This is a genomic window from Pseudoxanthomonas sp. JC1303 (assembly GCF_058448525.1).
Genome location: NZ_CP185958.1, coordinates 338,775 through 393,744, shown reverse-complemented (window position 1 = coordinate 393,744; position 54,970 = coordinate 338,775). Strand labels below are relative to the sequence as shown.

Genomic DNA, 54,970 nt, shown 5'->3' with positions numbered 1-54,970 from the left:
CGATGGCCTCGCGCAGGTCCGGGGCGATGGCGTAGATCAGGCTGCCCTCGATGCCGGTCTGTGTCAGGACGCACTCACCCTGCAGCGCGTGGGCATTGCCTTCGGCGTCATGCCAATGCGCGACCACGGCCTTGAGCGGGGCGCCGGCGTGCCGGGCCATGTGCGGGCTGAAGGCGATGTCGAAACCGCAGTTGGCTGGCTTCAACGGGCTCACCGCCACCCCGCGCGCGGTCAGCCACGGCTGCCAGGCGCCGTCCGAGCCCAGCTGCGGCCAGCTGGCGCCGCCCAGTGCCAGGACGGTGGCCTCGGGCCGGACGCGCTGGTGCCCATCGGGCGTGTCGAAACCCAGCGCCCCGTCGGCGTCCCAACCGGTCCAGCGGTGGTGCACGTGGAAGCGCACGCCTTGTTCCTTGAGCCGGCGCACCCAGCCACGCAGCAGCGGGGCGGCCTTCAGGTCGGTGGGGAACACGCGTCCGGAGCTGCCGACGAAGGTCTCCACGCCCAGCCCGCGTGCCCAGTCCCGCAGCGCGTCGGCATCAAAGTCGTCCAGCCAGTCGCCCACCCGTGCGGCGCGCTCGCGGTAGCGGGCGTCGAAGCCAGGCCGCGGCTCGGAGTGGGTCAGGTTCATCCCGCCCTTGCCGGCGATCAGGAACTTGCGACCGACCGAACCCTTGGCTTCGTAGAGATCGACCTCAAGGCCGGCGGCGCGGGCGGTCTCGGCGGCCATTAGGCCGGCCGGGCCGCCGCCGACGATGGTCACGCGTGGAGTGGGAACAGGGGCTGCACACATCGCGCCATTATGCGGCGCGCGCGCATGACCGATGGCAGGGCCGGCAGCGGCCCGCGCGCGGGTATGGTGCAGGGCTGTCTTCCATGGCGAACGGGGAATCTTCGATGCGTGTGATGCCGTCTCTGGCCGGGGCGATGCTGTCGGCCTGCCTGCTTGCGCCCGTGGCCCATGCCCAGCAACCGGCGGTGCTGCCGCCACAACTACAGGACTTCGATGCCTACGTGGACCGCACGCGCAGCCAGTTCGATGTGCCCGGCATCGCGGTGGCCATCGTCAAGGACGGCCAGGTCGTGCTGGAGCGCGGCTACGGCCTGCGCGAGCTGGGCAAGCCGGAGAAGGTCGATGCGCGCACGCTGTTCGCCATTGCCTCCAATACCAAGGCTTTCACCTCGGCCTCGATCGCCATGCTGGCCGACGAGGGCAAGCTGAGCCTGGATGACCGGGTGATCGACCACCTGCCGTGGTTCCGCATGTCCGATCCGTACATCACCCACGAGATGCGCATCCGCGACCTGCTGGCCCATCGCAGCGGTCTGTCGTTGGGTGCTGGCGACCTGCTGTACTGGCCGACCACCACCTACACCAACAAGGAAGTGGCCGAGCGCCTGGCCAACGTGCCGATCAAGGGCGGGTTCCGCTACCAGTACGCCTACGACAACATCCTGTTCGGCGTGGCCCAGCTGGTGATCGAACAGGCGTCGGGCATGCCATACAAGCAGTTCCTCCAGCAGAACTTCTTCACCCCGCTGGGCATGGACGACACGGTCTACAACAGCGATGACCTGAAAGACGGCGAGGACGTGGCCACCGGCCACTCCAAGGCCGACTTCAAGGACCTGCAGCCGGCCCCGCGCATGACCTGGTCGAATGTCGGCGGTGCGGGCGGCATCTATTCCAGCGTGCACGACCTGTCCAAGTGGGTCACGGCCCAGCTCAATGGCGGAGTGATCTCGGGCGAGGGCAAGGACGCCAAGCGCTTGTTCAGCGCCAAGCGCCAAGCCGACATGTGGACCATGCTCACGCCGATTCCGGTGTCCGATCCGTCGGTGCCTGAACTGGCGGAGGTCAAGCCCAATTACTTCGGTTACGGCGAAGGCTGGATGCTGTCGGACTACCGCGGCCACAAGCTGGTCTGGCACACCGGCGGCTGGCCGGGGATGGTTTCGCGCATCACCCTGGTGCCGGAGGAGAAGCTGGGCATCATCGTGCTGACCAACCAGGAGGTCGGCGCGGCGTTCAACGCGGTGACCATGCGCGCGCTGGATGCCTACCTGGGCGCGCCCGAGACCGACTGGGTCGCCGCCTACGCCAAGGCCGTGGCCAAGTCCCAGGGCGACGCCGATGCCAGCTGGAAGAAGCATGTGGCTGAGCGCGATGCGAGTGCCAAGCCCGCGTTGCCGCTGTCCGACTACGCCCAGACCTATCGCGACGCCTGGTATGGCGACATCGTGGTGAGCCAGGAACACGGCAAGCTGGTGATCCGCTTCTCCAAGACCCCGCAGCTGGTCGGTGACCTGACCCCGTGGCAGCACGACACCTTCGTGGTCCGCTGGCGCGAGCGCTGGCTCAACGCCGATGCCTTCCTGACCTTCAACCTGGATGCCGACGGCCACATCGTCGATGCCGGGATCAAGCCGATCTCGCCGCTGACCGACTTCAGCTTCGACTTCCAGGATCTGGTGCTCAAGCCGGTGAAACAGGACTGAGCCAGGTGCCGTCGCTCGCGGACACGCGGGATGGCGTCGCCTCGCAGGAAACGTGCGCCGCCGGTGCGGGACGGCGCGCCGCGCTTACTGGGGCTTGACCTGCAGCAGGTCGATATCGAACACCAGCGAGGCGCCGGGCGGGATCACCCCGCCGGCGCCTTCGTCACCGTAGGCCAGGTCCGGTGGAATCATCAGCGTGCGGCGGCCGCCGACCTTCATCCCGACCACGCCCTGGTCCCAGCCCTTGATGACCGTGCCGCCGCCGAGCTGAAAGGTAAAGGGCGCGCCGCGATCAACCGAACTGTCGAACTTCGGGCCGTGCTTGTCCGGCTTGGTGTCGTCGTAGATCCACCCGGTGTAATGCACGCTGACCTGATCGCCGGCTTTCGCCGTCGCGCCCTGGCCAGCGGTCACGTCGGTCATCTGCAGATCGGTCACGCCCCCATGCAGCTCGACAGGCTGGCGGGGCGGGGCGCAGGCAGCCAGCGCAAGCGCCAGCACGAAGGGAGTCCACAGGCGCATCGCGCGCTCCTTTGTCTGGAATGACGGCGCGACACGTTAGCAGGGCCGCGGCGCCCGCGCCCGGTCCTGGCGCGGATGTCATGACGCGAGAGCGACCAAGTTTCGCGGCGGCTCATCGCGCCCCCGGCGCAGCCGGCAGACGCGCAGCGGCTATCCTGTCGCGATGGCCAAGCTGCTGCTCAACCTGCGCAATGTCCCCGACGACGAAGCCGACGAAGTCCGTGCCTGGCTGAAGCAGGCGCGCATCGCCTTCTACGAGACCAAGCCCAGTCCCTGGGGCGTCAGCCACGGGGGGATCTGGCTGGAACAGGACGATGACCTGCCGCAGGCCAAGGCGTTGATGGCCGACTACCAGCATGCGCGCGGCGCGCGGGCCCGCGCCGACGCCGAGCAGGCCCGGCGCGAAGGGCGCGCGGAGACCTTCGCCGGGCTGCTGCGCCACCGGCCGCTGTACGTGCTGGGGCTGCTGCTGGCCATCGTGGTGATCCTAGGCGTCACCCTGGCCTTGCCTTGGTGGCTGCTGGGCTAGGGCCCGTCCGGCGGCTCAGCCAGCCTCGCGCGGCGCGGCGAACAGCGCCAGCAATCCGTCCAGGTAACCCTGCCATCCGACGCGCACACGCGCCTGTCGATCATCCGATGGCGGGGCCACGGTCTGAGTCACGGTGAGCGTGCAGACCTGCGGTGCCTGCGCCATGAACGCCAGCACGACCTGCGCGCTGCTTGCCTGGGGAGGGGCGTCCTCGCTCCAGCGCATCACGATCCGGTGCGGACGCTCGAGCCTGTCGAACACCGCCTGGTGTGCATGGGGCCGCTCGCCGCGCCGGATTCGCAGCACCATCGCGCCGCCCACGCGAGGATCGATGTCCAGGCCGAGCAGCTCACCGCCCACCGTGGCCGGGTCGAACATCCACATGCCGAGCGTGCGGGGCGTCAGCCAGGCGTCGTACAGGCGCTCGCAGGCGACCGCATAGCGCTGCTGGAGCTGGATGGCCTGAGTCGGGGCGGGGGACGCGCGGTCGATCACGGGAGCGGCGGTGAAGGTTGAGCACCCCATTGTCCAGCATCCAGCCCCAGCGGCGCCGGCTAAAATGGCGGCATGATCCTCAATATCGCCGCTTACCACTTCGTCCGCATCGATGCGCCGCGCGCTCTGGCCGACGCGCTCTATGCGCGCGCCGATGCCGCCGGCCTGCGCGGCACGATCCTGGTCGCACCTGAAGGTTTGAACCTGTTCCTGGCAGGGGCGCCGGACGCGCTTGTCGGCTTTCTGGACGCGCTGCGCGAAGACGCGCGCTTTGCCGGGCTGCAGGTCAAGGAAAGCCGCAGCCAAGCGGTGCCGTTCGGCCGTCTCAAGGCCAAGGTCAAGGCGGAGATCATCACCTTCCGCCACGCAGGCGCCGCGCCGCTGGACCGGCCCCGCGCCCCCGCCGTGGCTCCGCGCGATCTGGCGCGCTGGCTGGACCAGGGGCATGACGATGCCGGCCGGCCGGTGGTCTTGCTGGATACCCGCAACGAAGAGGAAGTCGGCCACGGCAGTTTCGCCGGTGCATTGACCTTGCCGATCACCGACTTCACCCAGCTGCCCGATGCCCTGGCGCCACACCGGCCGGTCCTGGCCGATGCGACGGTGGTGAGCTTCTGTACCGGCGGGGTGCGCTGCGAGAAGGCTGCGCTGTGGATGCATGACACCGGCATGGACAACGTGCTGCAGCTCGAAGGCGGGATCCTGGGCTATTTCGAACACGTCGGTGGCCGCCACTACGACGGCGCGTGCTTCGTGTTCGATGACCGGGTGGCACTGCGACCGGACCTGTCGCCGATCGCCGCGTCGGCGCAGGACTGAGGATCAGGGAGACCGCAGGACGCGGTCGCGGCCTTCGCGCTTGGCCCGCAGCAGGGCGTGGTCGGCCCGGCGCATCGCATCCTCCAATGACTCGATGGTGCGCACCTGGCACAGCCCGGCGCTGACGGTCAGCGGGCTAGCGCCCGGCATGGCGCGCACGGCCTCGCACAGGGCCTTCACCATCTCCAGCGCCGCGGCTTCGGGCGCGCCGGGCATGAGCAGGACGAATTCCTCGCCTCCGAGCCGGGCGATCACGTCCTGGCGGCGCGCGTGACGCTGCATCACCCCGGCCACGGCGCGTAGGGCCGCATCGCCGGCGGCGTGTCCATGTTCGTCGTTGACCCGCTTGAAGTGGTCCAGGTCCAGATAGGCCAGCGACATCGGACGGCGCGCATTGCGTGTCGCCTGGAACACCGTGCCGGCATGCATGAACCAGCCCTCGCGGTTGTACAGCCCGGTCAGGACATCGCGCTCCACCCGCAGTTCCAGCGCCCTGCGCAGTTCGTGCAGGTCCACGGCGATCTGCAGCCGGGCATGGCGCATGTACAACCCCGCCATGATGCCGAGCGCGATCACGGCCAGCGTCGTCCACCACTCGGCCAGCGCGGCCTGGCGCCAGGCCAATAGCGCCACCATGGGCAGGACCAGGCCCAGCGACATACCCAGCGTATCGCGCAGGCGGATGGTCAGCGGCAGGCTCTGCATGGCGACGAGCATCGCCACGACGTGCACCAGGCTCAGGCGCGCCGGCTCGGTCTGCACGCTCAAGGCCAAGGCCATGTTGATCAGCGCCACGCCGGCGATGGCCATCCACGCGCTCCCGCCCGGGCTCACCCAGTGGCGGCGGATGGACTGACCCAGCGCGGCGATCACCAGCGACAATGCCAGCCGCACGGGCATCTGGCGCCAGGCGGTCGGATTGTCCAGCAGGATCTCGCGCACGCCGGCGATCAGGAACAGCAGCGGGGCGAACAGGAACAGGACCACGACATAGTGACGCGACTGCTCGCGCTGCTGCGCGATCAGCGCCTCGCGCTCTTCCCACGCCAGCTCGTCCAGCCGGCCGTTCAACCACCCCATCTCGCGCTGCCCCTGTTCCAACCTGTCGACAATAGCCAAAAATCCCGCTCACCGGGCGAATGCCTGCGGCCGCTATGATCCCGGCGACGTGCACTGCCAAGGCCGCGACATGATCACCGTTCACCATCTCAACAACTCGCGCTCCCAGCGCGTGCTGTGGCTGCTCGAGGAGCTTGGACTGGACTACACGGTGGTCCGTTACCAGCGCGATCCGCGCACCATGCTGGCGCCGCCGGAGCTCAAGCAGATCCATCCGCTGGGCAAGGCCCCGGTCGTGCAGGACGACGCCCGGCTGCTGGCCGAGTCCGGCGCCATCATCGAATACCTGGTCGACACCTACGACGCGCAGCGTGCGCTCGCGCCCTCGCCGGGGACCGATGAACACCTGCGCTATCGCTACTGGCTGCACTATGCGGAGGGCTCGCTGATGCCGCCGTTGCTGGTGACCCTGGTGTTCAACCGCATCCGCAGCGCGCCGATGCCGTTCTTCGTCAAGCCCATTGCCCGGGCCATCGCCGACAAGGGGCTGGCCGGCTTCGCGCGGCCGCAGGTGCGGCTGCACCTGGATTACCTGGAAGCCGAGTTGCGGCAGCGGCCGTGGTTCGTCGGCGAGGATTTCTCGGCGGCCGACATCGCCCTAAGCTTCCCGCTGGAGGCGGCGCAGGCGCGGTACGGCTTCGAGGACTACCCGCTGCTGGCCCGATTCATCGAGCGCATCCATGCGCGCCCGGCCTATCAGCGTGCGCTGGCCCAGGGCGGTCCCTACGACCTGCTGAGCTGAATACAGCGTCGCATCTGCGGGGGTGGAAGCAGGCGGCCTGCGGCCTCATGTTGATCGCATGACGACGTCCATCCCCTCGATTCCCTATTCCGTGCTGGACCTGGCCCCGGTCTGTGAAGGCAGCACGCCGGCCCAGGCCTTCGCCAATTCCCTGGACCTGGCCCGCAATGCCGAGGCGCTGGGCTACACCCGTTACTGGCTGGCCGAACACCACAACATGCCCGGCATCGCCAGCGCGGCCACCGCCGTGCTGATCGGTCACGTGGCCGGTGGCACCTCGACCATCCGGGTCGGGTCGGGCGGCGTGATGCTGCCCAACCACGCGCCGCTGCAGGTGGCCGAGCAGTTCGGCACGCTGGCCTCGCTGTATCCGGGGCGCATCGACCTGGGGCTGGGGCGGGCGCCGGGGACCGACCAGCCCACCGCCCGGGCGCTGCGTCGCTACTTCGACAGTGCCGACCAGTTCCCGGCCGATGTGACCGAACTGCTGCGCTATTTCGCTCCGGCCCAGCCCGGGCAACTGGTGCAGGCAGTGCCTGGCGCCGGCATCGAGGTGCCGGTGTGGCTGCTGGGGTCCAGCCTGTTCAGCGCTACCCTGGCCGCGCAGCTGGGGCTGCCGTTTGCCTTTGCCTCGCACTTCGCCCCCGACGCGATGGATCAGGCGCTGGCGGTGTACCACCGCGATTTCCGGCCCTCGCGCCATCTGCAGCAGCCCTACGCAATCCTCGGCCTGAATGTGATTGCCGCGGAGACCGATGCGCAGGCCAAGCGCCTGTTCACCACCGCGCAGCAGGCCTTCGTGAACCTGCGCCGTGGCGCGCCCGGCAAGATTCCCGCCCCGATCGACGATATCGAGGCCTACTGGCAGCCCCACGAAAAAGCCGGCGTCGAGCGCGCGCTGGCCTGCAGTGTGGTCGGCTCGCCGCAGACCGTGCGCGAGGGGCTGGCGGCCTTCATCGACCGCCACCGCCCGGACGAGATCATGATCGTGGCCAATATCTACGACCACGCCGCGCGGGTGAATTCCTACCGGATCGCCGCCGAGGCGATGGCGCCGGCCCAGGCCGCCTGAACGGCGTGCCCGGGCCGAGCGGGGCGCGAGGGGTTACCCTAGTGCCTCACGCAGTCTGTCTTTCGTTTCCCATGTCGATCACCTCCAAGCAGCGCCGTGATGCGCGCAAGCGCCGTGAGCAGCGCGCCCGCAACCAGGACGTCGCCAGCGCCGCAGCGCCTTCCCCGATCGAGCCGCACGCCGAGCTGCGTGACGCCGACCAGCAACTGCTGGCCGGCATCGTGCGCCGCGACGGGCAGTGGGTGCTGGGCATGGACGGGCGCATCGCTGGGGAATCGGACAGCGCCGCGCACGTGCTGGCGCTGATCCTGCGGGCGGCCGAACTGCATGACCGTGCTGGCACCAACGTGCGTCTGGAGTATTCGGAGACGCTCAAGCAAGCCGCCCACGCCGAGGCGGCCGGCCAGGGCCTGAGCTTCGATCAGTTCCGTCAGCAGCTGGTGGCCGGCCTGCAGGGCGAGCAGGAAACCCACTAAACCCGCATGGCCGTGCCCGCATCGCGCGTGAGCTTACGGCGCCTGTTGCGCACCGATGCCGCCGCGCTGATCGCCGCGCACCGCGCCAGCGTGGCCCTGCATCGTTCCTGGGTGACCCCGTGCCTGGACCACGCCGGGTTCGAGGCCTGGTTCGCCCGGACCCTTGCCGACGACTATGTGAGCCTGATCGCGCTTGAACGCGGCAGTGGCGCCGTCGTCGGCGTGTTCAATGCCAGCCAGATCAGCCGAGGCAACTTCCTCAGCGCCTATATGGGCTATTACGCCTGCGTCCCGTACGCCGGGCGTGGATTGATGCGCGAAGCGCTGCCGCAGGTGATCGCCTACCTGTTTGGCGAAATCGGGTTGCATCGCATTGAGGCCAATATCCAGCCCGGCAACGCCGCCTCGATCGCCCTGGCCCGCGGGGCTGGCTTTCGCCTGGAGGGCTTCTCCCCGCGCTACCTGCGTATCGACGGGGTCTGGCAGGACCACGAGCGATGGGCGCTGCTGGCCGATGAGGCCGGCTTCTAGCGGCTCAGCGTTTCGCGTCCGCCGCAGGTGCGGCCGGTACCTGCCACCCGCAGTTGCGGCCTGCGTTCTGCTCCTTCAGCCAGGCCTGAAGCGGCTGGAAGTACTCCAGCATCGGGCCGGCGTCCATCTTCTCGCTGCCGGTCAGGGTCTTGAGCGTCTGCTGCCAGGGCTGGCTGCTGCCCTGGCCGAGCATGGCCCAGAATTTCTGCCCGGCCACCTTGTTGTCGTAGAAGCTGCACTGGTTGAGGGGTCCGGTGTAACCGGAGGCATCGCACAGTGCCTTGTAGAACTGGAACTGCAGGATGGCGGCCATGAAGTAACGCGTATACGGCGTGTTGGCCGGTACGTGGTACTTGGCGCCCGGATCGAACTGGTCCTCGCCGCGCGGCGAGGGGGGCGCGACACCCTGGTACTGCGCCTTGAGCCGCCACCAGGCCGCGTTGTACTGGTCCGGCTTGATCGAGCCATCGAACACGCCCCAGCGCCAGCGGTCGATCAGCAGTCCAAATGGCAGGAAGGCCACCTTGTTGAGCGCCATGCGCATCTGCGCGTTGACCAGCGCCTGTTCGCTCTGCGCCTGTTCGGGGACCAGGCCGATCGAGGCCAGGTAATCGGGTGTCATCGCCAGCACGATGGTGTCGCCGATCGCCTCGTGGAAGCCATCGTTGGCACCGGACTGGAACAGCGGCGGCTGCGCGTTGTAGGCCAGGTCGTAATACAGGTGGCCCAGCTCGTGGTAGATCGTGGTGAAGCTGTCCTCGTCCGGTTTGATGCACATCTTGGTGCGCACGTCGCCGGCCATGTCCAGGTCCCAGGCGCTGGCATGGCAGACCACGTCACGGTCGCGCGGCTTGATGAACTGCGACTTGTCCCAGTAGCTGTCGGGCAGGGGCGGCATGCCCAGCGAGGTGTAGAAATCCTGCGCCCGGGCGGCCATGGCCTTGGCGCTGGCCAGGTCCGCGGCGTGGCGCAGGTCGGCGACGCGGGCGATCGCGCGGTCGTAGGCGCGGCGGTTCATGCGCTCGCGAGTGGCATCGTCCGGGGCATGCCCCAGCGCCTTGAGCTGGCTGGCGTAGTCCGCATCACGGGCATCCTCGAAGGGATCCTCGGTGTCCAGGCCGGCGTCCTTCAGCGTCCGCTCGTAGCGCTTGTCGTCGCCGGCCTGCAGTGCGGCGGTGATGTCCAGGCCACCGGCGTCCGGGTAGGGCTGCAGCAGGTCCCATAGGTTGCTCCAGTCCTGGGCCCACATGTTGCCCATCAGCTGGGCCGGCAGCAGGCCGCCGTCGGCCTGACCGCGGGCGCCGTAGCGGGCTTCCAGCTTGCTGCGGGTGTAGCACTGCAGCTGTTCGTAGAGCGGTTTGACCTGGCCCCATAGCCGGTCGGTGTCGGCGGCGATCCCACCGGGCGCCATGTCGTAGCCGCTGCGCCACAGCTCCCCGGCATCGGCGAAGCCCATGTCACGCGCGCCTTCGTTGACCAGTTCCACGAAACGCGTGTAGTCGCCGCGCATCGGCGCGCCAATCGCATGCCAGCCCTGCCAGGCATCGAGCTGGGCGTCGTAGTCGCGGCTATGCGCCAGCACGTCCTCCAACTGGCCCAGCTGCCGGCATTGCTGTGCATCGCCCTCGCCGGTGCAATAGCGGCCGGCGCCGTACATGCCTTCCATGCGCGTGGCGATGCGGGTCAGCTCGGCGAGCTTCTGCGGATCGCGCGGGGCCGGCATGGCGGTCATCAGCTTGAGCTGGTGGATGGCGCGCGCGGTCTGCGGCGCCATCTTCTGCCCTTCGAAGCGCCGCGACTGGGCGATCCAGGCATTGAGCTGGGTCAGGGCGTCTTCGTTGGCCTTGGCGGCCACGCGCTGGCTGTCGTCGTTGATGTAGGTGGACGACAGCCACTGGGCCGAGTTGATTGCCGGCGACTGGAGGCGCAACTGCGCGTTGACGCGTTCGACGAAGGCATCGGCGGTCTCACCTTCGGGTGCCTTGGCCACCCCGGGCGTTGCCGGTTCCTCGTCGCGGCCGCAGCCGGACAACAGGGCCAGCGACAGGCTGGCGGCGACGGCAAACACGAGGTGGCGTGGCTTCACGTGACTCTTCCCTGGGCGCAGTGCAGCCCGCAGGCTAGTGAAGGGCTGCGCGTCCCGCAAGCACGATGGCGCCCGGGCTCATGCGGGCAGGGCGGCGCGAATCTGTTGGCGCAGTCGCTGTGCCCAGCGACGGATGCGCCGCCGTGCGGTGGCACCGAACCAACCTGGCATGCGGGCGATCCGGCCCACGCGCGCCAGGGGCCTGACATCGACACAGACCAACCGCGGGCCCGGTTCGTCGCCGACCACCAGCAGGTTGCCGGCGTGGACATCGAACAGCGGGATGCGATGCCTGAGCAGCCATTGCTCGAACTGATCCACGGCCGCGCACAACGACGCGGCCGGATAGTCCGATGCCCCGAGCAGTAGCGTGGACAGGCTGGGCGCGGGTGCGCCGTCGGGCAGGGTGACACGCTCGCAGCACAGGGCCTGGCCGTAGGCGGTGCGGTACATGCCCAGCACGGTCGCAAGATGAGGCTGCAGGTCCTGCGGCGACAGCCGTGCCGAGAGCTGCAGCCAGGCGCGCAACTCGGCGTGGTTCTCGTCGCGTTGCGGCGCCCGGCCGGCGCGCCAACGCTGCATGCGGCGGCGCAGCCCGGCGCGGGCACGCTGACCGGGCGGGAGCATGAATTTGAGGCAATGCCGCGTGTCGCGCCGGTCGATCACGCAGACCCGATCGGCGCTGCGACCGATCACGGTCATGTGGTTCCAGGCATCACCGGGCCTTGGACCGGTTTCGGTACTCATCTTGCGTCCCCTGAAACGCGCGCTGTCCGGATTCTGGTCGTGACTCAGGTGGGCAGGCCGCGTTCGGCCAGCCAGCGCCGGGCATCCTCGGCGTCATGTTCGATCCACGCCGCGGTCGAGCCGAGCCGGAACGAATAGCCCCACGCGTCCATGTCGGCCATCAGCCGCGCACGCCCCACGCCGGGCAGTTGGTCGGCCAGCACGACCTGCAGGTAGCAGGTGGCGTCCTCCTCGATGTCCGAGTCGGTCGCGTCGGTATGGACCAGGGCGCGGGCCTCGGGCGTGAGCACGATCAGGTGGCAGGCCTCGTGCAGCATCGAGTGCACCGGCGTGTCGCCGCGCACGTAGACGTTGTGCGCGATCACGCCGGCTTCCGGATCGCCCCAGAAGCTGCCGGGGATCGGGACCCCGTCCGGCACCTTGTGCAGGACCAGGTCGAACCGCGCCAGCAGCGCGGCCAGCGTGTCGAACGCCATCTGTCCCACGCGCAACACGGTGGCCATGGCTGCATCGCTGCCCGGCTCCGGCATGGGGTCGGAAAAGGCAAGGGCGTTTTGCGCTGTCATGGCGTCGTGCGTGTGCGAGAAGAGGCACGGGCCGCGGGGCCCGCACCGGGATGGATCAGGCCTTGCCTTCGGGCAGGGCCACCGAGATGTCCAGCACGTCGTGGTCACCGTCCTTGAGCAGGTCGACCTTGACCGCGTCGGCGTCGATGTTGACGTACTTCTTGATCACTTCCAGCAGCTCGCGCTGCAGCAGCGGCAGATAATCAGGTCCGCCACGCTGGTTGCGCTCCTGGGCAATGATGATCTGCAGACGATTCTTGGCCGTCTCGGCGGTGTTCTTCTTGGCTTTGAGGAAATCGAACATACCCATGCTCAACCTCCGAACAGCTTGCTGAAGAAGCCCTTCTTCTCGAATGTAGTGAAGCGCATCGGACGGTCTTCACCCAGCAGGCGGGCCACGGCGTCGTCATAGGCCTGGCCGGCGGGCGATTCCAGATCCAGGATCACCGGTTCGCCCTTGTTGGAGGCGTTGAGCACGTCGCCGGACTCGGGGATCACGCCAATGGTCTTCAGGCCCAGCACTTCCTCCACGTCCTTGATGGACAGCATCTCGCCGGTCTCCACGCGGGCCGGGTTGTAGCGGGTCAGCAGCAGCTGCGGGCTGATGGTCTTGCCCTCCTCGGCGCGGCGGGTCTTGGAATCCAGCAGGCCCAGGATGCGGTCGGAGTCGCGCACCGAGGACACTTCCGGATTGACCACCACGATCGCCTTGTGGGCGAAGTACATCGCCAGGAAGGCGCCCTTCTCGATGCCCGCCGGCGAATCGCACACCACGAAGTCGAAGCCGTCGGCATCGAGGTCGTTGAGCACCTTCTCCACGCCCTCGGACGTCAGTGCGTCCTTGTCGCGGGTCTGCGAGGCGGCCAGCACGAACAGCGTATCGAAGCGCTTGTCCTTGATCAGGGCCTGCTTGAGGGTGGCCTCGCCCTGGGTGACGTTGATGAAGTCGTACACCACCCGGCGCTCGCAGCCCATGATCAGGTCCAGGTTGCGCAGGCCGACATCGAAGTCGATGACCGCGACCTTCTTGCCGCGACGGGCCAGGCCGCACGCGATGCTGGCGCTGGTGGTGGTCTTGCCTACGCCGCCCTTGCCGGACGTGACGACGATGATCTCAGCCAATGGTGTTCTCCGAAAAAAGGGGGTGCGATGGATGCATGTTGCAGGTGGCACCGGCCGGGGGACCGGCGCCGGCGCCGCGCGGGTCAATCCTGCGCGGCGATGTTCAGTTGTCCGTCTTCCAGCCAGACCTGCACGGCCTTGCCGTGCAGGGCACGGGGGACGTCGTCCAGGACCTTGTAGTGCCCCGCGATGGCGACCAGTTCGGCATGGAAGGCGCTGCAGAAGATACGCGCCTCCTGGTTGCCCTGGGCGCCGGCCAGGGCGCGGCCGCGCAGGGGACCGTAGATATGGATCGAGCCGTCGGCGATGACTTCGGCCCCGGCGCCGACCGTGGTCAGGACGGTCAGGTCGCGCTGCTCGGCATAGAGTTGCTGGCCCGAGCGCACGGCGGTCTTCTGCACCAGGCCCGGCTGGGCCGGGCTCTTGGGCGGCGGCGGGGCCGGCTCAGGGGCGGGCGCGACCGGAGGCGGGGCCGGGGCGGGCGCCGGTTCGCTGCGTTCGTACTGGGTGCGGAACTTGGCCAGCAGGGGCAGGCCGAGCTGCTCGGACAGGGCCTCGATCTCCGAGGTGCCGTACGCCAGGGCGATCGGCAGGACACCGGCCGCACGCAAGCCCTCGAGCAGGGCGCGCGCGGTGTCCACGTCGGGGGTGCGCATCAGGCCGCCGAAATCGATGATGACCGCGGCGCGCCCGAACAGCTTGGGCGCGCGCTGCACGCGTTCGCGCATCTCGCGCACCAGCGCTTCGACATCCAGGGTGCGCACGCGCAGGTTGGCGACGCCGACCTGGCCGATCTTCAGTTCGCCGGCCTGCTCGTAGCCGGTGACAGGGGAGGGGGCGCTCATGTTCCGGTCGGCCTCTGGGCGCCGGCCGCGGTGTAGCGGCGTGCCTGGGTCCACGGCACCTCGGGCAGCTTGCCGGCGTAGGTCTCCAGGACCCAGGGGTAGCTGCATAGCTCCTTCATCAACATGCTGGCGCGCACCTTGACCCCGGGCATCACGTGCTGGCCGATCTCGCGGAAGCCGAAGCTGCCGTGGAACAGCAGCGCCGGGTCCGCGCCATGGTCCAGGAACACCTCGCAGGCCAGCTGCGGGTAGCGCAGCTCGGCATAGCTCTGCACGTCGGCATAGAAGGCGCGGCCGACACCGCCACCGCGACGCCGACTGGCGACCACGATGCGGTCGATGTAGAAAAATTCGGGATGGCGCTCCTGGAACCAGGCGTAATTGCTGCTGTCGTGGCCCACGCCGGAGCCAAAACCGACCAGGAAGCCGGCCAGGTTGCCGTCGCGCTCGGCGACGCGGAAGTATTCGGCACGTTCATAGAAGTCGTGCACGCGCGCGCTGTCCAGCGGCAGGATCGCCAAGCCCGCGTTGTTGTTCAGGGCCAGGACGGAATCCAGCTCGTGCTCGCGCACATCGCGGATGACGATCGACATCGGGCTTGCTCCAGAGAAACCACACCCCGATTGCGCGGGGGAGCACCGATTATCGCATGGGCGGCCGCGCCTGCGGGGCGTGGTGGCCCGCTTGGCGCGGGAAACGGGCATGACTTCAGGCCGGGTTGCGCGGCACCGCGGCGCCGTAAGATGCCGACATGCTCGAGCGAATCCCCCATACCCGTCTGCTGCGCGCCGCCGGGCTTTACACCTGGGCGCTGGTGGGGATTCCCATCGTCCTGAACGTCTGGTTCCTGCCGCCTTCGCGCGGGGCCGAGGGCGCGGGGCTGAACGTGCCGATGTCGCTGCTGGCCTACCTGGCCTTCGGCCTGTGCTACTGGCTGGCCACCCGCGCCCTGCACGAGCGACCGCCTCAGCATCCCAGTCTGGTGAACGTGGTGGTCCTGCTGGTGATGATCTCCTCCAGCGTGGCCGTCGGCTTCTACACCCAGACCGGTCTGGGCGCGCTGCTGCTGGTGGTGGTGGCTGGGGTGCTGCCCTGGATGCTGGAGTTGCGCTGGGCGGTGCTGTGGTTGATGTTCGCCCACGTGCCGCTGGTGCCCTCGTTCATGGCCCGCGACGACTTCAACCTGTGGGAATCGGTGTTCCAGTCTTCCTTCTATGTGGGCTTTGCGGCCTTCGTGCTGGTCACCGCCTACGTGGCGCGGCAGCAGGCGCAGGCGCGCGAGGAGCAGCGCCGGCTGAACGCCGAACTGCGGTCTACCCGCGCCCTGCTGACCGAGAGCGCCCGGGTCAATGAGCGCACCCGCATCTCGCGCGAGCTGCACGACCTGCTGGGCCATCACCTGACGGCCCTGAGCCTGAACCTGGAGGTGGCCGGCCATGTCACCCAGGGACGCGCCCAGGAGCACGTGCGCCAGGCCCATACGCTGGCCCGGCTGCTGCTGACCGATGTGCGAGAGGCGGTCAGCCAGCTGCGCGAGTCCGGCGCGATCGACCTGGCCGCCGCGCTGCGGCCGCTGGCCGAGCACGTGCCTTCCCTGCAGATCCACCTGGACCTGCACGAACCACTGACCCTGGAAGACCCCGAGCGCGCCCATGTGCTGCTGCGCTGTGCCCAGGAGATCATCACCAACGCGGTACGCCACGCCGGTGCGCGCAACCTGTGGATCAGCTGCCAGCGTGAAGGCCTGGATCTGCTGATGAACGCGCGCGACGATGGCCGCGGCGCCAGCGAGTTCAACGCCGGCAATGGCTTGCGGGGCATGCGCGAGCGCCTGCGCCAGTATGGCGGTCAGATGCAGGTCGATACTTCCGATGGGCAGGGCTTTCGCCTGTCGCTGCGTCTGTCGGCCGGCAGCGATGATCCGCTGCTTGCCGGCCCGGTGACCTCTGCCGCCGTGCTTACTTCCACTGGAGACATTCCATGATCCGTGTCTGCCTGGTCGACGACCAGAACCTGGTCCGTCAGGGCATCCGTTCGCTGCTGGCCCTGGATGACGGTATCGAAGTGGTCGGCGAGGCCGCCGACGGCCAGCAGGCCGTCGCGCTGATTCCCCAACTCAAGCCCGACGTGGTCCTGATGGACATGCGCATGCCGGCGATGTCCGGACTGGAGGCGCTGCAGGCCCTGGCCCGCGCCGGCCAGCTGCCGCCGTCGATCATCCTGACCACCTTCGACGACGACCAGCTGGTCCTTGCCGGGCTCAAGGCCGGTGCCAAAGGCTATCTGCTCAAGGATGTTTCCCTGGAGCAGCTGGTCGGGGCCATCCGTACCGTGGCCGAAGGGGGCTCGCTGGTCCAGCCGGCGGTGACCCAGCGCCTGCTCTCGGGCCTGGAGCACATGCGCAACGAGTTCGTCAGCCTGGATCGCCCCGATCCGCTGACCGATCGGGAGACCGAGATCCTGCGCCTGATGGCCTCGGGCTTCTCCAACAAGGAGATCGCCAATTCGCTGGGCGTGGCCGAGGGCACCATCAAGAACCACGTGTCCAACATCCTCTCCAAGTTGGGCGTGCGTGACCGCACCCGCGCGGTCCTCAAGGCCTTCGAACTGCAGTTGGTCTGAAGCATCGCCAAGGATCTGTTCGACGGGGCGGGGCACGGGGCAGGGGCGGATTGGACGTGCCAGGGCTTGGGCGTGGCCTGAATTCTGGCAAGGCGAGGGTGCCGGCTCTGGAGATCCGCGGTTGCCTGGCTGACGTGTTGCGCCGGAGCGTGTCGCGGCGATGCCTGCCATGGTGCTTGGTCCGGCCTCCGCGGCACCACGGCAGCACACCAAGGGCAGCCGGTCCGGCATTGGTCTGTTAAGACTTCGTTTTCGCAGCAGAATCAGTGGCTCAGGGCGATTGTTCAGGCTGCGCAGCGCTCATCAAGCCTGCTACGATTGGGAACTTGCTCGCCCACCACCTTAAGGCCTCTCACCGGCCCCCGGAGACCGCTGAATGACCCGTTTGCTCGAGTTCCTGATTGCCCTGGCACTGGTATTGGTGCTGTTCCTGGTCATCGGCGTGGTCTTGCCGTCGCATCGGCATCTCGAGGGAAGCGTGGAGAGCAACCGCAAGATGACCATCGTGTACGACACGGTGAACAACGTGCGTCGCCTCAAGGATTGGAGCCTCATGCTGCCGGGCGATCCGGCGGTCCTGAACTATTCCGGCGGTGCCGAAGGCAACGTGGGCAAGGGCGCCAAGGTGAGCTTCAGCTCCGACCACGTGACCGCCTGGAAGCAGGGCAGCTGGGAAATCACCGACAGCAAGATGCCTGCGGGCAGCGGCGACACCGGCAAGGTGACCTACGCCATCAGCGACAACGCGCCAGGCACCAACAAGGTCAGCGAGATCGACCTCAAGCCGACCGGCCGCAACAACCGCAATGTGCGCATCACCCAGTCCTATGACGTGGACTACGGCTGGAACCTCTACGGCCGCTTCCTGGGCATGTACCTGAAGAGCCAGGTCGGTGATTCGCTCGATGCCGGCCTGCGCAAGCTGTCGACCAATCTGGCCACGATCCCGAACTTCGACTACCGCGTCGATGGCAGCAAGCTGACCGACATGAAGATCGCCGATGTGCCGGCCGAGAACCTGCTGGTCGTCAGCGCGGGCAGCATTGATCGCAACAACGACGCCATCAAGAAGGCGATCAACTCCGACCAGGAGTGGATCAAGCGCGTGATGGAATCCAACGATCTGGAGACCGCCGGTCCGCTGCGCATCGTCAGCACCGAACTGGCCTCGCAGACTTATACGTTCGATGTGGTCCAGCCGGTCCGCAAGAAGGGCACCGGCCCGAAGGGCGAGAAGTCCGACGATGCCAAGAAGGACGATGCCAAGCAGGACGACGCCGACAAGGCTGAGGAGACCGCTGCGGCCGAAACGCCGGAAGCACCGACCACCGATGCGCCTGAGCTGGAAGTGAAGGTCGCCGGCACCCCGGTCAACTATGTCCATACCCAGCCGCACCAGGCCGCCACGGCCAAGTACACCGGCTACATGTCCGAGCTGGAAGCCGCCCGCAACGGCCTGCGCGCCTGGGCGATGACCAACGGCCATGCCATGACCGACCGTCCTTACGAGACCTGGAACAGCGGCGTGGACAAGTCGTTCACCGACGAAAGCTCCACCTACAACATCTACTGGGCGATCAAGTACTGATCGCGCGGGTGGCGCGGGCCTGACGGCACCGCGCTGCTGCAAGGATGTCGACGACGCCGCGCCCCCGACAGGGCGCGGCGTTTTCATTTCAGGGCACGATGCCGAAGGGCCGGGTGCCTGACCGACAAGGGGACCTGCATGTCATTGGTTCGCTCACGTTCCGTCCCGACGCCCTCGGCCGCCTTTGGCGCGCTGCTGTGCGCGCTGTCCATCGGGCTTGCGGCCTACGCCGCCCACGGCGTGGCCGATGCCAAGGCCCAATCCTTTCTCAACACCGCCTGCCTGTACGCCTTCGGCAACGGCGTCGCACTGGCCGCGCTGGCGCCGCGGGCCGCGCGCGCGCTGGGACGCTGGGCGCTGCGGCTGCTGCTGGTCGGCACGCTGGCGTTCTCCGGGAGCCTGGCGCTGAACGTGTTGGCCGGGACGCCGACCACGCTGGCCCCGGCCGGTGGCATGGCTATGATCCTGGCCTGGCTGCTCTGGGCCATCGACACACTGCGGCGTTAGGGGGAGAGGCCCGATGCCACGGTATGCACGCGGGTTCGACACACAGGCCGCCTGGGATCACCTGACTCGGCGCGACCGCAGGCTTGGCGCGTGGATGAAGCGCATCGGCATGCTCGAGGCCGAGCCGCGTTGGCGCATGACCTTCGATCCGGTCGATGCCCTGGCCCGCGCGATCCTGTTCCAGCAGCTTTCCGGCAAGGCGGCTTCCGCGATCGTCGGGCGGGTCGAGCAGGCGATCGGCAGTCGCCGGCTGCACTTCGATACGCTGGGGCGGGTGGATGATCCCGGGCTGCGCGCCTGTGGCGTCTCGGGCAACAAGACCCTGGCGCTGCGTGACCTGGCCGCGCGCGAGCAACGTGGCGAGATTCCCACGCTGCGGCAGATGCAGCACATGCACCACGACCAGATCGTCGAGGCGCTGGTGCCGATCCGTGGCATCGGACGCTGGACGGTGGAGATGATGCTGATGTTCCGGCTTGGCCGGCCGGACATCCTGCCCATCGATGACCTCGGCATCCGCAAGGGTGCGCAGCTGGTCGACAAGGCGGGGTTGATGCCCACGCCGAAGGCGCTTGCCGCCCGCGGTGAACGCTGGGGACCGTATCGCACCTACGCCAGTCTCTATCTCTGGCGGATCGCGGACTTCGACAGCAAGGCCGCCGCACCGACGAACCGCTCGCAGGACTGAAGGCCGCGCGGCTTCAGCGCTGATACCGCCAGTGCCAGGGCTCGTAGACGATGCCGTGCGGGTTGTCGCGCGGATAGCTCATGTGGAAGCCGAAGCGCCCGGCGTGCGCGGTCAGCCAGCCGAAGGCTTCGGTGTGCTCGAAGCTTTCCTCCGCCGGCGGCTGCCCCGGCGTACCGATGTCCAGCGCATCGCCGCCGTGGTGTTCGCTATAGCCGGGCGCGGCATTGACGGTGAGGATCTGCGCCACGCTCTGCCCGCGCGCGCGCTTGCGCTCGAAAATCCCCAATTGATAGGCGTGGCTGCGATAGCCGGAGATCGCCTCCAGGCGCACGCCTTCGGTCGCGGCAGCGGCCTGCAGGGCGCGCCATGCCTGGCCGGCGGCGGCGGTCATCCACAGCGGCCTGCGGTACCGGTCCAAGCCGGCCAGGGCGAGGGTCGCCGGCTCGCCGACCAGCGCCAGGCCGGTGCGGCGCGCATAGGCATCGGCGTCCAGTTCCAGGGTTTCCAGGCGCTGGCGCAGGCCGTGCAGCGGCAGGGTGCCCTCGGTATCCGGGGCGGGCGGGCGGCGTGTCTGCTCGGCCGCCTCGAGCCGATCCAGCGCCTGCTCCAGGCCCTCGCTGCGGCTCCAGCCCGGCAGCAGGCCGACCAGGCCCTCAGGCACCACGGCGGCCAGATAGCGGCCATCGGTCTTGCGCCGCAGGATGCGGCTGGCGCGTGCGATTACCCGGGCGTCGCCGTTGCTCCGGGCGCGCAGGAGCGTGGCGGGCCATAGCTCGATCTGGTCAGTGTTGAGCAGGGTGGAGGCGACGGACGGGCGGGGGCGTGCGGGCATCGGCGCACTCTAGCCGGGGCGTGCGGGGCCCGCCAGCGCGCGCAGCCGCTGCAGCAGTCGCGCGGGGTCGGGGACGTCGAGCAGCAGTGCATGTCCCGCCGTGGTCGGCAGCGCCAGCACGCGGTGGCTGCCGGCGATCGCGACGAAGGCCTTGCGCCGGTCGCGCAGTCGGTACCACCCGCTGCGCAGCCCGGGCAGGGAGAATCCGCGGACCTTGAGCCAGGGGCGCCACTCACGGCGTTCGTCCAGGTCGACCACGCGCGCCTGGTCCAGCAGCAGCGCGTCTAGATCGACCCGGGTCCGGAAGAACGTGCTGCGCACGGTGAGGCAGCGCTCCTCGACGGACAGTGATTGCCGCCGCAGCGCGGCCGCCAGGAGGCCCCACAGCACCAGACCCACCAGCAACACGGCGGCAGGCACTGCCAGGGCCAGCATCGACGTGGACAGGGCGATGCCCTGCGGCAGCACGCGTGCCTGCGGAGGGGACAGTGCCGTGGAGACGGCCGCACACAGCACGGGCACGCACAGGGTGCTGACGAACAGCCACAGATGCGCGCGGCTGGAGGGTGGCGTCAGCCGCAGCGCGCCCGCGGGGGGCGGTGGTGTGGGCATACGGTTCATTGCGGGCGCTTGAACACGAGCACCACCGGCGTCATCGGCGCCGGCACGATCACGTTGACCAGTTCCCAGCCCAGGTTGCCCTGGCGGGTGAGTTCTTCCTGGATCAGCTCGGTCTTCAACCCGCCCATCAGGCTGGGCTTGATCTCGACCGTGTGGTAACTCCAGCGGTTTGCGGTGCTCATGCGTCGTCCTCTGCATCGGGCGTGGGCGTTGGCCGTGGCAGGCGACCGGCCTTGCGCAAGGCATCGCGCAGCACGTACTCGATCTGCGCGTTGAGCGAGCGCAGATCGTCGTCGGCCCATTTCTGGGCGGCGGCGAGCACCTCGGCGCTGATGCGCAGCGGGTAGGCCTTCTTGTCTGCCATGCGGTCGGAGGATTGCTTGTTGGGGTGGGGCCTGTACAACGTGGTACGGCTTGGAGCGTCGGTGTGCGCTTGATTCCTTGAACGGCCCACCCAGCGGGGGGCGGGCCATGCGCGAATGGATGCGCGACTAGTACAAGGTGCCGGCGTTGATGACCGGCTGGGTCGCGCGGTCGCTGCACAGCACCACCAGCAGGTTGCTGACCATGGCGGCGCGGCGCTCCTCGTCAAGCTGGACCGTGCCGGTCTTCTCCAGTTCGGTCAGCGCCATTTCGACCATGCCGACCGCGCCGGAGACAATCCGCGTGCGCGCGGCGATCACCGCGTTGGCCTGCTGGCGCTGGAGCATGGCCCCGGCGATCTCGGGCGCATACGCCAGATGGCTGATGCGCGCTTCGATCACGTCCACGCCAGCCTGGGTCAGGCGCTCGTCCAGGTGGCGCTTGAGCTGCTCGCTGATTTCCGCCGGATGGCTGCGCAGGGAGATCTGGTCATCCTGGTGCTGGTCATAGGGATAGCTGGTGGCCATGGCGCGCAGAGCGGCCTCGGACTGGATGTGCACGAAGCTCTCATAGTCGTCGACGTTGTAGACCGCCTCGGAGGCATCGACCACCTGCCACACGATCACTGCGGCGATCTCGATCGGGCTGCCGTCCAGTTCGTTGACCTTGAGCCGGCCGCTCTCGAAGTTGCGCACGCGCTGGCTGACCTTGCGCTTGGCGTAGAAGGGGTTGTTCCAGCGCAGGCCGTTGTCCTTGACCGTCCCCACGTACTTGCCGAACAGGCTCAGCACCGCCGCCTGGTTGGGCTCGACCATGTAGACGCCGGACAGGACAAAGATGCCGAGCGCGATCCCCGCGACGCTGGGGATCAGCATCAGCGGCGTGAAGTGATGCACCACCGTGCCAACGATGCCCCAGCCCGCCAGCAGCAGCACGACGATGACCGCCAGCAGCACCGGGATGCCGGCAGCGGAACCAAGCGACTTTTCTTTCATGGTGGACGTCCTTGAGTGGATGAGATTATTTGATATCAGTTTGATATCAAGTGCAAGCGCCGCTCGTCGGGTGGTCGCCTGGCCGACCTCGCTAGAATTGGCGCCCCCTTCGCCCGCTGGCCTCCGCTATGACCACCCTCGGCACCCCGCTGTCTTCCTCCGCCACCCGTGTCCTGCTGCTGGGTTCGGGCGAACTGGGCAAGGAGGTGGCCATCGAGCTGCAGCGTTTCGGGGTGGAGGTCATCGCCGCGGATCGCTACGCCGATGCGCCGGCCATGCAGGTGGCCCATCGCAGCCATGTGCTGGACATGCTCGATCCGTCCGCGCTGCGTGCGCTGATCGCCGCCGAGCGGCCGCACTTGGTGGTGCCCGAAATCGAGGCCATCCACACCCAGACCCTGGTCGAGCTGGAAGCCGATGGCCTGCAGGTCATCCCGACCGCTCGCGCCGCGCGCCTGACCATGGACCGCGAAGGCATCCGTCGCCTGGCTGCTGAAACATTGGGCCTGCCGACGTCTCCGTACCGCTTTGTCGACAGTCGTGAGGAATACGAGGCGGCGGTGAAGGCCGTCGGCCTGCCGTGCGTGGTCAAGCCGCTGATGTCCTCCTCGGGCAAGGGCCAGAGCACGCTGCGCAGCGAGGCCGACATCGGCCCGGCATGGGACTACGCGCAGACCGGCGGTCGCGCCGGCGCGGGGCGCTGCATCGTCGAAGGCTTCATCGACTTCGATTACGAGATCACCTTGCTGACCGTGCGCCATGCCGGCGGCACCAGCTTCTGCGCGCCGGTCGGTCACTGGCAGAAGGACGGTGATTACCGCGAGAGCTGGCAGCCGCAGCCGATGAGCGCGGCCGCGCTGGCGCGTGCCCAGCAGATCGCCCGTGCCATTACCGACGACCTCGGTGGCCGTGGCCTGTTCGGCGTGGAGCTGTTCGTGAAGGGGGACGAGGTCTGGTTCTCGGAGGTCTCGCCGCGCCCGCACGACACCGGCCTGGTCACGCTCGCCTCGCAGGACCTGAGCGAGTTTGCGCTGCATGCCCGCGCCATCCTTGGCCTGCCGGTGGGGGCGGCCGATGGTGAGGTGATCCCGGTGCTGGCGCCGTCGGCGTCGTGCGCCATGCTCGCGCAGGGACACGGCACCCCGGTGTTCGCCAACGTCGAGGCCGCCCTGGTGGCGCCTCAGACCGCGCTGCGCCTGTTCGGCAAGCCGCGCGTGGAAGGCCAGCGCCGCGTCGGGGTGACCCTGGCCCGTGGAGTCGACATCGACGCCGCCCGCGCCACCGCGCGCGATGCCGCCGCGGCGATCCAGATCGCGCTGATCTGAGCAAACCGCGATATGACTGGGGCGTTCAGGCCGACGCGGCCGCGTGCTCGTCGATAGGCGCGGTCGGCCTGCGCAGCATGACAAGCACCACCAGCGCCGCGACGCCGGTGATGGCGCAAAGCACCCGGAGCAGCAGCTGCAGCGCATCGACCTGCAGGGCGACAAGCTGCGCGTGGGATATCCCGGGAAGCAGAAGTGCGGCCCGGCCCAGGTCGCCGGCCGCCAGCGCGGCGGCGGCCGCCGGGAGATGGCTGCCGGCCACGCCCAGGTGCAGGAGGCGCGATTGCCCCAGGCCTGCGAGCAGGGCGCCCACCAGCGCCAGGGCGATGCCCTCGCCGGCCACGCGCATGGTGCCGAAGATGCCCGCGGCCATGCCGGCGCGCGAGGTGGGCACGACGCTGACCGACAGCGCGTCCATCAGTCCCCAGGGCAGGCCCGTGCCGGCGCCAATCATCAGCAGCGGTGCGATCAGGCCAGCCGGCGGGCCACCGATCCGTATCGCCAGCCAGGCCAGACCCAGCGCGGCCACGAGCAGGCCCGCACCGCACAGGCCACCGGCGGACCAATCGCGTGCGAGCCGTGCGCCCAGCATCGGCACGCCCAGCATCGGGGCTGACAGGGCCAGCATGACCAGTCCCACGGGCGCTGGGTCGAGGCCTTGAATGCCGATCAGGTGCAGCGGCAGCAGCACCAGCAGGACGACGTAGCCGTAGCAGGTCGCCACCGGCAGCACCTGCACGCCGACGAAGCGCGCGTAGCGGAACAGCGAAAGGTCCAGCATCGGCTGTGCATGGCGATGCTCGATCGCGATGAAGACGACCAGCAGCCCCACGCTCGCGCTCGCGCTCGCGCAGCCCAGTGTGTCGGCGCCGAACCAGCCGTGCAGCGGGACCTGCATCAGGGCCAGGGTCAGCAGCGAGACGGTTGCGGTAAAGACCACCGCGCCCGACCAGTCCAGCGGGCCGCTTGAGGGCGCCCGGCTTTCCTGCATGGAGCGTCGCGCCAACCACCACGCCAGGCCCGCCAGTACCGCGCTGGCGGCGAACACCGCGCGCCAGCCAACCCAGGCCATCACGCTACCGGCCAGCAGCGGCCCGATGGCAAGGCCGGTGCCGAAGGTCGTGCCGAGCAGGCTGAAGGCACGCAGGCGCGCCGGCCCCTCAAAGCGTTGCGCCAGTGCCGCGCTTCCGCTGGCCAGCGATGCGGCGGCGCCGACGCCCCGACAGGCGCGCAACAGATCCAGCCACGGCAGACTGGGTGCCAGGCACAGCAGCACCGAGCTGGCAGCGAACCCCGCCGTGCCGGCAAGGAACAGGCGCCGCCGGCCAAAGCGGTCGGCCAGCGCGCCGGCCACCAGCAACAGACTGCCGAAGGCCAGCATGAAGGCGTTGGTGACCCAGTTCAGGGCCGCGGCGCTGCCACCCAGATCGCGGGCAATGGCCGGCACGGCGAGTGCGCCGGCGGAAAAGCTCAGCGGCATGGCCAGGCCGACGACACAGACGGCCAGCAGCAGGCCGGCGTGCGCAGCGGGGCCGGAGGAGGTGTTGTGGGTCATGGGCGTCGCGGCGAAAAGAATGACTTTCACGCTAGGACATCGGCAACGATCGAAAAACCTCTCGGTTTTCCGTAGATTGCGGAAAAATATTCCGCATTGAACCTGGCATGGATCAGTTGTCCGCCATCAACGTGTTCGTCAAGGTCGCCGAACTGCGCAGTTTCGTCGCCGCCGGCGCTTCACTCGGGCTGTCGGCATCGGCGGTGGGCAAGCGGATCGCCGCGCTGGAGCGTTCGCTCGGGGTGCGCCTGTTCCAGCGCACCACTCGGCGTATCGTGCTGACCGAAGCCGGGCAGCTGTTCGTGGAGCGTTGCCGCCGCATCCTGGACGAATTGCACGATGCCCAGGCCATGCTGTCCCAGGCGCAGCGCACGCCGCGCGGCACGCTGCGCATCGGCTTGCCGGTGATCGGCTACCGGTTTCTGCTGCCGCTGCTGCCCGAGTTCCGGCGTCTGTATCCGCAGGTCGAGCTGGACCTGGACTTCAACGACCGCATCATGGATGTCGTCGAATCGGGCATGGATGCGGTCATCCGCAGCGGCGTGTTGCCCGATTCGAGCCTGATGTCGCGGCGGCTCGGGCCGTTCCGCTTCGTCCTGTGCGCGTCGCCCGATTACCTGGATCTGCGCGGCACGCCCGAGACCCCGGCGCAACTGCAGGCGCACGACGCGCTACGCTTTCGCTTCCCTACCACCGGCAAGCTGCAGCCCTGGTCGCTGTCGGATGTCGAAGGCGATGCGGGCCTGCAGGCGACCGCCGCGCTGACCTGCAACAACATGGAGGCCTTGCGTGCGGCGGCTATCGGCGGCATGGGCATCGCCTACATGCCCGAGTTCCTCGCCCGCGACGCGATCGATGATGGGAGCCTGGTGTCCCTGCTGCCGGGCTTCCTGGAAGCGCCGGGGCAGTTTTCGATCCTGTGGCCGTCCAGCCGTCAGCTCTCGCCAAAGCTGCGCGTCTTGGTGGATTTTCTCTGCGAGCGGCTATTTGTCGCACGCTGAAGCCTTCCGGGAGCGCGTGATGCACGCAGCGATGCGAGGTCGGTCCTCAGTGCTGCAGATCCGCCCACACCAAGTGATGGTCGCTGCCATCGGCGATGGCCGAGTGCGGATCGGACTTCGGCGGCCAAAACACGCCGCCGCCCAGGTATGAGAAACCCACCGATGGCAGCACATAATCCAGGCGCATCGCGCCGGCTTTTGGCCCGAAATCGCCGGTGACCTGCTCCGGCGCGCCCTTGCGGACCAGCCCCTTGGCCGCGTAGGCGCGGGCGGTCTGGGCACCGCCGGCGCTGGTTGGTGTGGGATGAAGCAGCACGCGCGGATGTTCCATCAGCGCGACGATGGCCTCGTGATGGCCATCGCCGTCGACCGGATCGTTGTTGAGGTCGCCGGCGATGACGAACCGCGCGTCCGCCTCCAGTCCGCCGCAGCGGCCGGCGTCGTCGCAGAGCCAACCCGCGTCCGCGGCGTCGTTGTCCAGGTAGTGCCGCCACAGGCCGATTTCCTGCGCGTTGCGCTGGCCGTTGCGGTCTTCCGGGCCGTCGAACACGGGCGGCGTCGGGTGCGAGACCAGGAAATGCACGACGCCGCCGGGCGCATGCACCGGGACATCCCAGTGTGACTTGGACGAGAGCCGCAGCTTTGGCCAGGCGGTGGCCGAGTACCAGGGCTTGCCGGTGCGCGGGTCCACGGGATTGGTCGCGCCGGGCACGGTGGACCATCTGAGCAGGCGAAAGGCGCGCACCGCGTCGGCGTCGATGGGATAGCGCGACAGCACCAGCATCCCGTACTGCCCCGGGTGCAGGCCGTAGCCCCAGGCATCGTTGCCGTCGTCGCGCGCGCCGCCCCCCACGCGGCCGTTGTTGTCCAGATCCAATCCGCTGGGCACGCCCGTGTTGACCGGTGCCAGGTAGCGGTAGGGATAGCGCAGCGCCGGTCCGCCGCCGGGTTGCGGGGTTTCCAGATACTTGCGCTGGAACAGGTCTGCGGCGCGGTGTTCGGGGTCGTAGTCGAACTCGTTGAGCAGGACCAGATCCGGGCGCACGTCCTGCAGCACCGCGGCGACCTTGCGCGCATGCGCGCTGTCGCCCTGCAATTCGGCGATCAGGCCGCCGGCCTGGTCCGAATACAGCGAGGTGTTGTAGGTCGCCACCCGGAGCGGCGTGGGCGCATTGGACGGCGCGGCGTTGTGAGCACAGGCGGTCAGGCAGGCGAGGCTCATCAGTAGAAGCAAGGCACGTGAAAGAGGCATGGCGCGATTCTAGGGTGCGACGACGACATCATCGGGCTCACGGTCCCAACACGTCCTCGATGTCGTCCCAGCGACGCCCGTCGAAGGCCTCCAGCGGCGTGAACCGTCGCTTGTAATCCATCTTGCGGTGCCCGGCGATCCAGTACCCCAGGTAGAGCCACTGGCGCTGGTCGCGGCGGGCCCATTCGAGCTGGCGCAGGATGGCCAGGGTGCCCAGGCTGCGCGCGGCATCGTTGGGGTCGAAGAAGGTGTAGACCGCCGAGAGCGCCTGCGGCACCAGGTCGGTGACCGCCACGGCCAGCAGTCGCCCATCCTCGCGCAGTTCCAGGAAGCGGCTGTCCGACCAGCGCCCGACCAGGAACTGTTCGAACTCGGCCGCTCCATGGTCGTCCATGCCGCCACCGGCGTGGCGATGGGTCAGGTAGCGCTGGTACAGGGCCAGGTGTTCGGCGCTGCGCTGGGCCGGTACGACACGGGCCTCGACGCGCGCGTTGCGGGCCGCGCACCGGCGCTGGCTACGATCCGGGGTGAAGCGGTCTATCGGGATGCGCACCGGGACGCAGGCGCGACAGCCTTGGCAGTGGGGGCGATAGACCAGGTCGCCGGAACGGCGGAAACCCCACGACAGCGCGGTGGGATAGAACATCGCCAGGCGGGGATCGCGCGGGTCCAGCACCAGGTCGCGCGCCACCCGTTCGGGCCAGTAGCCGCAGGGGTGCTCGCCGGTATGGAACAAGCGCACGTCCTCACGCGGGCTCGCGGAATTGGTTCCCATCACGCCGACCTCCGGGCGCATCCACCGCGTGCATCGGGCGGTGCTGTGCAACTTGGATGGCGGGCGGGGAGGGCAACCATGGCCCCAGCATACTGCGCCCTGGCAGTCTTGCTGCCTGAGACCGCCACGGGCGCAGCCATCGGTTCGAGGGATGCGCCACGCGCGCCGGCAAGCGGTGCAAGCGTCGTTGACGGGACTGTCCCGTGTCTTAACGGCGCTGTTGGGAGGGTCAACGCCCGCGCCGCTCCGGCGTTTTCCCAGTCAGTGGCAAGCAGCCACGGACCTGAAGGAATGCACATGATCCGTAAGACCCTGATCGCCCTCGCCATCGTCGCCACACTGGGGGGCGGCACCGCGCTGGCTGTCGCGCAGGACGCTGCAACACCCCCGCCCCCTCCCAAGTCGCTGGACACCAATCAGGATGGCCAGATCAGCCGGGCCGAAGCTGCGGCATCACCGCGACTGGCCAAGGAGTTCGACACCCTGGACAAGAACAAGGATGGGGAGCTGTCGCGTGATGAGATGCCGCAACCGCACCATGGCCGCCATCACCACGGCCCGCGTCACGGCGAGCGCATGGCCAAGCTGGACACCAACAAGGACGGCCGCATCAGCGCCGAGGAGGCCAAGGCCGATCCGCGCTTTGCCGAGCACTTCGCGCAGATGGACCTCAACAAGGATGGCTTCATCGACAAGGCCGATCGCGAGCTGGGCATGAAACAGCGGCGCGACGCGTTCTTCGTCAAGGCCGATACCAACAAGGACGGGATGCTGAGCAAGGCCGAATTCGAGGCGGCCAAGCCAGAGCGCCCGATGCATGGCCCTGGCCGTCGCGGCCATGGCCCGGGGGACGGGCACATGCCGCCGCCGCCCAGGGACGAGGCCGCGCAGGGCAGCTGATCGTCCGCACACGCTGACCGGCCCGCGCCTTCATCGGCGCGGGTTTTTTTTCGATTCGGGGCGAAGATCAGAACGCCGGCAGCCCGGCACGCAGCACCGCCAATAGCAGTCCGCCCCCGCCGCACACCAGTCCCAGTGTGATTCCCAGCCAGCACATCGCGCGTTCGCGCCGGCGACGCTTCGCGGCCGCTTCCGGATCGATCGCGGCTTCCTGTGCGAACCGGCGCGCCTTGATGCGCGGCTCGACGATGGCCGACTGCCAGAAGATCACGCCGAAGAAGATGGCCGTCAGGCTGATGAGAGGCACCCAGCCGACGCGGAGCGTGGCGCAGGCACACATCGCCAGTACGAAGACGACGCTGGCCGCCGCATTGATCAGGGCGCTGCGCTTGAGCTCGGCGCGTTCGCGGGCATCGATGGCGCCGCGCAGATTGCGCCGCAGTCCCCACCAGATCCCAAGCCCCGCGCCAGCCAGGCCGGCCCCGACCCCGCCCAGGCCTCCCAGCAGCACTTTGCCCAGGCCCTTGGCCCCGGCGCTGCCCGCCAGGCCAAGCGTCGTGGCTGCGGCGGCCGGTGGCGCGGCCACTGTCAAGGCGCTGGTCACCACCAGGGTGAAGGCGGCGGCCGGTGCGGTCCCGCGGGCGAATTCGCCAAAACGCGCCAGCAGTTCGCCGCGCACGGCCTCGCGCGCACGTGACAGGCGCTTGCGTACCGCTGCATCGGTCAGTCCCAGCAGGTTGGCGACCTGCTGCGAACTTTGGCCTTCACGGTAGTACAGCATCAAGGTCTCGCGTGCGTCCTCGGGCAGGGTGGCGATGACTTCGGCTGCGACCGATTCCTCCTCGGTCTGCAACAGCCGCTCGTCGGGCGTTGGCGCGGTGTCGGTGGCCAGTTCGATCGCCAGCTCCGCCTGCGGGCCGGAGAGCGGGCGCTGGCGCGTGCTGCGCAGGTGGTTGCGGGCCCGGTTGCGTGCGAACTGGCGAATCCAGGGCAGGAAGCTGTCCGGCTGCTTGAGTGTGCCCAGATGCTTCCAGGCGCTCAGGAAGGTGTCCTGCGCGATGTCCTCGCTGGCCTGCACGTCACGGGTGATGGCCCAGGCCACGGCGGTGACCGTGTTCTGGCAGGCGCTGACGATGCGGCCGTAGGCGTCACGGTCGCCGCGCGCGGCGGCCGGCAATTCGCGGCGCAGGGTCAGATCGAGGTCAAGTGCGATGGCGGACATGGCGGTTCCCAGTGGAGATCGTGGAACAGGACACGCCCAGGCGACTGATGTGACGAGCTGCTCGCGACCGCGTTGTGCTTCGACGATCCAGCCCGAGCCTACAAGCGCGCCAGGAAAAATGGCAGCGCCAGGACCAGCATGGCGAGGTCGGTGACCAGGATGGCGCCGACGCCGAAGCTCAGTCGGTAAGCGAGTTGGCGTCTGGCCGCGGTCTGCGGCGCGCGCGCGGTGTCCCGGGCGATCAGCGGCGCCATGACCTGGCGCAGCGGGACCAGCATCTCGTAGGTGATGGCTCCCAGACTCATGAGCACTGACAGCGCGAAGAGCCAGGCCTGGGTGGTGAATGCGGCCACAACCAATACCGCGCCAAACCAGACCATGCTGACCACGATGTAGCGTCGATAGGCGGCCCAGACGGCGTTTCGTTCTTCTGGCGTTTCGGTAAAGCGGAACAGCACCTTGCGCATCAGCCAGGTGGTGATGCCACCGCCCAGCAGGGCGCCCAGGACCGTGCCCAGCCCGGCAGCGCCGACACTGCCGAGCGCCAGCTTGCCCAGCATGCCGCCGCCCAGCGTTCCGGCAGCCACTTCGACCGTTGAGGCTGCCGCTGGTCTGGCGGCGATGCCGACCATGCCGGCCAGGGTGGCGGTGAACGCCGCGGAGGGCGCGCTGCCGCGGGCAAACTGGCCAAATCGCTGCAGGAGTTCCTCGCGGACCGTGTCGCGGGCGCGCGACAGGCGCTTGCGCACGGCGGCGTCGGACAGGCCCAGCAAGGCGGCGACCTGACGCGAACTCTGGCCTTCGCGGTAGTACAGCAGCAGGGTTTCGCGGCTGTCTTCAGGCAGCGCGCCGATGATGTCGGCGGCCACGGTTTCCTGCTCGGTGATCAACAGGTGCTCGGCAGGCTGTGGCGCCGGATCGGCGGCGATGGCGATGGCCAGCTCGGCCTGCTCACCGGTCATGGCTGCGTGGCTGCGCGTGCGCAGGTGGTCGCGCGCCAGGTTGCGGGTGATCTGCCGCAGCCAGGGCAGGAAGCTGTCGTGGTTCTTCAGCCGGTCCAGCTGTTGCCAGGCGCGCAGGAAGGCATCCTGGGCGATGTCCTCGCTGGCGGCCACGTCGCGGGTGATCGCCAGGGCGATGGCGGTGACGGTGTTCTGGCAGGCCGACACGATACGTCCGTACGCGGCGGCGTCGCCGTGGCGGGCGGCTGGCAGGTCGCGGTGCAGCGTGTCATCAAGGGTCAGGGCATGCACGGTCGGGAATCCTGTGGAAGTCCACGACCCATGACGGGTCTGGTCACAGGATGTGACCGCTCATCTCACTTGGCGGGCGGCGCGGGCGGCAGCATCGGGATCCGGACGCGCTGCTCGTCCTCTTTCAGGCCATCGTCCTGCGGACGGTGTTGCGGCTGCCGGGCCGCGCGCGCGGCGGCGGCCTGCGCTTCGGCCTGGGCCTGCTGGCGCATGTCCCGATGATGCAGGAAGGTGAAGGCCGCGGCGGCCACGATCAGCGCCAGCAACACCAGGCGGATGCGCAGGGCCCAGGGGCGCTTGCCGGTCGCGTCGTCGTCACGATCGGCGAACTCGATCATGCGCGACTGGCCGGGGCGGGTGCTCTCCAGCAGACCGCGCTCGCGCAGCAGTTCGCGCGCCCGCGGCTGATCGTCGGCGTGGCGCACCCACACGGTGGGTTGCTTGGCCTTGGCGGTCGGCTCGGAGTACTTGAACTGACTGCCGCGGCGCCCGTGGTACGAGCGCCCGTTACTGATATAGGTGGCGATGCCGGCCTGTTGGAGCAGTTCGGCCACGCCTTCGACGGTCTCGACGCGCTGGCTGGTGAAGATCTGGCGCATGGCGGGTCTCTATTCCTTGGCCGGCACGTGGGCGGCATCGCCAGCGGTGGGCACCACCCGGACCAGGCCTTCCTGCGCGGTACTGGCCACCAGGCGACCTGCGCGGTCGAAGATCAGCCCGCGGGCCATGCCACGCGAATTCTGCGCGGTCGGGCTGTCGATGGCGTAGAGCAGCCAGTCGTCCGCGCGGAACGGGCGATGGAACCACAGGGCATGGTCCAGCGAGGCCATCTGCACATTGGGCTGGTAGTAGCTGATGCCGTGCGGGAAATTGGCCGTGCCCAGCAGTTGGTAGTCCGAGGCATAGGCCAGCAGGGCGCGGTGCAGCTCCGGCGAATCGCCGACCGGTTCGCTCAGCCGGAACCAGAACTGCTGGCGCGGCGGCAGGCGCTGCGGATCCAGCTCGTTGCGCGGCTGCACGTGGCGGAACTCGAACGGACCCAGCCGGTTGAGCCAGCGCTGCACCTTGGGCGGCAGGGTCGCCATGACCTCCGCTGGCACCGAAGGCTGTTCATCGATGGCTTCCGGCGCCGGCACCTGCGGCATCTCCGGCTGGTGCTCGACCCCGGGTTCGTCGCCCTGGAAGGACGCCGCGCAGAAGAAGATCACCTTGCCGTGCTGGATCGCGGTCACCCGGCGCACCGAGAAGCTGCCGCCGTCGCGCGTGCGGTCCACGTCGTAGACGATGGGGGCTTCCACGTCGCCGGCGCGCAGGAAGTACGCGTGCAGCGAGTGCGCGCGCCGCGCGCCAGCCGGATCGACGGTGGCCTGCGCTGCGGACAGCGCCTGCCCCAGCACCTGGCCACCGAAGACGTACTTGGTGCCGATGTCCCGACTCTGGCCCCGGAACAGGTTGTCCTCCAGCCGTTCCAGGGACAGCAGGTCGATCAGTTCGGCGACGACGGGTTCAGGCGGCACGGGCAGCGCGGTCACGGCGGGGTGGGGCGGCAGTATAGCCGCGCCCCCCGGGCGGCCCGCGGGTTATGGAGGCCCGGCCGATGGGAGATTCCGCCCTAATCCGCGCTATCATCGGCGCCTCATTCCGTCCCCCAAGGGAACAGGTGGCCCGCGCCCTGCGCCGGCCGAGCGTGCGACATGAGCACTACCACCGCCCACTGCTGACCCGCCACGTGGACCCTGCTTGCAAGGCGCCCACGGGGCGCCTTTTGTATTTCAGGCTTTTCGTCCCCAATTCCCGTCATGCCGCGCGGCCGCTGCCGCCGGCGGCCCCAGACCGACTCGCAGACCCATGATCACCATTACCCTCCCCGACGGCAGCCGCCGCGAATTCGAAGCCCCCGTTTCCGTCATGCAGGTGGCCCAGTCCATCGGTGCCGGCCTGGCCAAGGCCACCGTCGCCGGTGCCGTGGACGGTGTGCTGGTCGACGCCAGCGATGTGATCGACCACGACGCGACCCTGCGCATCATCACGCCCAAGGACGCCGAGGGCGTGGAGATCATTCGCCACTCCTGCGCGCACCTGGTCGGCCACGCGGTCAAGCAGCTGTATCCGGACGTGAAGATGGTCATCGGCCCGGTCATCGCCGAAGGCTTCTACTACGACATCTACTCCGAGCGTCCCTTCACCCCGGAGGATCTGGAGGCGATCCAGCAGCGCATGGGCGAGCTGATTGCCCAGGATTACGACGTCATCAAGAAGATGACCCCGCGCGCGGAGGTCATCGAGACCTTCAAGGCCCGGGGCGAGGACTACAAGCTGCGCCTGATCGAGGACATGTCCGACGATGTCCAGGCCATGGGCCTGTATTACCACCAGGAATACGTGGACATGTGCCGCGGCCCGCACGTGCCCAATACCCGCTTCCTCAAGGCGTTCAAGCTGACCCGCATTTCCGGCGCCTACTGGCGCGGCGATGCCAAGAACGAGCAGCTGCAGCGCATCTACGGCACCGCCTGGGCCGACAAGAAGCAGCTGGACGCCTACATCCAGCGCATCGAGGAAGCCGAAAAGCGCGACCACCGCCGCATCGGCAAGCAGCAGGACCTGTTCCACCTGCAGGAAGAAGGCCCGGGCCTGGTGTTCTGGCATCCCAAGGGCTGGGCGCTGTGGCAGGTAGTCGAGCAGTACATGCGCCGGGTCTATCGCGAAAGCGGCTATGGCGAGGTTCGCTGCCCGCAGATCCTGGACGTGTCGCTGTGGCAGAAGTCCGGCCACTGGGACAACTACCAGGAGAACATGTTCTTCACCGAGTCGGAGAAGCGTACCTACGCGGTCAAGCCGATGAACTGCCCGGGCCACGTTCAGGTGTTCAACCAGGGCCTGCACAGCTATCGCGACCTGCCGATCCGCTATGGCGAGTTCGGCGCCTGCCACCGCAACGAGCCCTCCGGCGCGCTGCACGGCATCCTGCGCGTGCGCGGGTTCACCCAGGACGACGGCCACATCTTCTGCACCGAGGCGCAGATCGAATCCGAGGTGACCGCCTTCCACCAGCAGGCGCTGAAGGTGTATTCGGACTTCGGCTTCCAGGACATCCAGATCAAGATCGCCTTGCGCCCGGAATCGCGCCTGGGCGACGACGCTACCTGGGACAAGGCCGAGGACGCGCTGCGCTCGGCCCTGCGCAGCTGCGGGGTGGAATGGCAGGAGCTGCCGGGCGAAGGCGCCTTCTATGGCCCAAAGATCGAATACCACCTGCAGGACGCCATCGGCCGCACCTGGCAGCTGGGCACGATGCAGGTGGATTTCATGATGCCGGCCCGGCTCGGCGCCGAGTATGTCGACGAAAACAGCCAGAAAAAGCACCCGGTCATGCTGCACCGGGCGATCGTCGGCTCAATGGAGCGTTTTATCGGCATCCTGATCGAGCACCATGCCGGGGCCTATCCGGCCTGGCTGGCGCCGGTCCAGGCCGTGGTGGCCAACATCACCGATGCCCAGGCCGAGTATGTCGACGAGGTGAAGAAAATCCTTGCGAATCAAGGCTTCCGGGTCGTTTCGGATTTGCGGAACGAGAAAATCGGCTATAAGATCCGCGAGCATACGCTGCAACGGGTCCCCTACCTGCTGGTGGTCGGCGACCGCGAGAAGGAAAATGGCGCTGTTGCCGTGCGCACGCGCTCAGGCGAGGATTTGGGCACAATGAGCGTCCAGGCATTCGCCGAGCGGCTGCGCACCGAGCACGCAGCGTGATCAAGGAGCCGACACCGGACGGGTGTCGGCCCACCCCATAACGGAGACTGCAACATCAGTACCCCTGACAACAAGCAAAACCGAAAGAACCAAGAGATCCGCGTTCCGCGCGTCCGCGTGATCGGCAGCGGCGGCGAGATGATCGGCGTGCTTTCGCGTGACGAAGCGCTGGCCATGGCCGAGGACGAAGGCCTGGACCTGGTCGAGATCCAGCCACAGGCCGACCCGCCGGTGTGCAAGATCATGGACTTCGGCAAGTTCAAGTTCGAAGCCCAGAAGAAGGCCAACGAGGCCAAGAAGAAGACCAAGCAGGTCGAGATCAAGGAACTCAAGTTCCGCCCGGTCACCGACGAAGGCGACTACCAGATCAAGCTGCGCAACATGCGCCGGTTCCTGGAAGAGGGTGACAAGGTCAAGGTCAACATCCGCTTCCGCGGTCGCGAAATGAGCCACCAGGAATTGGGGCGCGAGATGGCCACGCGCATCGAGAACGACCTGGGCGAGGACATCGTGATCGAATCGCGCCCGCGCCTTGAAGGTCGGCAGATGGTCATGATGATCGCGCCGAAGAAGAAGCAGTAACCCCTTCGCCGGCGCCCGCGGGTGCCGCGAGGCTGGCAGCGAGACCGGGCATGGCCCGGTCTTGTCATGTCTGGAGTGGGCGGCAAAGCCCCTGATTTGCAAGGAAAACGCGCGCCATGTATCATGCGCGGCCCGGTTTCGTGCCGGGCTGGCCCTCGGGTCAGATGGAACCCGTCATGATCCTTGCGGATCAGTGACTTACAAGCCGGTTCGGGCAGGACGGAAAGTGTGGCGCAGCCACCGCCCAGGCCAGTTATCGAAGACCACAAGGATCTAGCAATGCCCAAGATCAAGACCCACCGGGCGGCTGCGAAGCGTTTTCGCAAGACCGCGTCGGGCAAGTTCAAGGCTGGCCACGCCAACCGTAGCCACATCCTCACCAAGAAGGCGACCAAGCGGAAGCGCGGTCTTCGTGCGACGAACATCATTCGCGCCGAAGATTCCGGCCGTTTGAACCGCATGCTGCCCTACCTCTGAGGATATAGACCATGGCACGAGTCAAGCGTGGCGTCACCGCACGTCGCCGTCACAAGAAGGTCCTGAGCCGTGCGAAGGGCTATTACAACGCCCGGCGCAAGGTGTTTCGCGTTGCCAAGCAGGCCGTCATCAAGGCTGGCCAGTACGCGTACATCGGCCGCAAGCAGAAGAAGCGCAACTTCCGCTCGCTGTGGATCACCCGCATCAATGCGGCCGCCCGTCTGAACGGCATGAGCTACAGCCGCTTCATGAACGGCCTGCTCAAGGCTGGCATCACCCTGGATCGCAAGGTCCTGGCGGACATCGCCGTCCACGACGCCGCCGGCTTTACGGCGCTGGCTGAAAAGGCCAAGGGCGCGCTCGCGGCGTAATGCACCCTCCGCACCGGTCCCGCTCCTGCGGGTCGGTGGCCAACCGGAGAGCGGCAGACATGCATGGGGAAGGGCGCAAGTCCTTCCCCATGTTGTTTTTGGCGACCCGTAAAGGTGTGCGGGTCCGCCGGAATCCCAAAGGACTTCCAAGGACCGATGAGCGAAATCGAATCCCTCACCGCGCAGGCGCTGGCTGACATCGCTGCCGCTGGTGCACCCGATGTGGTCGAATCCCTGCGCGTCGCGCTGCTGGGCAAGAGCGGCCAGGTCACCGCCCAGCTCAAGCAACTCGGCACCCTGCCGGCCGATCAACGTAAGGCGGCTGGCGAATCCATCAACCGCGCGCGTGACGCGATCTCGCAGGCGCTGTCCGAGCGCAAGGCCGTGCTGGAAGATGCCGCGCTCGACGCGCGCCTGGCCGGTGAAGCGATCGACATCACCCTGCCGGGTCGCAACGGCGGTCGGGGTGGCTTGCACCCCATCACCCGCACCCTGGAGCGCATCGCCGATATCTTCGGTCGCTTGGGCTACGAGTTGGCCGATGGCCCGGAGATCGAGGACGACTGGCACAACTTCGAGGCGCTGAACTTTCCGCCGCACCATCCGGCGCGCGCCATGCACGACACCTTCTATTTCGGCGATGGGCGCCTGCTGCGCACGCATACCTCGGGCGTGCAGGTGCGCTACATGGCCGAGCACCGCCCGCCGCTGCGCATGATCGCCGCGGGCAAGGTGTATCGCAGCGACAGCGACCAGACCCACTCGCCGATGTTCCACCAGGTCGAGGGGTTGCTGGTCGACGAGCATTCCACCTTCGCCGATCTCAAGGGCACGCTGGCCGAGTTCGTGCGCGCCTTCTTCGAGCGCGACTTCGAGATGCGCTTCCGGCCCAGCTATTTCCCATTCGTGGAGCCCGGTGCCGAAGTGGATATCGCCTGGCAACAGCCCGATGGCAGCACCCGCTGGCTGGAAGTGCTGGGGTGCGGCATGGTCCATCCCAACGTGCTGCGCGCCAGCGGCATCGACCCGGAGCGCTACACCGGCTTCGCGTTTGGCATGGGCGTGGAGCGCTTTGCGATGCTGCGCTATGGCGTGAGTGATCTGCGCGCGTTCTTCGAGAACGACGTGCGCTTCCTGCGCCAGTTCGCCTGATCGCTGATCCTCGCATTCCCGCATCGACGGCGGCGCCGCCTGCGGCCCGCGCCACGGAAAAGATCCCACGATGAAATTCTCAGAAAACTGGCTGCGCAGCCACGTCCCCACCAGCGCCTCGCGTGACGAGCTGTCCGCGACGCTGACCGCCATCGGTCTGGAAGTCGAGGAGGTCACGCCGCTCGGGGGTGGGTTGGACAAGGTGGTCGTGGCGCGCATCGTCGAATGCGCCAAGCACCCGGAAGCCGATCGCCTGCAGGTCTGCCAGGTCGACGCCGGCACCGGCGAGCACCTGCAGATCGTCTGCGGCGCGCCGAATGCGCGCCCGGGCCTGATCGCGCCTCTGGCCATGGTGGGGGCCACGCTCGGAGAGATCACCATCAAGGCGGCCAAGCTGCGCGGCGTGGCATCCAACGGCATGCTGTGTTCGGCCAAGGAACTCGGCGTCGACGCCGATGCGTCCGGCCTGCTGGAGCTGCCGGGGGATGCGCCGGTCGGCACCCCGATCGCCGATTACCTCGGTCTCCCGGACGCCAGCATCGAAATCAAGCTGACGCCCAACCGTGCTGACTGCTTCAGCGTGCGCGGTATTGCCTTCGACGTGGCCGCTGCCTGCGGCAGTCAGGTGCTGCCCTTCGATGCCACGCCGGTCGCCGCCGAGCACGACCGCGCGTTGCCGATCGCGCTGGACGCCGGTGCCGACGCGCCGCGCTATTGCGGTCGCATCATCGAAGGCGTCGATGCGACCGCGCAGACCCCGGTGTGGCTGGCCGAGCGCTTGCGCCGCAGCGGCGTGCGGCCGGTGTCGCTGCTGGTCGACATCACTCAGTACGTGATGCTGGAGCTGGGCCAGCCGATGCATGCCTTCGACCGCGACCTGCTCACCGGCCCGATTGGGGTGCGCAAGGGTCGGGCCGGCGAATCGGTGCAATTGCTCGATGGGCGCACCGCGGCGTTGGACGAGGGTTTCCTGGTGATCACCGATGCAGATCGCCCGGTCGCGCTGGCCGGGATCATGGGCGGGCAGGACACCAAGGTGACCGACGCCACGCGCAATGTGTTCCTGGAATCGGCGTACTTCGCGCCGTCGGCCATCATCGGCCGTGGCCGTCGCCTGGGCCTGCACACCGATGCATCCCACCGCTACGAGCGTGGCGTCGATCCGGCGCTGGCACCGCAGGCGATCGAAGTGGCCACGCGCCTGATCGTCGAACTGGCCGGCGGCGCTCCGGGGCCGGTCGTGCAGGCGTCCCTGGACGAGCACTTGGCGGCGCCGGCGCCCATCGCGCTGCGTCGCGCGCGGGTCTCCCGCGTGCTCGGCCTGGACATCGCCGATGCCGACATCGAACGCACCCTGCGTGCGCTGGGGATGCAGGTCAGCGTGACGGGCGAGGGCTGGTCGGTGATCGCGCCGAGTCGCCGCTTCGACATCGCCATCGAAGAGGACCTGATCGAAGAACTGGCCCGCATCCACGGCTACGACCGCATTCCGGCCACGCTGCCGGGCGGCGCGACGCGTATTGCGGCCGGCACCGAAACGCGGCTCGACGCCGCGACCGTGCGCCGCCAGCTGGCCGCGCGCGATCTGCTGGAGACGGTCAATTTCGCCTTCGTCGATGCCCAGTTGCTGGACAGTTGGGGCCTGAACGACGGCGCGGTGCCGCTGGCCAATCCGCTGAGCAGCGAGCTGGGCATCATGCGCACCGGTCTGCTGCCGGGTCTGGTCTCGACCCTGCAGCGCAATGCGGCCCGCCAGGCTGGCCGGATCCGTCTGTTCGAACTGAGCAACGTGTTCGCGGCGGCCGGGCAGGGCCAAGCGCCGCGCGAAACCCTGCGCGTGGCCGCGGCCGTGTGCGGCGATGCGCATGCCGAGCAGTGGGGCGAGGCGTCGCGTGCAGTCGATTTCCACGACCTCAAGGGCGACCTGGAAAGCCTGGCCGCCGCCTCGGGCGCGGTGTTGACCTTCCAGCCGGCCGAGGAGGGCTTCGGGCATCCCGGGCGCTCAGCCCAGGTGCTGCGCGACGGCGTGGTCATCGGCTGGATCGGGCAGTTGCATCCGCGCCTGCTCAAGGCGCTGGACCTGGACGTGACGGTGCTGGGCTTCGAGGTCGATCTGGCGCCTCTGGTGGAGCGTGCGTTGCCCCGCGCGGGCGGGGTCTCGCGCTTCCCGTCGGTGCGCCGCGATCTGGCCTTCACCGTGACCGAGGCGGTGCCGTTTGCCGCGATCGAGCAGACCGTACGGGCGGTCGCCGGTCCGCTGTTGCGGCAGGTGCTGCTGTTCGACCGCTATGTCGGCCCGGGGGTCGAAAGCGGTCAAAAGAGCCTCGCTATGGGCTTGATTTTGCAGGACAACACGCGCACATTGAATGACCGCGATGTGGATCTGGTGGTGGCCGAGACGGTCGCCGCGCTGGCGCGCGAGCACGGCGCCCGCATCCGCGGTTGAGGCTCAGGGGACACTGATGGCATTGACCAAAGCGGAGATGGCGGAACGCCTGTTCGATGAGGTGGGTTTGAACAAGCGGGAAGCCAAGGAATTCGTCGACGCGTATTTCGACGTGCTGCGCGACGCCCTGGAGCAGGGGCGTCAGGTGAAGCTATCGGGTTTCGGCAACTTCGATCTGCGGCGCAAGAATCAGCGCCCGGGCCGCAATCCCAAGACGGGTGAGGAGATCCCGATCTCCGCGCGAACCGTGGTGACCTTCCGCCCAGGCCAGAAGCTCAAGGAGCGGGTCGAGGCTTACGCTGGAGGCGAGTCGAATGCTTGATCCGGGCAGTAACCGCGAGCTGCCGCCGATCCCGGCCAAGCGCTACTTCACCATCGGTGAGGTCAGCGAGCTGTGCGACGTCAAGCCGCACGTCCTGCGCTACTGGGAAACCGAGTTCCCCAGCTTGGAACCAGTCAAGCGTCGCGGCAATCGACGTTATTACCAGCGCCACGACGTGCTGATGGTGCGGCAGATCCGGGGCCTGCTCTACGAGCAGGGCTATACGATCGGCGGTGCGCGTTTGCGGCTGGAGGGCGATGGGGCCAAGCAGGAGTCCGCGCTGAGCAATCAGATCGTCCGACAGGTCCGTCTGGAACTGGAGGAAGTGCTGCAGCTGTTGCGGCGCTAACGGTCCTCGGCATCATTGCTGGGCCTTAAAGTCGTAAAGCGGGGTGCCCGTCGATCGACTTATCCGGTATGATGCGCGGCCCGCCTGCTGGCGGGTCATGTTTTTGCGAAGTCGGGGCGTAGCGCAGCCTGGTAGCGCATCTGCCTGGGGGGCAGAGGGTCGTCGGTTCAAATCCGGCCGTCCCGACCATTCGCAGACCTGTAGAGACCAGTAGAAGCATAAGGCGCCTGGCGAAAGCCGGGCGTTTTTGCTTCTTGTTGATTAGGTTGATCTGCGTCCCACTTTCACGTGTTCTCGACCAGCGGTGAAGGCATATTGAGCTTGCTGAGTTGCAAGTAACCGTTGCGCCTTCCCGTGTTCACGATTGTGGTCAGGAACCGCTGGCCGGATACGTGGGTGCCCGGCGTTTAAAAATTGGTGCAAAGCAGCATCATTGCAAGCTTTCCGGAGAATCGACGGCCTCACGCTGTCCGTTCTTTTCCTGAACTTGCGTGATGTAAGTCACATGAATTCATTTTGTTTGAAGTCTGGAGGCCTTCTGACCGCTGTGCCATAGTCAATCGTAGACCGTGTTCACCTTGGGCCTGCGGATGCTTTTCTCAAGTCCGGTGACGCTTGCACACCTCCTCGCAATGCGCTCCGCCTGCGCTGGTACGACCCGCAGGCGACGCGGGCTCCCCTTACTCACAAGGTAAAGACCAACCTTCATGGCCCTAGCCTCTTCCTCCAAAAGTCCATTCGTATGGCTCGCGTTGATGTGCCTGGTGTTTCTCACCAGTTGCAGTGCAACGCGCGGCATGCAGTCCTCATTGCCCGCGCCTGATCCGTTGGGCGAAATCAAGGAAACGCCGGAATACCGTATCGGTGCCGGTGACCTGATCCAGATCCAGGTCTTCCAGATCGAGGATCTCGAGCGCCAGGTCCGCGTCGATAACGAAGGCATGATTTCCTTGCCCCTGATCGGCAACATCAAGGCGGCAGGCCTGACCCGTAGCGAGCTGGAGGCGGAGATCACCCGGCGCTACGGCAGCAAGTTCCTGCAGGATCCCCAGGTATCGGTGCTGATCCAAGAGTTCACCAGTCAGCGCGTGACGGTCTCCGGCGCGGTTTCCAAGCCTGGCAACTATCCGCTCAATGGTGCGACCCAACTGACGCTGCAGCAGGCACTGGCCGAGGCGCAGGGCGTCAGCGACCTGGCCAGCCGCCAGAACGTGGTGGTGTTCCGCCAGATCGATGGTCAGAAGATGATCGCGCGCTTCGATTTGACAGAGATCGAGAAGGGGAAAGACCCCGATCCGGAGATTTATGGCGGTGACATCGTCGTGGTCTACCGTTCCGATGCACGCCTGCTCCTGCGTACCGTCCTGGAGCTCACTCCCTTTGTCATGGTCTTCAGGGCTTATCGATGAGTAGCGCCGATCACAGCCCCGTGCACAGCCACGCCAAACATGCCGACGTGACGCTTGCCGAGTACTGGCACGCCATCGTTTCTCGACGCTGGCTCATTGCCGGGATCACGATCCTGGTGGCCGCCGCCGTCCTGGTCGGGACCCTGCTCACCACGCCGCAATACCGGGCGACCACGACGTTGCAGATCAATCGCGATGCGATGAACGTGGTCAACATCGAAAACCTGATGCCCGCGGAGTCGCCGATGGATCGCGACTTCTACGAGACGCAGTACGAACTGCTTCGTAGTCGCACGCTGGCCCAGGAAGTGATCCGCAAGACCCATCTGGCGGATCACCCGGCCTACAAGGACATCGCCCAGAAGGCGGCGGAAAACGCCGCGGCGGGCGCGGAGGGTGACCAAGCCTCGGTCCAGAAGCGGCAGCAGGAGGCCGTCGAGCGCGCACTGACTGCCGATGTGCTGGCCGGGTTGGAAGTGGAGCCGGTTCGCAACTCGCGTCTGGCCAAGGTGCACTTCAGTTCGCCCGACCCGGCCCTGTCCGCGCAGGTTGCCAACGCATATGCCAGCACCTTCATCGCGGACAATCTGCAGCGGCAGCTGGATGCGTCGACCTTCGCGGTCAAATACCTGTCAGAGCGTCTTGACCAGCTTCGCGGCAAGGTGGAAGAGTCTGAGCGCGCACTGGTTGATTACTCGGGTGATCAGCAGATCGTGTCGGTGGGCGACGACCAGCCTTCGCTGCCAGCGCAGAACCTGAGCGGACTCAATGGCATGCTGGCCGCATCCCAGACCGCGAAGATCCAGGCCGAAGCCGCCTGGAACGAGGCGCGGGGCGGGAATGGGCTGAATCTGCCCCAGGTGGTCTCCAGTCCGCTGATCCAGCGTCTGCGCGAAGCGCAGGTGGACATGGAAAGCGAGTACAACCAGAAGCTGGCGACCTACAAGCCGGACTATCCGGAAATGATGCGCCTCAAGGGACGCATCGAAGCCGGACGCCGTCAGATTCAGCAGGAGATCGGCGTCATCCGGGCGTCTTTGAAGTCGCAATATGATGCAGCGGCGCAGCAGGAACAGTTGACCGAACAGCAGATCAATTCGCTCAAGCACGATCAGCTGGACCTGCAGGAGCGAAGCATCCGTTACAACATGCTCAAGCGGGACGTGGACACCAATCGCCAGATCTACGACGCGCTGTTGCAGCGCTTCAAGGAAATTGGCGTGGCAGGGAATGTCGGGGCCAACAATATCTCGGTCATCGATCCGGCCGAGATCCCGGGATCCCCGTACTCGCCCCGTCTGCCAGTCAATCTCGCACTGGGCATTGTGTTTGGCTTCTTCCTTGGATTGGTCATTGCATTGGTATTGCATTTGGTCAGCTCGATGAGGCGTGCGTCCCGGGGGTAGGTGCAACGGATTCACGCTGCCGACCTCAGCGTGAATCCTTCGCCACGAACGTGCACCACTACACAGAATGCTGACGTCTTTCATGAGAGTGTTGCGTCGCACCACGCTCCAACTGTGCGACTATTGCCGTGCGGTAGATGGGACAGCACTCTCGAGTGGTACTTAAAAGGTACCGTCAACGGCCAAGGGGCAGGTGGATTCACGCACCTGCAGCGGCCGGAGGCGGGCGATTTCGACGTCTTGTATCGGTATTGGCGATCCCCCGCGCCGTGCCGGAATTGGATAAACGGAGAACGCCATGCTCTTGGCTGATTTGAGCGGCGGTGCTTACACCACCTCGTCGCCGCGCTTGCTTACGAAGTACTCTGCAGCAGCTGACGTGGTGCTGCGGGTCTCTGACATCCTGGTCGTCATCGCGGCGGCCCTGGTTGCCTATCGCCTGCGATTCGACACCTGGCTGCCGGCGGCAGGCTACAGAATGGTGATTGGAACCACGCTGCTGTATGCAGTGATCTGTTTCAGTGCCTTCCCGCTGTACCGCAGTTGGCGCGGCCGTGGGCTGGGGCGCGAGATCCTGGTTCTGGGGATGGCATGGACGGGCGTGTTTGCGCTCTTCGCCGTGCATGCCCTGATCGTCCAAATGGGGCAGTTCGTCTCCCGCGCCTGGGTCGGCACCTGGTATCTCACCGGGTTTGTGGCACTGGTCCTCTCCCGGACAGCGCTCCGCAACGGCCTCAATGTGCTGCGAAGCAATGGCATGGACGTGCAGCGCGTCGTGGTCATTGGCTTGCGTACCCCTGTCTTCCGTCTGCAGAAATATCTGGCCCGAAACAACTGGGTCGGTCTGCAGATGGTGGGTTACTTCCAGAGCCGTTACGACATGGTGCCCAGCGCGGCGTCCAGCCAGCTTCCGTGTCTGGGCATCTCCGCCCCAGAGGAGCTTGAGCGGTACCTGCAGCAGAACACCATCGAGCAGGTATGGATTTCCATGCCGCTTGGCGATCGCGACCGGATCAAGGCGTTGCTCCAGGTGCTCGACCGGTTCCCGATCACGGTCAAGCTCGTGCCCGACCTGTTCGACTTCGGCATGCTGAACCAGCAGGGCGAGCAGATCGGGAACGTGCCGGTGATCAATCTGCGCCAGGGCGGCGTCGATCGCGACAACTATTTCGTCGTGGCCAAGTCGCTGCAGGACAAGTTTGTCGCCATCGCCGCGCTCGCGGTGCTATGGCCCCTGCTGCTCGCGATCGCCATTGGCGTGAAGCTGAGCTCCCCCGGCCCGGTGTTCTTCCGCCAGAAGCGCAACGGCCTTGGCGGCCGCGAGTTCTACATGCTCAAGTTCCGCTCGATGTACGTGCAGCAGGAAGGGGCGGTCGAAGTGAAGCAGGCCACCAAGGGCGATGCACGCATCACCCGTTTCGGTGGGTTCTTGCGGCGTACCAGCCTTGACGAGCTTCCGCAGATCTTCAACGTGCTTGGCGGCAGCATGTCCATCGTGGGGCCGCGCCCGCATGCGGCGCAGCACAACACTCACTACGAGAAGCTCATCAATCACTACATGCAACGCCACTACGTCAAGCCCGGCATCACCGGCTGGGCGCAGGTAAATGGCTTCCGTGGCGAGACGCCTGAGCTTCGGACCATGAAGAAGCGTGTGCAGTACGACCTTGATTACATTCGCCGCTGGTCGTTGTGGCTGGACTGCAAGATCATCGTGCTGACGGCGTTCCGCGTGCTTGGCCAGAAGACCGCGTACTGACCCCATGGCTGCTGTACCTCATCACGTGGTCTCCGAGCCTGGCCCGGAAGCCCGCGCGGTCGCACATCCGCTGCGGGATCTTTTCATCGAGTTGCTGCTGCTGTTCTCGGTCGGTTACAACTTCGTTCTCGCGATTGTGAATGCGCAGCTGGTCTCGATTTCGCCAGCGATGACCTACGCGGCGGAGTTTCTGATCTACGCCAGTTGTTTCGGTATCGGCATCTGGACCATGGAGCGCCAAAAGATCGTGGCGATCCTGTCCGGGATTGGTTTGGTCGCCGCGGTCATGCTGTTTCGCTACCTGATGGAATGGCATGTCGATGCCAAGTTCATCCGCGATGCGCTGATCCCGTTCGCGTTCCTCGTGCTCGGTACCAGCTACGGCGGCTCGTTGCCGCGTCTGTTCCTGCGCATGGCGATCATCGTCAGTCTGATTGGCGCCGTGGAACTGACGGCCCCCGATCTGTACGGCAACGTCGTCAATCCCAAGAGCTACTACGTGAACACGCGTGGCGCGGATGCGAGCGGCTTCTGGAACCAGGACAGTAATCTGTTCGTCAGCGCGACGCGCCCTGGCGAGCGCAACTTCCTGCCGGGCAGCGATCTGCCGCGTGCTTCCTCGATTTTCGTCGAGCCGGTGACGACCGGTAACTTCATCGTGTTCTTCTGCGCGATCGTGCTGGTGTTCTGGAGATCCTATCGGCCTGCTCAGCTCGCGCTTTGCGGTCTGCTGCTGCTGTTCCTTGTCGTTGCCTCAGATGGGCGGCTGGCGGCCGGAACCAGCATTCTCCTGTTGATGGGGGCGCCTTTGCTTCGTCGGATGGATCAACGCCTCTCGTTTCTGATCATGCCCCTGACCGTCCTGGGGGCGATGCTGCTGGTGTGGATCACACGGGTGTCCGCCTACGAGGACACCACGCTGGGGCGCATCTATCTGACCGTGCATGCCTTGCGAGAGATGCCGGCCGAGGCGTGGCTTGGCCTCAACTTCGACGTGCCTTACACGTATTTCGACAGTGGCATTGCGTATTTCGTTGCGTCGCAGTCGATCATGGTCGTGGGAGCTTTTCTGCTGGCTTTTGCATTTGGCCTGGAAATGCCCACGCAGGACGGCCAGGCGTTCAAGAACTTCTTCATGCTGGCGTTCTCGACCAGTCTCCTTGTCTCCAATAGCCTGTTTTCCGTCAAGTCCGCCGCATTGTGGTGGTTCGTATGCGGCGCGATGTGGCAGTTGCGCGATGTGCCTTGGGTCGCTGGCGCGGGGCCGTTCGGAAGGCGAGTGCGCTCTTCTCGCAGCGCGGCAGATGGGGTTGTTTCGTGAAAGTTGTGCATGTCGTGCGGCAGTTCCATCCATCGGTTGGCGGGATGGAGGACGTGGTCCTCAACGTGGCCAAGCATCATCGTGAGGCGAGCGGCGATGCGGTCGAAGTGGTGACACTCGATCGTGTGTTCAGTCAGCCCGAGCTCGCGCTGCCGGCGGAAGAGGTTCACCGCGATATTCCAGTCAAGCGCCTGTCCTGGTCTGGATCCAGTCGCTATCCCATTACGCGTGGCGTGCTTCAGGCGATCAAGTCGGCGGACGTCGTCCATGTCCATGGCATCGACTTCTTCTACGACTACCTTGCGGCCACCCGGTTGGTGCATCGTAAGCCGCTGTTGGTTTCAACGCACGGTGGCTTTTTCCATACCGCCTATGCGTCAAGGTTAAAGCAGCTCTGGTTCGGAAGCATCACGCGGGCTTCGGCACGCGCCTATCAGCGTGTGATCGCGACGAGCGAGAACGATGGGGCGGTCTTTTCCAAGGTTGTCGCGCCCGAGCGCCTGCGGGTGATCGAAAACGGTGTCGATGTCACCAAGTTCTCTGGTCGCGGCAGCGGCCAGAACGGGCGGACGCTGATCTATTTTGGTCGTTGGTCCGTCAACAAGGGGCTGATCGATACGCTGGACCTGTTCGGCGCGCTGCGTTCGCGCAATCCGGAATGGCGCTTGATCATTGCGGGTCGTGAGTACGACCTGACGCGCGCGGACCTCGAGCGCGAGATCGACGCGCGGGGCCTGAAGGGCCATGTCGATATTTCGGTTTCCCCTTCAGAGGACGAATTGGGGGGGCTCATCGAAAAGGCGCAGTACTTCGTGTGCCTTTCCCGGCATGAAGGGTTTGGAATCGCGCCCGTGGAGGCCATGAGCGCCGGTTTGATTCCGATCCTGAGTTCGATCCCGCCCTTTGTTCGTCTTGTCGACGAGTCTGGATTGGGTGTGATCGTGAACCCTTCAGACGCGGGCACCAGCGCAGATGTCGTGCAGGCCTACGTCGGGATCGATGATGAAACCTTCATTCGTCGCCGCCAGGACGCCATGCAATATGTGCAGCGGTACGACTGGCGGCATGTGGTCGGACGCTACGTCGACGAGTACCACGCGGCGCTTGGCGCGGGAGGCCGGGCTTGAGCTCCACTGAGGCGAACGTTGGCGTGGGCCTGGGAGCGCGTCCGGTACTCACGGTGCTCCAGCAGTTCAATGCGCCCACGCCCAAGACCAATCCCTACCTGATCCAGCTGTTGCGCGCGCTTGAACCGATGGTGCGGGTCCGATTCTGGTCGCTGCGTCGGGCTTTGCTGACCCGCTACGACGTCGTCCACCTGCATTGGCCTGAATATACGATGCGCCATTCCAGTGCGTTGGGGCGCCTGCTGAGGCAGGCGGCGGTCGCACTCTTGTTGCTGCGCTGGACGTTGATGCGCACGCCAGTGGTGAGGACGCTGCACAATCTTGAACCCCATGAGCGTGGTGGGATCATCGAATCGGTGCTGCTCAGGTGGATGGATCGCCTTGTGGTGCGCTGGATCCGGATCAATGCAACGACCGAGGCGCGCCTGCCCGCGACCGACACGGTGCTCCACGGCCATTACCGGGACTGGTTTGGTGCGCAGTCGCTTCGCCCGGTGCCGGGAAGATTGCTTCACTTCGGCCTGATTCGTCCCTACAAGGGGGTCGAGGTGCTGCTTGATGTCATGGCAGGACTCGCCGACCCGGGGCTCGCCCTGCGGATCGTGGGAAATCCTTCCGACGCGGCGATGCGCGAGTTGGTGGAACGCAAGTGCGATGCGGATGCCAGGGTGAGCGCCCTGCTGCAGTATGTCGACGATGCCACCCTGGCGCGGGAGGTCGCTGAAGCGGAATTGGTGGTCCTGCCCTATCGAGAGATGCACAATTCCGGCACGCTGCTACTTGCGTTGTCGCTGTCGCGGCCCGTCCTCGTGCCGCGCACGGGCAACAATGAGGCGGTTTCGGCGGAAGTTGGCGAAGGTTGGGTCTTGATGTACGACGGTGAGCTGAGCCCGGAAGTGGTTGAAGAAGGACTGCGCCGCGCGCGCGCATTGGGTGGTGGCGAAAGCCGGCCCGACCTGTCCCGCCGTGAGTGGCTACGCGCGGGGCAACAACACTATCGGACGTATGCTGCTGCAATCCGTGCACGCCGTGCACGCGGTCGCAACAGTGGCATGGAACGCCGGCGCGTCATTGCAAGCAAGGGGCGTTGAGGTCATGTCAGCGACGGCGCAAGACGGGCCTCCGGGATCGACCTCGGGGTTAGGCTCCCGGGCGGCTGCTGGTGCGGCCAAGACCATGCTGGGGCAGGGCGCTCGCATGGTGGTGCAGTTTGGCGGGATCATCCTGCTGGCACGCCTTCTGAGTCCGGAAGATTACGGCTTGATGGCGATGGTGACCGCCCTGGTCGGGATCTGCGAGATCTTGCGCGATTTCGGTCTGTCCTCGGCGGCCATCCAGGCCAAATCCCTTTCCAAGGCGCAGCGCGACAACCTGTTCTGGCTCAACAGCGGGATCGGGCTGATCCTGGGTCTGACGGTGTTTGCCGGCGCGGGCGCGATTGCGCGCTTCTATCACGAGCCACGCCTGATCGCCGTCGCACAGGTCATGTCGGTGACCTTCCTGCTCAGCGGGATGAACACCCAATATCGGGCCCACTTGAGTCGTGGCCTGCAGTTCGGTCGTCTGGCCATGAGCGATGTCGGCGGCCAGAGTCTGGGCCTGATCGCCGGCGTGTGTGCCGCGCTCTACGGCTTGGGGTATTGGGCACTGGTCATCCAGCAGGTCGTGGGTGCGTTCATCGGGCTGTTGGTCTCCGCCATTGCGTCCAGGTGGCTTCCGGGGCGGCCGCATCGTGGCGTGCCCATGCGCAGCTTTCTCACATTCGGCGGCCACCTGATGGCGGCGCAGATGCTGGGCTATGTCAGCCAGAACATCGGGCAGGTCGTGATCGGCTATCGCATCGGTGCCGAAGCCCTTGGCTTGTACAACCGCGCGTTCCAGTTGCTGATGATGCCGTTGAATCAGATCAACGCCCCGGCGACGACCGTCGCGCTGCCCGTGCTTTCCAAACTTCAGGACGAGCCGTCGCGCTATGCGGCCTTTCTGCTGCGTGGGCAGACGGTGATGATCCATGTGATCGTCGCCATTTTCTCCTTTGCCTGCGCTCAGGCCTCGCCGCTGATCATTCTGTTCCTTGGTCAGAAGTGGCAGCCCGCTGTCCCCATCTTCCAGATCCTGACCCTTGGGGGAATCTTCCAGGTGGTGGCCTATGCGGCCTACTGGGTGTTCTTGTCGCTGGGGCTCACGCGCGAGCAGCTGACCTACTCGGTGCTGGTCCGGGTGCTGACCATCTGCTGCATTTTCGCAGGCGTGCACTGGGGTGCATTGGGCGTCGCCGTGGGCTACTCCACGGGTTTGGCATTGACATGGCCAATCTCGGTGATCTGGGTCACACGCGCCGGCAAGGCGCCCGGCATGGCGATGTTCAACAACGGACTACGCGCCATCATTGGCTACGGTGTCTGCGCCGTCGCGTCCTGGTCCGCTTCCCATCATTTCGCCAGTACACCGGTCATGGAACTGGTCGTCGGCCTGCCGACGATCATGCTGGCCTTTGGCGTGGTCTGCCTGGTGTGGCCGGCCTTCCGCCGCGACGTCATGACCATCCTGAATAGCCGGGATCTTCTCCGTCGTCGCAAGTAATTCAAGCGGCCCGGTTGCCGCCCCTTAAGCTCTGCTCGTTCGATTTTGAACGTCTCACCAGCTGCCACGCGAACCGTTACCCGGATGCTGCGCGTGCATCCCCCGAACTGGAGACGTGTCTTGAACCAGAACAACAGCAAGCGCTTCGGCTATTACGCGGAGCGACTCTTCTCGCGTGGTCGTCATCCCGGCTTCCTGCGGCGCGCCGGTCGTGCAATGTTCCGCTGGGTGGCGCCCCGGCAAGGCACCGGTCCGCATGTACTGCTGGCCCCGCCTGGTGGTGGCAACATCGGCGACCAAGCCATGATCAATGCATACCTGGAAAATGTCGCCGGCCCGGTGGTGATGGTGGTCAGGCGTGGCGACGCCGCTGTCCAGCAGCCGATCGCTGGCGAACGTGTGGACTGCATCGAGTTGGAGCATCTGGTGTATGGGGGCGGCTTGATGCATTTGCGCGACGTAGTGCGCTTCGCGCAAGTGCTCCGCGGTGCCAGGTCACTGTCCATCATCGGCGCGGACATCATGGACGGTGCCTACAACGCCATGGCCTCGATGCATCGCGCCAATCTCGCGTCCTGGTCGGCGTCTGCTGGGATTGACACGCGGGTCCTTGGCTTCAGCTGGAACGGCGCGCCGCATCCACTCGCATCGGTGGCCCTGCGCGAAGCGTCGCGTAATGGCGTGCGACTGTTTTTGCGGGATCCGATTTCCGCGTCGCGTGCGCGTGAAGCCGGGCTGGAAAACGTCCAGGACGTAATGGATACGGTATTTGCCGCATCCAGACAGGAGGAAGGGAAAACCTTGCGCCGTATTCAGGCTTTCGCCCAAGGTGGCGCCTACGCGCTGGTCAATGCCAGCGCGCTCGTGGCCGCTGGCGTTGATCAATGTGATGAATATGAAGCCGTCGTCCGTACGCTGCTTGATCGGGGGCTGCGGGTGGTCCTGCTTCCCCACGTTTCCCGTCCCAGCGGCGATGACAAGCGTGAACTGGAAGCGCTGCACGCACGCGTGACGGATCCTGGTGTGATGCGCGTCAACGAACTGCTGACGCCGGAACAAGTACGCTGCATCGCACAACACGCGCGCTTGGTCATCACCGGACGCATGCATCTGGCCATCCTCTCGCTGTCAGGCGGTACGCCCGCAATCACTTTGGCTACACAGGGCAAAGTGGAAGGTCTCATGCAGATGTTCGGGACAGAAGAGCTCTGCATCGCGCCGAAGGCCGGATTCGGCGCGCGTGTCGTATCGCTCGTGCGTAAGCTGTTGGATGATCAGGGCCGTACCGAGCAACAGATCGTTTCACGCCTCCCCCACGTGTTACTCCTCTCCAGGAGGAATTATGTCGGTCTCTGACCTCGAAGCTGACGCGATCGAGCGACCTGCGCCGCCCGTGCAGCCCGTATCGCGTCCCCAGCAGCGCTATCTGGTGCTATCCGCGCACGATTACCGGACGCCGCGTCGCGCCAACATCCATTTCATTACAGATGAACTGGCCAAGCGCGGCCCCACGCGCTTCTTCTCATTGCGCTACAGCCGTCTTTCCAGGATGAAGAAAGACATGCGCCTGCCGCTGGACGCCACCTCGAACCAGGTCGTCACGCACAAGGGCGTGGAGTGCTATCTGTGGCGGACCTTCGTCCACCCCTTCAATACGCGGCGCGCCTGGTTGCGTCCGGTTGAGAATGCGATGTTTCGCATGTATGCGTCCAACCCGCCGGCGGTGCTGGAGCAGTGGATCCGCGAAGCGGACGTCATCGTGGTCGAAAGCGGCACGGCGGTGGCGTTCATTCGCCTGGCCAAGCGACTCAATCCCGACGCACGCTTGGTCTATCGCGCCTCCGATGGCCTGAGCACCATCGAGGTCGCTGAGTTCATCTCGCGCGAATTCGATGATGTCTGCGGGATGCTGGACTCGATTGCGTTGGTCTCGCCGGTCATGGCCGATGAGATCAACAGCCAGCACAACGTCTATCACGTCGGCCACGGCGTGGATCCCAAGCTCGATGAGATGGGCGATCCGAATCCCTACGACGAGGAAGGCATCCATGCCGTGTCGGTGGGCTCGATGTTGTTCGACCCGGCCTTCATCGCCCACGCCAGCCATGCGTTCCCGCAGGTGACCTTCCATGTGATCGGCTCCGGCCAGGGTCGGCACCCGGACTATGCCGATAACGTCATCGTCTACGGCGAAATGAAGCATGCCGACGTGGTGCGCTACATGAAGCACGCGCGTTTCGGCATTGCCCCCTATGCATCGGAGCAGGTGCCGGCCTACCTGGCCGATAGCTCGATGAAGTTGCTGCAGTACGATTTCTTTGGGTTGCCTGCGGTCTGTCCGCATGCCGTGGTCGGGACCTACGCCTCCCGTTTCGGCTACACCCCCGGTGACGAGGCCTCGATCCGAAGCGCGATCGAGTCGGCTCTCAATGCGCCGCATGTGCGCCATCGGGAATGCCTGGACTGGCCGCAGACCACCGATCGTCTGCTGGAGCCGGAGCGCTATCCGGAGATCCGCGTCGAATCTTGACCATTGGCGCGTCTGCGCTGCAGGCGCAATGGCCGGGCCTTGCAGGGGAGGTGTCCGGACGGTTGAAGGCGCGCCTTGCCCCTAGGAGTGTGATGTGACTTTTCTTGAAAATCTTGTTGAGCGCCGCGAGCGCAAGGCGCTGTTCTGGTGGCAGCCCAAGGATGGCTCAGTCAATGTTGGCGACCATCTTTCCAAGGTGCTGGTGCAGCAGGTGCTCGCATTGCGGGACACCAACCTGTTGGCCAAGCGTCCCGGGACCCCGCGCCTGCTGTGCATCGGTTCGGTGTTGCACTTTGCGGAGGATGGCAATGTCGTGTGGGGGAGCGGGATCAATGGCAAGATCCCGGATTCGGCGCATCGTTACAGCCAGCTCGATATTCGCGCGGTGCGCGGTCCGTTGACCCGTGAATACCTGCGGCGTCGCGGGCTGGAAGTTCCGGAGGTCTACGGCGATCCCGCGCTGCTGACCCCTCGCTTCTTCGAGAAGCGCTTGCTCATGCCGGAGACTCAGCGCCCTTACGCGATCGTGCCGCACTTCAATGAGCCCATCGAAAAGTACGCCGACTACGCGGACAAGCTGATCTCGCCCCGCATCGAGCCGGCCGCGTTCGTCCGCCAGTTGCTTGGGGCCGAGCGCATCGTGAGCAGCTCGTTGCACGGCGTGATCCTGGCCGAGGCCTACGGCATCCCGGCCGTCTATCTGGACTGGGGCAACGGCGAGGATCGGTTCAAGTATGACGATTACTACGCAGGCACCGGGCGGATGAGCTGGCGGTCGGGCAACTCGGTCGAGGAGTGCCTGGACATCGGGGGCAACGACGCGTTCGATCTGGCTCGGATCCAACAGGGTTTGATGGATGTGTTCCCGTATGACCTCTGGTAACGCAGTGGCTACCCCGGATCCGATCTCCCTGCACGCTCGGTTCGAGGGCGAATACGTGCCGCTAGGGGGCTATCCGATCCTCAGCACGGACCTGGAGACCTTCAGCCGGAGATTGCTGGAGATGCTGGAGTCGGGAGGCCGGCAGTGCGTGTTCTTCGCCAACACCAATTTCGTGGTGGAGTGCCGCGGACTGCGCGAGGTCCTGGACGCGCCGGGGGTGACCATCGTCAACGACGGCATTGGCCTGGACCTGGCGGCGATGATGGTGCACCGCCGCCGGTTTCGCGAGAACCTCAACGGGACCGACCTGATCCCCTCGCTCTGTCAGCGCAGCCACCGCCCGCTCCGGTTCTTCCTGCTGGGTGCCAAGCCCGGCATTGCCGATGCAGCGGCTAAGACCCTGGCCGAACGCTATGGCCAGCAGGTGGTCGGCGTCTGCGATGGCTATGGCCAGATGCGGGCGCAGGGCACGCATCTGGTGGACACCATTAATCAGGCGCGTCCAGACATGCTGTTGGTGGCCCTGGGCAATCCACTGCAGGAGCGCTGGATCCTTGAGCATCGCGCCTCGCTGGACGTGCCGCTCGCCTTTGGTGTGGGGGCGCTCCTGGACTTTCTGTCCGGCAACGCCAGGCGCGCGCCGGCTTGGGTGCAGCGGATTCACATGGAGTGGGCCTTCCGCCTGTTGCATGAGCCGCGCCGCCTGCTCAAGCGTTACAGCATCGACTTGTTTACGTTCTTCGGCGTGTGTCTGCGCGCGCAGCGCCGGGCTGTTCAGGCCGAGCGTGCGGGCTGACGTGGTCCGCTCAGTCGGGACCTGCCTGCCGGTGGGCA

57 protein-coding genes and 1 tRNA gene (1 of these 58 running past the window's edge) are annotated in these 54,970 nt (G+C 66.6%); 35 read left to right on the top strand and 23 right to left on the bottom strand.

Annotated features, from left to right (window positions below):
- Nucleotides 1-790, bottom strand: partial view of a TIGR03862 family flavoprotein gene (locus ACORQU_RS01855; protein WP_491643025.1) — the 5' portion only. Its footprint begins 452 nt before the window's first position; 790 of the gene's 1,242 nt are visible here — the first part of the coding sequence; its start codon is at nucleotides 788-790; the stop codon falls past the left edge of the window.
- Nucleotides 791-903: 113 nt separating this feature from the next.
- On the opposite strand from ACORQU_RS01855, the gene ACORQU_RS01850 reads away from it, so the two are divergent.
- On the top strand, nucleotides 904-2,496 hold the full coding sequence (locus ACORQU_RS01850; RefSeq protein ID WP_491643024.1) for a serine hydrolase: 1,593 nt from the start codon (nucleotides 904-906) through the stop codon (nucleotides 2,494-2,496).
- An 84-nt stretch (nucleotides 2,497-2,580) separates the two neighbouring features.
- Here ACORQU_RS01850 and ACORQU_RS01845 read toward each other — a convergent pair whose 3' ends face one another.
- Nucleotides 2,581-3,018: an FKBP-type peptidyl-prolyl cis-trans isomerase gene (locus ACORQU_RS01845; protein ID WP_491643023.1), complete on the bottom strand. Its 438-nt coding sequence runs from the start codon at nucleotides 3,016-3,018 to the stop codon at nucleotides 2,581-2,583.
- 163 nt (nucleotides 3,019-3,181) lie between these two features.
- On the opposite strand from ACORQU_RS01845, the gene ACORQU_RS01840 reads away from it, so the two are divergent.
- The gene (locus ACORQU_RS01840) at nucleotides 3,182-3,547 is read left to right on the top strand and encodes a DUF6164 family protein (protein ID WP_491643022.1); all 366 of its coding nucleotides are present in this window, start codon (nucleotides 3,182-3,184) and stop codon (nucleotides 3,545-3,547) included.
- Between the two features lie 15 nt (nucleotides 3,548-3,562).
- Here ACORQU_RS01840 and ACORQU_RS01835 read toward each other — a convergent pair whose 3' ends face one another.
- Nucleotides 3,563-4,072: an SRPBCC family protein gene (locus ACORQU_RS01835; RefSeq protein ID WP_491643021.1), complete on the bottom strand. Its 510-nt coding sequence runs from the start codon at nucleotides 4,070-4,072 to the stop codon at nucleotides 3,563-3,565.
- Between the two features lie 42 nt (nucleotides 4,073-4,114).
- Between ACORQU_RS01835 and ACORQU_RS01830 the strand changes: the two genes are divergently transcribed.
- The gene (locus ACORQU_RS01830; RefSeq protein WP_491643019.1) at nucleotides 4,115-4,861 is read left to right on the top strand and encodes a sulfurtransferase; all 747 of its coding nucleotides are present in this window, start codon (nucleotides 4,115-4,117) and stop codon (nucleotides 4,859-4,861) included.
- 3 nt (nucleotides 4,862-4,864) lie between these two features.
- On the opposite strand, the gene ACORQU_RS01825 is transcribed toward ACORQU_RS01830, so the two are convergent.
- On the bottom strand, nucleotides 4,865-5,941 hold the full coding sequence (locus ACORQU_RS01825) for a GGDEF domain-containing protein (RefSeq protein ID WP_491643017.1): 1,077 nt from the start codon (nucleotides 5,939-5,941) through the stop codon (nucleotides 4,865-4,867).
- A gap of 109 nt (nucleotides 5,942-6,050) precedes the next feature.
- Here ACORQU_RS01825 and ACORQU_RS01820 point away from each other — a divergent pair, with 109 nt between their 5' ends.
- From ACORQU_RS01820 to ACORQU_RS01805, 4 genes are all read left to right on the top strand, one after another.
- Nucleotides 6,051-6,722 (top strand): glutathione S-transferase family protein, encoded by a 672-nt coding sequence (locus ACORQU_RS01820; RefSeq protein ID WP_491643015.1) that lies wholly within the window; start codon nucleotides 6,051-6,053, stop codon nucleotides 6,720-6,722.
- Nucleotides 6,723-6,780: 58 nt separating this feature from the next.
- On the top strand, nucleotides 6,781-7,794 hold the full coding sequence (locus tag ACORQU_RS01815; protein ID WP_491643013.1) for an LLM class flavin-dependent oxidoreductase: 1,014 nt from the start codon (nucleotides 6,781-6,783) through the stop codon (nucleotides 7,792-7,794).
- Nucleotides 7,795-7,865: 71 nt separating this feature from the next.
- Nucleotides 7,866-8,270, top strand: coding sequence for a hypothetical protein (locus tag ACORQU_RS01810; RefSeq protein WP_491643011.1), 405 nt, complete (start codon nucleotides 7,866-7,868; stop codon nucleotides 8,268-8,270).
- Between the two features lie 27 nt (nucleotides 8,271-8,297).
- A complete protein-coding gene (locus ACORQU_RS01805) occupies nucleotides 8,298-8,801 on the top strand; it encodes a GNAT family N-acetyltransferase (RefSeq protein ID WP_491643009.1) in 504 nt (167 codons plus the stop codon).
- A 4-nt stretch (nucleotides 8,802-8,805) separates the two neighbouring features.
- Here ACORQU_RS01805 and ACORQU_RS01800 read toward each other — a convergent pair whose 3' ends face one another.
- From ACORQU_RS01800 to ACORQU_RS01770, 7 genes are all read right to left on the bottom strand, one after another.
- Nucleotides 8,806-10,836 carry a M2 family metallopeptidase gene (locus ACORQU_RS01800; RefSeq protein WP_491644915.1) on the bottom strand — a complete coding sequence of 677 codons (2,031 nt, stop codon included), beginning with the start codon at nucleotides 10,834-10,836 and terminating at the stop codon, nucleotides 8,806-8,808.
- A 129-nt stretch (nucleotides 10,837-10,965) separates the two neighbouring features.
- A complete protein-coding gene (locus ACORQU_RS01795; protein WP_491643007.1) occupies nucleotides 10,966-11,634 on the bottom strand; it encodes a YrbL family protein in 669 nt (222 codons plus the stop codon).
- A gap of 44 nt (nucleotides 11,635-11,678) precedes the next feature.
- On the bottom strand, nucleotides 11,679-12,164 hold the full coding sequence (locus ACORQU_RS01790) for a hypothetical protein (protein ID WP_491644913.1): 486 nt from the start codon (nucleotides 12,162-12,164) through the stop codon (nucleotides 11,679-11,681).
- A gap of 91 nt (nucleotides 12,165-12,255) precedes the next feature.
- Nucleotides 12,256-12,510, bottom strand: a complete 255-nt coding sequence (gene minE / locus ACORQU_RS01785; protein ID WP_271645081.1) for a cell division topological specificity factor MinE — start codon at nucleotides 12,508-12,510, stop codon at nucleotides 12,256-12,258.
- Nucleotides 12,511-12,512: 2 nt separating this feature from the next.
- A complete protein-coding gene (gene minD, locus ACORQU_RS01780; protein ID WP_491643005.1) occupies nucleotides 12,513-13,322 on the bottom strand; it encodes a septum site-determining protein MinD in 810 nt (269 codons plus the stop codon).
- A gap of 83 nt (nucleotides 13,323-13,405) precedes the next feature.
- Nucleotides 13,406-14,167: a septum site-determining protein MinC gene (gene minC / locus ACORQU_RS01775; protein ID WP_491643004.1), complete on the bottom strand. Its 762-nt coding sequence runs from the start codon at nucleotides 14,165-14,167 to the stop codon at nucleotides 13,406-13,408.
- Complete coding sequence (locus ACORQU_RS01770) at nucleotides 14,164-14,760, bottom strand: GNAT family N-acetyltransferase (RefSeq protein ID WP_491643002.1); 597 nt, start codon at nucleotides 14,758-14,760, stop codon at nucleotides 14,164-14,166. Before ACORQU_RS01770 ends, minC begins: the two co-directional genes overlap by 4 nt.
- A 158-nt stretch (nucleotides 14,761-14,918) precedes the next feature.
- Between ACORQU_RS01770 and ACORQU_RS01765 the strand changes: the two genes are divergently transcribed.
- From ACORQU_RS01765 to ACORQU_RS01745, 5 genes are all read left to right on the top strand, one after another.
- The gene (locus ACORQU_RS01765; protein ID WP_271645085.1) at nucleotides 14,919-16,151 is read left to right on the top strand and encodes a sensor histidine kinase; all 1,233 of its coding nucleotides are present in this window, start codon (nucleotides 14,919-14,921) and stop codon (nucleotides 16,149-16,151) included.
- Nucleotides 16,148-16,789, top strand: a complete 642-nt coding sequence (locus tag ACORQU_RS01760; protein ID WP_491643000.1) for a response regulator — start codon at nucleotides 16,148-16,150, stop codon at nucleotides 16,787-16,789. Before ACORQU_RS01765 ends, ACORQU_RS01760 begins: the two co-directional genes overlap by 4 nt.
- Before the next feature lie 376 nt (nucleotides 16,790-17,165).
- Nucleotides 17,166-18,377, top strand: a complete 1,212-nt coding sequence (locus ACORQU_RS01755) for a polyketide cyclase (RefSeq protein WP_271645087.1) — start codon at nucleotides 17,166-17,168, stop codon at nucleotides 18,375-18,377.
- Between the two features lie 138 nt (nucleotides 18,378-18,515).
- On the top strand, nucleotides 18,516-18,884 hold the full coding sequence (locus ACORQU_RS01750) for a DUF423 domain-containing protein (protein WP_491642998.1): 369 nt from the start codon (nucleotides 18,516-18,518) through the stop codon (nucleotides 18,882-18,884).
- Nucleotides 18,885-18,897: 13 nt separating this feature from the next.
- The gene (locus ACORQU_RS01745; protein WP_491642996.1) at nucleotides 18,898-19,572 is read left to right on the top strand and encodes a DNA-3-methyladenine glycosylase family protein; all 675 of its coding nucleotides are present in this window, start codon (nucleotides 18,898-18,900) and stop codon (nucleotides 19,570-19,572) included.
- Between the two features lie 13 nt (nucleotides 19,573-19,585).
- On the opposite strand, the gene ACORQU_RS01740 is transcribed toward ACORQU_RS01745, so the two are convergent.
- The 5 genes from ACORQU_RS01740 to ACORQU_RS01720 all read right to left on the bottom strand — a co-directional run bounded on the left by ACORQU_RS01740 (nucleotide 19,586) and on the right by ACORQU_RS01720 (nucleotide 22,383).
- Nucleotides 19,586-20,404, bottom strand: a complete 819-nt coding sequence (locus ACORQU_RS01740) for a M15 family metallopeptidase (RefSeq protein ID WP_491642994.1) — start codon at nucleotides 20,402-20,404, stop codon at nucleotides 19,586-19,588.
- A gap of 9 nt (nucleotides 20,405-20,413) precedes the next feature.
- Nucleotides 20,414-21,025: a hypothetical protein gene (locus ACORQU_RS01735; protein ID WP_491642992.1), complete on the bottom strand. Its 612-nt coding sequence runs from the start codon at nucleotides 21,023-21,025 to the stop codon at nucleotides 20,414-20,416.
- A complete protein-coding gene (locus ACORQU_RS01730; protein ID WP_491642990.1) occupies nucleotides 21,022-21,207 on the bottom strand; it encodes a DUF4177 domain-containing protein in 186 nt (61 codons plus the stop codon). Before ACORQU_RS01730 ends, ACORQU_RS01735 begins: the two co-directional genes overlap by 4 nt.
- On the bottom strand, nucleotides 21,204-21,389 hold the full coding sequence (locus tag ACORQU_RS01725) for a type II toxin-antitoxin system antitoxin (RefSeq protein ID WP_271645093.1): 186 nt from the start codon (nucleotides 21,387-21,389) through the stop codon (nucleotides 21,204-21,206). Before ACORQU_RS01725 ends, ACORQU_RS01730 begins: the two co-directional genes overlap by 4 nt.
- A gap of 127 nt (nucleotides 21,390-21,516) precedes the next feature.
- A complete protein-coding gene (locus ACORQU_RS01720) occupies nucleotides 21,517-22,383 on the bottom strand; it encodes an SPFH domain-containing protein (protein ID WP_271645094.1) in 867 nt (288 codons plus the stop codon).
- Between the two features lie 128 nt (nucleotides 22,384-22,511).
- Between ACORQU_RS01720 and purT the strand changes: the two genes are divergently transcribed.
- On the top strand, nucleotides 22,512-23,708 hold the full coding sequence (purT, locus tag ACORQU_RS01715) for a formate-dependent phosphoribosylglycinamide formyltransferase (protein ID WP_491642988.1): 1,197 nt from the start codon (nucleotides 22,512-22,514) through the stop codon (nucleotides 23,706-23,708).
- Nucleotides 23,709-23,733: 25 nt separating this feature from the next.
- Here the strand turns inward: purT and ACORQU_RS01710 are convergent, their stop codons facing one another.
- Nucleotides 23,734-25,293 (bottom strand): MFS transporter, encoded by a 1,560-nt coding sequence (locus tag ACORQU_RS01710; protein ID WP_491642987.1) that lies wholly within the window; start codon nucleotides 25,291-25,293, stop codon nucleotides 23,734-23,736.
- A 77-nt stretch (nucleotides 25,294-25,370) separates the two neighbouring features.
- On the opposite strand from ACORQU_RS01710, the gene ACORQU_RS01705 reads away from it, so the two are divergent.
- Complete coding sequence (locus tag ACORQU_RS01705) at nucleotides 25,371-26,264, top strand: LysR family transcriptional regulator (protein ID WP_491642985.1); 894 nt, start codon at nucleotides 25,371-25,373, stop codon at nucleotides 26,262-26,264.
- 46 nt (nucleotides 26,265-26,310) lie between these two features.
- Here the strand turns inward: ACORQU_RS01705 and ACORQU_RS01700 are convergent, their stop codons facing one another.
- Together ACORQU_RS01700 and ACORQU_RS01695 are read right to left on the bottom strand one after the other, a co-directional pair.
- Nucleotides 26,311-27,516, bottom strand: coding sequence for an endonuclease/exonuclease/phosphatase family protein (locus tag ACORQU_RS01700; RefSeq protein WP_491642983.1), 1,206 nt, complete (start codon nucleotides 27,514-27,516; stop codon nucleotides 26,311-26,313).
- A 37-nt stretch (nucleotides 27,517-27,553) separates the two neighbouring features.
- The gene (locus ACORQU_RS01695; protein ID WP_271645099.1) at nucleotides 27,554-28,291 is read right to left on the bottom strand and encodes an arginyltransferase; all 738 of its coding nucleotides are present in this window, start codon (nucleotides 28,289-28,291) and stop codon (nucleotides 27,554-27,556) included.
- 297 nt (nucleotides 28,292-28,588) lie between these two features.
- On the opposite strand from ACORQU_RS01695, the gene ACORQU_RS01690 reads away from it, so the two are divergent.
- Nucleotides 28,589-29,191, top strand: a complete 603-nt coding sequence (locus tag ACORQU_RS01690; protein WP_491642982.1) for an EF-hand domain-containing protein — start codon at nucleotides 28,589-28,591, stop codon at nucleotides 29,189-29,191.
- 67 nt (nucleotides 29,192-29,258) lie between these two features.
- On the opposite strand, the gene ACORQU_RS01685 is transcribed toward ACORQU_RS01690, so the two are convergent.
- The 4 genes from ACORQU_RS01685 to tesB all read right to left on the bottom strand — a co-directional run bounded on the left by ACORQU_RS01685 (nucleotide 29,259) and on the right by tesB (nucleotide 33,183).
- A complete protein-coding gene (locus tag ACORQU_RS01685; RefSeq protein ID WP_491642980.1) occupies nucleotides 29,259-30,413 on the bottom strand; it encodes an RNA polymerase sigma factor in 1,155 nt (384 codons plus the stop codon).
- A 98-nt stretch (nucleotides 30,414-30,511) separates the two neighbouring features.
- A complete protein-coding gene (locus ACORQU_RS01680) occupies nucleotides 30,512-31,666 on the bottom strand; it encodes an RNA polymerase sigma factor (RefSeq protein ID WP_491642979.1) in 1,155 nt (384 codons plus the stop codon).
- A 65-nt stretch (nucleotides 31,667-31,731) separates the two neighbouring features.
- Nucleotides 31,732-32,265, bottom strand: coding sequence for a putative signal transducing protein (locus ACORQU_RS01675; RefSeq protein WP_491642977.1), 534 nt, complete (start codon nucleotides 32,263-32,265; stop codon nucleotides 31,732-31,734).
- A 9-nt stretch (nucleotides 32,266-32,274) separates the two neighbouring features.
- Entirely contained in the window at nucleotides 32,275-33,183 is a 909-nt protein-coding gene (gene tesB / locus ACORQU_RS01670) for an acyl-CoA thioesterase II (protein WP_491642975.1), read from the bottom strand.
- Between the two features lie 331 nt (nucleotides 33,184-33,514).
- Here tesB and thrS point away from each other — a divergent pair, with 331 nt between their 5' ends.
- From thrS to ACORQU_RS01570, 20 genes are all read left to right on the top strand, one after another.
- Entirely contained in the window at nucleotides 33,515-35,419 is a 1,905-nt protein-coding gene (gene thrS / locus ACORQU_RS01665) for a threonine--tRNA ligase (protein WP_491642973.1), read from the top strand.
- Nucleotides 35,420-35,473: 54 nt separating this feature from the next.
- Nucleotides 35,474-36,001, top strand: coding sequence for a translation initiation factor IF-3 (gene infC / locus ACORQU_RS01660; RefSeq protein ID WP_271648644.1), 528 nt, complete (start codon nucleotides 35,474-35,476; stop codon nucleotides 35,999-36,001).
- Nucleotides 36,002-36,280: 279 nt separating this feature from the next.
- Nucleotides 36,281-36,478 carry a 50S ribosomal protein L35 gene (gene rpmI, locus ACORQU_RS01655; RefSeq protein ID WP_014160066.1) on the top strand — a complete coding sequence of 66 codons (198 nt, stop codon included), beginning with the start codon at nucleotides 36,281-36,283 and terminating at the stop codon, nucleotides 36,476-36,478.
- Between the two features lie 11 nt (nucleotides 36,479-36,489).
- The gene (gene rplT / locus ACORQU_RS01650; RefSeq protein ID WP_271645105.1) at nucleotides 36,490-36,849 is read left to right on the top strand and encodes a 50S ribosomal protein L20; all 360 of its coding nucleotides are present in this window, start codon (nucleotides 36,490-36,492) and stop codon (nucleotides 36,847-36,849) included.
- A gap of 156 nt (nucleotides 36,850-37,005) precedes the next feature.
- A complete protein-coding gene (pheS, locus tag ACORQU_RS01645; RefSeq protein WP_491642970.1) occupies nucleotides 37,006-38,001 on the top strand; it encodes a phenylalanine--tRNA ligase subunit alpha in 996 nt (331 codons plus the stop codon).
- Nucleotides 38,002-38,071: 70 nt separating this feature from the next.
- A complete protein-coding gene (gene pheT, locus ACORQU_RS01640; protein WP_491642969.1) occupies nucleotides 38,072-40,447 on the top strand; it encodes a phenylalanine--tRNA ligase subunit beta in 2,376 nt (791 codons plus the stop codon).
- A gap of 16 nt (nucleotides 40,448-40,463) precedes the next feature.
- Nucleotides 40,464-40,769 carry an integration host factor subunit alpha gene (locus ACORQU_RS01635; RefSeq protein WP_271645108.1) on the top strand — a complete coding sequence of 102 codons (306 nt, stop codon included), beginning with the start codon at nucleotides 40,464-40,466 and terminating at the stop codon, nucleotides 40,767-40,769.
- The gene (locus ACORQU_RS01630; protein ID WP_271645109.1) at nucleotides 40,762-41,118 is read left to right on the top strand and encodes a MerR family transcriptional regulator; all 357 of its coding nucleotides are present in this window, start codon (nucleotides 40,762-40,764) and stop codon (nucleotides 41,116-41,118) included. Before ACORQU_RS01635 ends, ACORQU_RS01630 begins: the two co-directional genes overlap by 8 nt.
- A 112-nt stretch (nucleotides 41,119-41,230) precedes the next feature.
- Nucleotides 41,231-41,307 (top strand) — tRNA-Pro (locus ACORQU_RS01625).
- A gap of 518 nt (nucleotides 41,308-41,825) precedes the next feature.
- Entirely contained in the window at nucleotides 41,826-42,527 is a 702-nt protein-coding gene (locus ACORQU_RS01620; protein ID WP_271645110.1) for a polysaccharide biosynthesis/export family protein, read from the top strand.
- Nucleotides 42,524-43,933 (top strand): GumC family protein, encoded by a 1,410-nt coding sequence (locus tag ACORQU_RS01615; RefSeq protein WP_271645111.1) that lies wholly within the window; start codon nucleotides 42,524-42,526, stop codon nucleotides 43,931-43,933. The genes ACORQU_RS01620 and ACORQU_RS01615 overlap by 4 nt, the downstream gene beginning before the upstream one ends.
- A 298-nt stretch (nucleotides 43,934-44,231) precedes the next feature.
- Nucleotides 44,232-45,692, top strand: coding sequence for an undecaprenyl-phosphate glucose phosphotransferase (locus ACORQU_RS01610; protein ID WP_271645112.1), 1,461 nt, complete (start codon nucleotides 44,232-44,234; stop codon nucleotides 45,690-45,692).
- Nucleotides 45,693-45,696: 4 nt separating this feature from the next.
- On the top strand, nucleotides 45,697-47,013 hold the full coding sequence (locus tag ACORQU_RS01605; protein WP_491642967.1) for a polysaccharide biosynthesis protein GumE: 1,317 nt from the start codon (nucleotides 45,697-45,699) through the stop codon (nucleotides 47,011-47,013).
- Nucleotides 47,010-48,140 carry a glycosyltransferase family 4 protein gene (locus tag ACORQU_RS01600; RefSeq protein ID WP_491642965.1) on the top strand — a complete coding sequence of 377 codons (1,131 nt, stop codon included), beginning with the start codon at nucleotides 47,010-47,012 and terminating at the stop codon, nucleotides 48,138-48,140. The genes ACORQU_RS01605 and ACORQU_RS01600 overlap by 4 nt, the downstream gene beginning before the upstream one ends.
- Nucleotides 48,137-49,231, top strand: coding sequence for a glycosyltransferase (locus tag ACORQU_RS01595; RefSeq protein ID WP_491642964.1), 1,095 nt, complete (start codon nucleotides 48,137-48,139; stop codon nucleotides 49,229-49,231). The genes ACORQU_RS01600 and ACORQU_RS01595 overlap by 4 nt, the downstream gene beginning before the upstream one ends.
- Nucleotides 49,232-49,235: 4 nt before the next feature.
- Entirely contained in the window at nucleotides 49,236-50,723 is a 1,488-nt protein-coding gene (locus ACORQU_RS01590) for a lipopolysaccharide biosynthesis protein (RefSeq protein WP_491644911.1), read from the top strand.
- A gap of 120 nt (nucleotides 50,724-50,843) precedes the next feature.
- The gene (locus tag ACORQU_RS01585; protein ID WP_491642963.1) at nucleotides 50,844-52,079 is read left to right on the top strand and encodes a polysaccharide pyruvyl transferase family protein; all 1,236 of its coding nucleotides are present in this window, start codon (nucleotides 50,844-50,846) and stop codon (nucleotides 52,077-52,079) included.
- The gene (locus tag ACORQU_RS01580; protein WP_491642961.1) at nucleotides 52,066-53,253 is read left to right on the top strand and encodes a GumK N-terminal domain-containing glycosyltransferase; all 1,188 of its coding nucleotides are present in this window, start codon (nucleotides 52,066-52,068) and stop codon (nucleotides 53,251-53,253) included. The genes ACORQU_RS01585 and ACORQU_RS01580 overlap by 14 nt, the downstream gene beginning before the upstream one ends.
- Nucleotides 53,254-53,347: 94 nt before the next feature.
- Nucleotides 53,348-54,136, top strand: coding sequence for a polysaccharide pyruvyl transferase family protein (locus ACORQU_RS01575; protein WP_491642959.1), 789 nt, complete (start codon nucleotides 53,348-53,350; stop codon nucleotides 54,134-54,136).
- Nucleotides 54,123-54,932, top strand: a complete 810-nt coding sequence (locus tag ACORQU_RS01570) for a WecB/TagA/CpsF family glycosyltransferase (protein ID WP_491642957.1) — start codon at nucleotides 54,123-54,125, stop codon at nucleotides 54,930-54,932. The genes ACORQU_RS01575 and ACORQU_RS01570 overlap by 14 nt, the downstream gene beginning before the upstream one ends.
- Nucleotides 54,933-54,970 lie beyond the last annotated feature (38 nt).

Excerpts from the sequence above, each read along its gene's own strand:
- ACORQU_RS01850 (WP_491643024.1), top strand. The coding sequence starts at position 904 with ATGCCGTCTCTGGCCGGGGCGATGCTGTCGGCCTGCCTGCTTGCGCCC.
- ACORQU_RS01845 (WP_491643023.1), bottom strand. The coding sequence starts at position 3,018 with ATGCGCCTGTGGACTCCCTTCGTGCTGGCGCTTGCGCTGGCTGCCTGC.
- ACORQU_RS01840 (WP_491643022.1), top strand. The coding sequence starts at position 3,182 with ATGGCCAAGCTGCTGCTCAACCTGCGCAATGTCCCCGACGACGAAGCC.
- ACORQU_RS01835 (WP_491643021.1), bottom strand. The coding sequence starts at position 4,072 with ATGGGGTGCTCAACCTTCACCGCCGCTCCCGTGATCGACCGCGCGTCC.
- ACORQU_RS01830 (WP_491643019.1), top strand. The coding sequence starts at position 4,115 with ATGATCCTCAATATCGCCGCTTACCACTTCGTCCGCATCGATGCGCCG.
- ACORQU_RS01825 (WP_491643017.1), bottom strand. The coding sequence starts at position 5,941 with ATGGGGTGGTTGAACGGCCGGCTGGACGAGCTGGCGTGGGAAGAGCGC.
- ACORQU_RS01820 (WP_491643015.1), top strand. The coding sequence starts at position 6,051 with ATGATCACCGTTCACCATCTCAACAACTCGCGCTCCCAGCGCGTGCTG.
- ACORQU_RS01815 (WP_491643013.1), top strand. The coding sequence starts at position 6,781 with ATGACGACGTCCATCCCCTCGATTCCCTATTCCGTGCTGGACCTGGCC.
- ACORQU_RS01810 (WP_491643011.1), top strand. The coding sequence starts at position 7,866 with ATGTCGATCACCTCCAAGCAGCGCCGTGATGCGCGCAAGCGCCGTGAG.
- ACORQU_RS01795 (WP_491643007.1), bottom strand. The coding sequence starts at position 11,634 with ATGAGTACCGAAACCGGTCCAAGGCCCGGTGATGCCTGGAACCACATG.
- ACORQU_RS01790 (WP_491644913.1), bottom strand. The coding sequence starts at position 12,164 with ATGCCGGAGCCGGGCAGCGATGCAGCCATGGCCACCGTGTTGCGCGTG.
- minE (WP_271645081.1), bottom strand. The coding sequence starts at position 12,510 with ATGGGTATGTTCGATTTCCTCAAAGCCAAGAAGAACACCGCCGAGACG.
- minC (WP_491643004.1), bottom strand. The coding sequence starts at position 14,167 with ATGAGCGCCCCCTCCCCTGTCACCGGCTACGAGCAGGCCGGCGAACTG.
- ACORQU_RS01770 (WP_491643002.1), bottom strand. The coding sequence starts at position 14,760 with ATGTCGATCGTCATCCGCGATGTGCGCGAGCACGAGCTGGATTCCGTC.
- ACORQU_RS01765 (WP_271645085.1), top strand. The coding sequence starts at position 14,919 with ATGCTCGAGCGAATCCCCCATACCCGTCTGCTGCGCGCCGCCGGGCTT.
- ACORQU_RS01760 (WP_491643000.1), top strand. The coding sequence starts at position 16,148 with ATGATCCGTGTCTGCCTGGTCGACGACCAGAACCTGGTCCGTCAGGGC.
- ACORQU_RS01755 (WP_271645087.1), top strand. The coding sequence starts at position 17,166 with ATGACCCGTTTGCTCGAGTTCCTGATTGCCCTGGCACTGGTATTGGTG.
- ACORQU_RS01750 (WP_491642998.1), top strand. The coding sequence starts at position 18,516 with ATGTCATTGGTTCGCTCACGTTCCGTCCCGACGCCCTCGGCCGCCTTT.
- ACORQU_RS01745 (WP_491642996.1), top strand. The coding sequence starts at position 18,898 with ATGCCACGGTATGCACGCGGGTTCGACACACAGGCCGCCTGGGATCAC.
- ACORQU_RS01740 (WP_491642994.1), bottom strand. The coding sequence starts at position 20,404 with ATGCCCGCACGCCCCCGCCCGTCCGTCGCCTCCACCCTGCTCAACACT.
- ACORQU_RS01735 (WP_491642992.1), bottom strand. The coding sequence starts at position 21,025 with ATGAACCGTATGCCCACACCACCGCCCCCCGCGGGCGCGCTGCGGCTG.
- ACORQU_RS01730 (WP_491642990.1), bottom strand. The coding sequence starts at position 21,207 with ATGAGCACCGCAAACCGCTGGAGTTACCACACGGTCGAGATCAAGCCC.
- ACORQU_RS01725 (WP_271645093.1), bottom strand. The coding sequence starts at position 21,389 with ATGGCAGACAAGAAGGCCTACCCGCTGCGCATCAGCGCCGAGGTGCTC.
- ACORQU_RS01720 (WP_271645094.1), bottom strand. The coding sequence starts at position 22,383 with ATGAAAGAAAAGTCGCTTGGTTCCGCTGCCGGCATCCCGGTGCTGCTG.
- purT (WP_491642988.1), top strand. The coding sequence starts at position 22,512 with ATGACCACCCTCGGCACCCCGCTGTCTTCCTCCGCCACCCGTGTCCTG.
- ACORQU_RS01705 (WP_491642985.1), top strand. The coding sequence starts at position 25,371 with ATGGATCAGTTGTCCGCCATCAACGTGTTCGTCAAGGTCGCCGAACTG.
- ACORQU_RS01700 (WP_491642983.1), bottom strand. The coding sequence starts at position 27,516 with ATGCCTCTTTCACGTGCCTTGCTTCTACTGATGAGCCTCGCCTGCCTG.
- ACORQU_RS01695 (WP_271645099.1), bottom strand. The coding sequence starts at position 28,291 with ATGGGAACCAATTCCGCGAGCCCGCGTGAGGACGTGCGCTTGTTCCAT.
- ACORQU_RS01690 (WP_491642982.1), top strand. The coding sequence starts at position 28,589 with ATGATCCGTAAGACCCTGATCGCCCTCGCCATCGTCGCCACACTGGGG.
- ACORQU_RS01685 (WP_491642980.1), bottom strand. The coding sequence starts at position 30,413 with ATGTCCGCCATCGCACTTGACCTCGATCTGACCCTGCGCCGCGAATTG.
- ACORQU_RS01675 (WP_491642977.1), bottom strand. The coding sequence starts at position 32,265 with ATGCGCCAGATCTTCACCAGCCAGCGCGTCGAGACCGTCGAAGGCGTG.
- thrS (WP_491642973.1), top strand. The coding sequence starts at position 33,515 with ATGATCACCATTACCCTCCCCGACGGCAGCCGCCGCGAATTCGAAGCC.
- rpmI (WP_014160066.1), top strand. The coding sequence starts at position 36,281 with ATGCCCAAGATCAAGACCCACCGGGCGGCTGCGAAGCGTTTTCGCAAG.
- rplT (WP_271645105.1), top strand. The coding sequence starts at position 36,490 with ATGGCACGAGTCAAGCGTGGCGTCACCGCACGTCGCCGTCACAAGAAG.
- pheS (WP_491642970.1), top strand. The coding sequence starts at position 37,006 with ATGAGCGAAATCGAATCCCTCACCGCGCAGGCGCTGGCTGACATCGCT.
- pheT (WP_491642969.1), top strand. The coding sequence starts at position 38,072 with ATGAAATTCTCAGAAAACTGGCTGCGCAGCCACGTCCCCACCAGCGCC.
- ACORQU_RS01635 (WP_271645108.1), top strand. The coding sequence starts at position 40,464 with ATGGCATTGACCAAAGCGGAGATGGCGGAACGCCTGTTCGATGAGGTG.
- ACORQU_RS01630 (WP_271645109.1), top strand. The coding sequence starts at position 40,762 with ATGCTTGATCCGGGCAGTAACCGCGAGCTGCCGCCGATCCCGGCCAAG.
- ACORQU_RS01620 (WP_271645110.1), top strand. The coding sequence starts at position 41,826 with ATGGCCCTAGCCTCTTCCTCCAAAAGTCCATTCGTATGGCTCGCGTTG.
- ACORQU_RS01615 (WP_271645111.1), top strand. The coding sequence starts at position 42,524 with ATGAGTAGCGCCGATCACAGCCCCGTGCACAGCCACGCCAAACATGCC.
- ACORQU_RS01610 (WP_271645112.1), top strand. The coding sequence starts at position 44,232 with ATGCTCTTGGCTGATTTGAGCGGCGGTGCTTACACCACCTCGTCGCCG.
- ACORQU_RS01605 (WP_491642967.1), top strand. The coding sequence starts at position 45,697 with ATGGCTGCTGTACCTCATCACGTGGTCTCCGAGCCTGGCCCGGAAGCC.
- ACORQU_RS01590 (WP_491644911.1), top strand. The coding sequence starts at position 49,236 with ATGTCAGCGACGGCGCAAGACGGGCCTCCGGGATCGACCTCGGGGTTA.
- ACORQU_RS01580 (WP_491642961.1), top strand. The coding sequence starts at position 52,066 with ATGTCGGTCTCTGACCTCGAAGCTGACGCGATCGAGCGACCTGCGCCG.
- ACORQU_RS01570 (WP_491642957.1), top strand. The coding sequence starts at position 54,123 with ATGACCTCTGGTAACGCAGTGGCTACCCCGGATCCGATCTCCCTGCAC.